At 37.5% G+C, this 57,671-nt stretch carries 44 protein-coding genes and 1 other RNA gene (1 of these 45 running past the window's edge); 18 read left to right on the top strand and 27 right to left on the bottom strand.

What is annotated here, in order from left to right:
• On the bottom strand, positions 1–1,405 hold the 5' portion of the coding sequence (locus JL102_RS14975; protein WP_202245241.1) for a DEAD/DEAH box helicase. 1,979 nt of this gene lie to the left of the window's left edge; only the first 1,405 of its 3,384 coding nucleotides appear in the window; its start codon is at positions 1,403–1,405; its stop codon lies off the left edge, out of view.
• An 8-nt stretch (positions 1,406–1,413) separates the two neighbouring features.
• Entirely contained in the window at positions 1,414–1,962 is a 549-nt protein-coding gene (locus JL102_RS14970) for a DUF3124 domain-containing protein (protein ID WP_202245240.1), read from the bottom strand.
• Between the two features lie 504 nt (positions 1,963–2,466).
• Here JL102_RS14970 and JL102_RS14965 point away from each other — a divergent pair.
• Positions 2,467–3,735, top strand: coding sequence for a S8 family serine peptidase (locus JL102_RS14965; protein WP_237390607.1), 1,269 nt, complete (start codon positions 2,467–2,469; stop codon positions 3,733–3,735).
• A gap of 89 nt (positions 3,736–3,824) precedes the next feature.
• Positions 3,825–5,078, top strand: a complete 1,254-nt coding sequence (locus JL102_RS14960; protein WP_202245239.1) for a S8 family serine peptidase — start codon at positions 3,825–3,827, stop codon at positions 5,076–5,078.
• 217 nt (positions 5,079–5,295) lie between these two features.
• On the opposite strand, the gene JL102_RS14955 is transcribed toward JL102_RS14960, so the two are convergent.
• The 8 genes from JL102_RS14955 to JL102_RS14920 all read right to left on the bottom strand — a co-directional run bounded on the left by JL102_RS14955 (position 5,296) and on the right by JL102_RS14920 (position 14,335).
• The gene (locus JL102_RS14955; RefSeq protein WP_202245238.1) at positions 5,296–7,716 is read right to left on the bottom strand and encodes a glycoside hydrolase family 31 protein; all 2,421 of its coding nucleotides are present in this window, start codon (positions 7,714–7,716) and stop codon (positions 5,296–5,298) included.
• Between the two features lie 307 nt (positions 7,717–8,023).
• Positions 8,024–8,818: a M57 family metalloprotease gene (locus tag JL102_RS14950; RefSeq protein WP_202245237.1), complete on the bottom strand. Its 795-nt coding sequence runs from the start codon at positions 8,816–8,818 to the stop codon at positions 8,024–8,026.
• A gap of 457 nt (positions 8,819–9,275) precedes the next feature.
• On the bottom strand, positions 9,276–9,767 hold the full coding sequence (locus JL102_RS14945; RefSeq protein ID WP_237390606.1) for a hypothetical protein: 492 nt from the start codon (positions 9,765–9,767) through the stop codon (positions 9,276–9,278).
• Positions 9,768–10,020: 253 nt separating this feature from the next.
• Positions 10,021–10,464 carry a hypothetical protein gene (locus JL102_RS14940; RefSeq protein WP_202245236.1) on the bottom strand — a complete coding sequence of 148 codons (444 nt, stop codon included), beginning with the start codon at positions 10,462–10,464 and terminating at the stop codon, positions 10,021–10,023.
• A gap of 85 nt (positions 10,465–10,549) precedes the next feature.
• A complete protein-coding gene (rhuM, locus tag JL102_RS14935; protein ID WP_202245235.1) occupies positions 10,550–11,170 on the bottom strand; it encodes a RhuM family protein in 621 nt (206 codons plus the stop codon).
• Between the two features lie 127 nt (positions 11,171–11,297).
• Entirely contained in the window at positions 11,298–12,044 is a 747-nt protein-coding gene (locus JL102_RS14930) for a hypothetical protein (protein ID WP_202245234.1), read from the bottom strand.
• 157 nt (positions 12,045–12,201) lie between these two features.
• Entirely contained in the window at positions 12,202–12,957 is a 756-nt protein-coding gene (locus JL102_RS14925) for a hypothetical protein (protein WP_202245233.1), read from the bottom strand.
• A gap of 139 nt (positions 12,958–13,096) precedes the next feature.
• Positions 13,097–14,335 carry a hypothetical protein gene (locus tag JL102_RS14920; RefSeq protein WP_202245232.1) on the bottom strand — a complete coding sequence of 413 codons (1,239 nt, stop codon included), beginning with the start codon at positions 14,333–14,335 and terminating at the stop codon, positions 13,097–13,099.
• Between the two features lie 274 nt (positions 14,336–14,609).
• Here JL102_RS14920 and JL102_RS14915 point away from each other — a divergent pair, with 274 nt between their 5' ends.
• The 3 genes from JL102_RS14915 (at position 14,610) to JL102_RS14905 (ending at position 19,659) form a co-directional block, all read left to right on the top strand.
• Positions 14,610–17,531 (top strand): leucine--tRNA ligase, encoded by a 2,922-nt coding sequence (locus JL102_RS14915; protein ID WP_202245231.1) that lies wholly within the window; start codon positions 14,610–14,612, stop codon positions 17,529–17,531.
• Positions 17,532–17,717: 186 nt separating this feature from the next.
• Positions 17,718–18,968, top strand: coding sequence for a hypothetical protein (locus JL102_RS14910; protein ID WP_202245230.1), 1,251 nt, complete (start codon positions 17,718–17,720; stop codon positions 18,966–18,968).
• Between the two features lie 106 nt (positions 18,969–19,074).
• Complete coding sequence (locus tag JL102_RS14905) at positions 19,075–19,659, top strand: pentapeptide repeat-containing protein (protein WP_202245229.1); 585 nt, start codon at positions 19,075–19,077, stop codon at positions 19,657–19,659.
• A gap of 67 nt (positions 19,660–19,726) precedes the next feature.
• Here the strand turns inward: JL102_RS14905 and JL102_RS14900 are convergent, their stop codons facing one another.
• The 3 genes from JL102_RS14900 to JL102_RS14890 form a co-directional block, all read right to left on the bottom strand.
• Positions 19,727–22,132: an ABC transporter permease gene (locus JL102_RS14900; RefSeq protein ID WP_202245228.1), complete on the bottom strand. Its 2,406-nt coding sequence runs from the start codon at positions 22,130–22,132 to the stop codon at positions 19,727–19,729.
• A 217-nt stretch (positions 22,133–22,349) separates the two neighbouring features.
• The gene (locus JL102_RS14895) at positions 22,350–23,039 is read right to left on the bottom strand and encodes an ABC transporter ATP-binding protein (RefSeq protein WP_202245227.1); all 690 of its coding nucleotides are present in this window, start codon (positions 23,037–23,039) and stop codon (positions 22,350–22,352) included.
• Between the two features lie 49 nt (positions 23,040–23,088).
• Complete coding sequence (locus tag JL102_RS14890) at positions 23,089–24,339, bottom strand: efflux RND transporter periplasmic adaptor subunit (RefSeq protein ID WP_202245226.1); 1,251 nt, start codon at positions 24,337–24,339, stop codon at positions 23,089–23,091.
• A gap of 298 nt (positions 24,340–24,637) precedes the next feature.
• Here JL102_RS14890 and JL102_RS14885 point away from each other — a divergent pair, with 298 nt between their 5' ends.
• Both JL102_RS14885 and JL102_RS14880 read left to right on the top strand, forming a co-directional pair.
• A complete protein-coding gene (locus JL102_RS14885) occupies positions 24,638–26,032 on the top strand; it encodes a sigma-54-dependent transcriptional regulator (RefSeq protein WP_202245225.1) in 1,395 nt (464 codons plus the stop codon).
• Positions 26,022–27,371, top strand: coding sequence for a sensor histidine kinase (locus tag JL102_RS14880; RefSeq protein ID WP_202245224.1), 1,350 nt, complete (start codon positions 26,022–26,024; stop codon positions 27,369–27,371). The genes JL102_RS14885 and JL102_RS14880 overlap by 11 nt, the downstream gene beginning before the upstream one ends.
• Before the next feature lie 3 nt (positions 27,372–27,374).
• Here JL102_RS14880 and JL102_RS14875 read toward each other — a convergent pair whose 3' ends face one another.
• The 5 genes from JL102_RS14875 to tsaD are packed head-to-tail and all read right to left on the bottom strand — an operon-like array spanning position 27,375 to position 30,598.
• Positions 27,375–27,875: an HNH endonuclease gene (locus tag JL102_RS14875; protein WP_202245223.1), complete on the bottom strand. Its 501-nt coding sequence runs from the start codon at positions 27,873–27,875 to the stop codon at positions 27,375–27,377.
• 50 nt (positions 27,876–27,925) lie between these two features.
• Positions 27,926–28,717, bottom strand: coding sequence for a C40 family peptidase (locus JL102_RS14870; protein WP_202245222.1), 792 nt, complete (start codon positions 28,715–28,717; stop codon positions 27,926–27,928).
• 6 nt (positions 28,718–28,723) lie between these two features.
• Positions 28,724–29,191 (bottom strand): SsrA-binding protein SmpB, encoded by a 468-nt coding sequence (smpB, locus tag JL102_RS14865; protein WP_202245221.1) that lies wholly within the window; start codon positions 29,189–29,191, stop codon positions 28,724–28,726.
• A 2-nt stretch (positions 29,192–29,193) separates the two neighbouring features.
• Entirely contained in the window at positions 29,194–29,586 is a 393-nt protein-coding gene (locus JL102_RS14860; RefSeq protein ID WP_202245220.1) for a thioesterase family protein, read from the bottom strand.
• 7 nt (positions 29,587–29,593) lie between these two features.
• Positions 29,594–30,598 (bottom strand): tRNA (adenosine(37)-N6)-threonylcarbamoyltransferase complex transferase subunit TsaD, encoded by a 1,005-nt coding sequence (gene tsaD, locus JL102_RS14855; protein ID WP_202245219.1) that lies wholly within the window; start codon positions 30,596–30,598, stop codon positions 29,594–29,596.
• Positions 30,599–30,613: 15 nt separating this feature from the next.
• Between tsaD and JL102_RS14850 the strand changes: the two genes are divergently transcribed.
• From JL102_RS14850 to JL102_RS14820, 7 genes are all read left to right on the top strand, one after another.
• On the top strand, positions 30,614–35,218 hold the full coding sequence (locus JL102_RS14850; protein ID WP_202245218.1) for a translocation/assembly module TamB domain-containing protein: 4,605 nt from the start codon (positions 30,614–30,616) through the stop codon (positions 35,216–35,218).
• On the top strand, positions 35,196–36,077 hold the full coding sequence (locus JL102_RS14845) for a DUF2279 domain-containing protein (protein WP_237390605.1): 882 nt from the start codon (positions 35,196–35,198) through the stop codon (positions 36,075–36,077). Before JL102_RS14850 ends, JL102_RS14845 begins: the two co-directional genes overlap by 23 nt.
• Before the next feature lie 49 nt (positions 36,078–36,126).
• A complete protein-coding gene (locus JL102_RS14840) occupies positions 36,127–36,525 on the top strand; it encodes a hypothetical protein (RefSeq protein WP_202245217.1) in 399 nt (132 codons plus the stop codon).
• Positions 36,526–36,583: 58 nt separating this feature from the next.
• An RNA gene (gene rnpB, locus JL102_RS14835) (RNase P RNA component class A) lies at positions 36,584–36,969 on the top strand.
• Between the two features lie 73 nt (positions 36,970–37,042).
• Positions 37,043–38,206: a sigma-54-dependent transcriptional regulator gene (locus JL102_RS14830; protein WP_202245216.1), complete on the top strand. Its 1,164-nt coding sequence runs from the start codon at positions 37,043–37,045 to the stop codon at positions 38,204–38,206.
• Between the two features lie 157 nt (positions 38,207–38,363).
• The gene (locus tag JL102_RS14825) at positions 38,364–39,893 is read left to right on the top strand and encodes an alkaline phosphatase PhoX (protein WP_237390604.1); all 1,530 of its coding nucleotides are present in this window, start codon (positions 38,364–38,366) and stop codon (positions 39,891–39,893) included.
• Position 39,894: 1 nt separating this feature from the next.
• Positions 39,895–41,715 (top strand): cytochrome-c peroxidase, encoded by a 1,821-nt coding sequence (locus JL102_RS14820; protein WP_202245215.1) that lies wholly within the window; start codon positions 39,895–39,897, stop codon positions 41,713–41,715.
• Between the two features lie 68 nt (positions 41,716–41,783).
• Here JL102_RS14820 and JL102_RS14815 read toward each other — a convergent pair whose 3' ends face one another.
• On the bottom strand, positions 41,784–42,938 hold the full coding sequence (locus JL102_RS14815; protein ID WP_202245214.1) for a PQQ-dependent sugar dehydrogenase: 1,155 nt from the start codon (positions 42,936–42,938) through the stop codon (positions 41,784–41,786).
• A 96-nt stretch (positions 42,939–43,034) separates the two neighbouring features.
• Between JL102_RS14815 and JL102_RS14810 the strand changes: the two genes are divergently transcribed.
• Positions 43,035–44,942, top strand: a complete 1,908-nt coding sequence (locus JL102_RS14810; protein ID WP_202245213.1) for an ABC-F family ATP-binding cassette domain-containing protein — start codon at positions 43,035–43,037, stop codon at positions 44,940–44,942.
• A 228-nt stretch (positions 44,943–45,170) separates the two neighbouring features.
• Here JL102_RS14810 and JL102_RS14805 read toward each other — a convergent pair whose 3' ends face one another.
• Together JL102_RS14805 and JL102_RS14800 are read right to left on the bottom strand one after the other, a co-directional pair.
• Complete coding sequence (locus JL102_RS14805; RefSeq protein ID WP_202245212.1) at positions 45,171–46,892, bottom strand: hypothetical protein; 1,722 nt, start codon at positions 46,890–46,892, stop codon at positions 45,171–45,173.
• Positions 46,876–47,427 carry an RNA polymerase sigma factor gene (locus tag JL102_RS14800; RefSeq protein WP_202245211.1) on the bottom strand — a complete coding sequence of 184 codons (552 nt, stop codon included), beginning with the start codon at positions 47,425–47,427 and terminating at the stop codon, positions 46,876–46,878. The genes JL102_RS14805 and JL102_RS14800 overlap by 17 nt, the downstream gene beginning before the upstream one ends.
• 103 nt (positions 47,428–47,530) lie before the next feature.
• On the opposite strand from JL102_RS14800, the gene JL102_RS14795 reads away from it, so the two are divergent.
• Positions 47,531–48,784 (top strand): type IX secretion system plug protein, encoded by a 1,254-nt coding sequence (locus JL102_RS14795; protein WP_202245210.1) that lies wholly within the window; start codon positions 47,531–47,533, stop codon positions 48,782–48,784.
• Here JL102_RS14795 and cas6 read toward each other — a convergent pair.
• The 4 genes from cas6 to JL102_RS14775 form a co-directional block, all read right to left on the bottom strand.
• Positions 48,765–49,580, bottom strand: coding sequence for a CRISPR-associated endoribonuclease Cas6 (cas6, locus tag JL102_RS14790; protein ID WP_202245209.1), 816 nt, complete (start codon positions 49,578–49,580; stop codon positions 48,765–48,767). The two genes, JL102_RS14795 and cas6, sit on opposite strands and share 20 nt — an antisense overlap.
• A 264-nt stretch (positions 49,581–49,844) precedes the next feature.
• A complete protein-coding gene (ychF, locus tag JL102_RS14785; protein ID WP_202245208.1) occupies positions 49,845–50,942 on the bottom strand; it encodes a redox-regulated ATPase YchF in 1,098 nt (365 codons plus the stop codon).
• 6 nt (positions 50,943–50,948) lie between these two features.
• Entirely contained in the window at positions 50,949–52,046 is a 1,098-nt protein-coding gene (locus tag JL102_RS14780) for an AI-2E family transporter (RefSeq protein ID WP_202245207.1), read from the bottom strand.
• 66 nt (positions 52,047–52,112) lie between these two features.
• The gene (locus JL102_RS14775; protein WP_202245206.1) at positions 52,113–52,463 is read right to left on the bottom strand and encodes a DUF3276 family protein; all 351 of its coding nucleotides are present in this window, start codon (positions 52,461–52,463) and stop codon (positions 52,113–52,115) included.
• 178 nt (positions 52,464–52,641) lie between these two features.
• On the opposite strand from JL102_RS14775, the gene JL102_RS14770 reads away from it, so the two are divergent.
• Positions 52,642–53,547: a DUF58 domain-containing protein gene (locus JL102_RS14770; RefSeq protein ID WP_202245205.1), complete on the top strand. Its 906-nt coding sequence runs from the start codon at positions 52,642–52,644 to the stop codon at positions 53,545–53,547.
• Positions 53,548–53,557: 10 nt separating this feature from the next.
• Here JL102_RS14770 and JL102_RS14765 read toward each other — a convergent pair whose 3' ends face one another.
• Positions 53,558–53,905: a 4Fe-4S binding protein gene (locus JL102_RS14765; RefSeq protein ID WP_202245204.1), complete on the bottom strand. Its 348-nt coding sequence runs from the start codon at positions 53,903–53,905 to the stop codon at positions 53,558–53,560.
• A gap of 110 nt (positions 53,906–54,015) precedes the next feature.
• Here JL102_RS14765 and JL102_RS14760 point away from each other — a divergent pair, with 110 nt between their 5' ends.
• Positions 54,016–55,026, top strand: a complete 1,011-nt coding sequence (locus JL102_RS14760; RefSeq protein WP_202245203.1) for an acyl-CoA reductase — start codon at positions 54,016–54,018, stop codon at positions 55,024–55,026.
• A gap of 106 nt (positions 55,027–55,132) precedes the next feature.
• Here JL102_RS14760 and JL102_RS14755 read toward each other — a convergent pair.
• A partial coding sequence (locus JL102_RS14755) for a gliding motility-associated C-terminal domain-containing protein (protein WP_202245202.1) occupies positions 55,133–57,671 on the bottom strand: 2,539 nt, incomplete at its 5' end.

The raw sequence follows: 57,671 nt of genomic DNA, 5'->3' as shown, positions 1-57,671 counted from the left end.
TGACATCTCTTTTCACCAAAAACTCATTACCTTCACTATCGTAGGCATAAATCTGCTTGCGGCTCCTAACCTCCACCTCTACGTCACTATATCTCATCACAGGGATGAGCATTACGAAATTATCAAAATCAGAAAGATAGATAATTTTCTCCTCTGTGTCATTGAAGCCTTCTAATTCAAGCTGCTCTTCAGTAGCCTCTTCTATGAATCGATACACCACTTCTACCTGCTTTTCAACCTCCTCTAAAAACTGTGTTCTAAACTCTTTAAAAGCGGATGAATGGACAATAAGCTTACCCCCTTTCTGATTGAGCAAGTCTAGCAATTGGATAAGCTGCAAGCTTGGAAGTAAATGAAGTTGCTCGTCTATTTCCAGAAAACAATTATACTTCAGCCTCACCTCACTAAGCCTAAAGCTTTTTTCTTTAAGAATAATTTCTGATTCGATCTCAAAGTACCGGTCTAGTTTAGAAACCAAAAGTTTCACCTTTCCTGCAAAGGCTGCCACTGGTACCTGAGATATAGAACTGGCACTCATCTTATTTGAAGCCCTAGTATTATGCTCATAAAATTCATATTGCAATGGATTTTTGACAATATAAGAAAGCACTGCTAAATCTTCTACGGTAAGCGACTCACCTTTAAAATCCTGAAACTTACTTACCCCTAACAGAAATTTAATTTCCTTTCCATCGTGCAGATCCCAGACATGGTCCTGAGGATTTACCTGTACCAATGGATTTTTGACTTTACCTTTTTGGGTACGATCAGCACGATAAATTGAAATAAGCAAATGGTTGTAATATTGGTGCTTTCTTAGCACCAGTATGTTATTGCTGTGATCAATACAGCTTGGCAATAACTTCTCTTCATTGATTTTTATCCGATTTTTCAGACTTTTAAGACTATCCGCTGTCACAGAAATTAGCCCGGGGTGGGCTGCTGTAATGATCAGCCGGCCATGCTCTAATTCAATATCGAAGTACTCATCCAGGTCCGATTCATTTTCAAGACCATATTCAAAGGCCTTTTTTTGCAATGTCTTACGCCTGATTTCCTTATCAAAAAATATCAGAAAATTATCCGAATTTACCATCAGGTCAAGCACCTCCGCCTGATGTTCACATAAAAGCATATCTTCTCCCGAACAATTGCACAGAACTACCAGCTGCTTTTCTGTTTGTGATAACACCACTTGAAAGTTTGCGTTTGATGAGCTAACAGTAAACACTCCCTGATTTACCTGCATTAGCTCCACTGCCCCCCTCAAATCTTCTCCTTGAAAAGGATGGTCATTAAGTAATTGAGCTATTTGATTCTGAGGAAGAGTATTGTCTTTTTCAGTATGAAAAATATAGTGATGCTGCTGTGGCAAATCACTTTTTTTGCGACCTGAGTCAGTCATAAAACCAATTATTGCTTTTGCTCAGAAGTAGATTCTATCACCACGGCCTCTGTAGTAAAAGAAAGACCTTGCTGCGAGGCCGTACCAATCATAACTGCTTGAGCAAAAAACTTATCTGATGCTTTGGCACTTCCCCACCTAACAATAAAATTAGCTCCGGCTCCTCCTGCAGCATCATTATGAGCCACTACTATTTCCACGGTTTGTAAAGGAGTAAGCACAATTGGCTTTTCTATATAATGCTTCACCAAATCGCCTTCAGAGTCATAATAATCGATAGCTGTTACATATACACTATCCTGCATGTTTATATTTCTTAGGCTAAGGGTAGCTGCCAGAGCAAATCTTCGCGTTCCATCTAAATGATATATATCAGAATACACGGGCACATACAGAGTTTCCTGATAAGCAAGTTGAGATACATCTAAATCTACATAGTGATAGTTTTCGCTAGGATGCGTTTTCTTTTTTACTTCAGCCTCTTTTCTCTGCTCTGCCTCAGGTGATTGGCATGCTATACATATGCCAATCATCAAAAGCACACTCCAATATTTCATATAGATTCCCTTTATCATGATTACACACCTAAAGCTACAAAAAGTTTGAATTAATTTTCGAAGTGCACTCAAAGTCTCACTCAACAATAATGACAACTCAAAAAAACTGACAAAACAATTTTCAGATAATCATGAAAAAGATTTTACAAAAGAGACTTTTTTTTAATCGATAATCAGAAAAAAGTAACTGTACTTCATGAAAAACAAAGCTGAACAAAGCCTAATAAAAAGTATTATATTCTCTAATATTAAACTTTAGCCAAATAATAATTTAACACAAATAATATAAGTTACATATTATTTTGCGACGAAGGATTAATAATATAAACCTAAAACAGCCTCACACTCATAAAAAAAGGCAATTCATAAATAATAAAAAGACAATTGTTTTATTATTTAATACAATGAAATCAAATAATAACAATAAATGATAATAGACTTTTAATTAATTATTCCCATACATAAATTGCCGTCGTTCAATTTTAACTAAACCCAAGCATTATTATGAAAAATCTATTCAAGAGAGGAACTCTCTTACTTGGCGCAGCCATGTTTTCTTCGGCAATCATTATTTCTTGTAACGATGAAGAACAATCACTTAATCAACCTACCCAAAAACCAGAAACTAAAGAAGCAGTAGAAACCACTGTAGATGGGCACGGAGACATTATCCCTGGAAGCTACATAGTTACCCTAAAACAGGATGCTGCTGGTACTAACATGAGAACCATGAAGGGGTATGCTACCAGACAGGCCGTAGCCAAACCTGTAATGAGTGACATGATCACCCGCGCTGGTTTGCAATCAGATCAATTGAAAAATGTTTACTCTGCAGAAGGAATGTTGGGTTTTTCCGTTGATAACGTAAACAATGATGATCTAGAGAAACTAAAGAGCATGCCAAATGTAGAATCTGTTACTCCAAATAGAGTAATCGCTCTTATCCCATGGTACTGCGCATTATTCCCATGGTTGCCAGACTGCGATGAAGATCCTGAACCAAATCCAGATCAAACCACTCCATGGGGCATCACTCGTGTTGGCGGTGCTACTGACTTCAGCAATTCATCTAAAAAGGCCTTTATCATTGATACTGGTATAGACCTGGATCACCCTGATTTAAATGTAAACACTTCTTTAAGCAGAAGCTTTGTTACTGGCAGCCCTGATGATGGAAACGGACATGGTACACACGTGGCCGGTACTATTGGTGCTATCGATAACGGCATAGGCGTAGTAGGTGTGGCAGCTGGCGTACAGGTAGTTGCAGTACAAGTACTTAACGCATCTGGTTCTGGCTCTTACGCAGGAGTTATATCAGGCATTGACTACGTAGCTCAAACCGGTAATACTGGTGATGTAGCTAACTTAAGCTTAGGAGGACCTGCTGACAATTCTATTGACAACGCCATTAAAGCACTTGGCAATGCAGGTGTGTATGTTTCTTTAGCCGCAGGTAATGAATCTCAAAATGCGAATAACACATCTCCTGCAAGAGTTAATGGATCTAGAATATTTACCGTTTCTTCTATGACAAGCAGCGACGCCCTTTCATATTTCTCTAATTATGGAAACCCTCCTGTTGACTTTGCTGCTCCTGGTTCTGACATAGCATCTACATGGAAAAATGGAGGTTACAATACTATCAGTGGAACTTCTATGGCTGCTCCTCATGTAGCGGGGCTCTTGTTAGTTACCAATGGTAATATACAAAGTGATGGATATGTCTCTGGAGATCGTGATAGCAATCCAGATCCTATAGCTCACAAATAAATTTCATAATTCAAGTATTACTAAAGCCTCTGGAGTTATTCAGAGGCTTTTTTTCTTCATTTCAATTGAAAATTAATCTAAACATTGTCATGAAAAATCTTACCCTAAAATACCCACACCTCATTAGTATAGCCATACTTTTCTCCTGCCTTATTGCCTGTGATGAAGAAGACCATACGATTAAAAAAACTGAAGTGAGAGAAGCTGCTGAAATCACCTTAGAAAAGCATGGAGACATCATTTCGGGGAGCTATATAGTTACCTTAAAACAAGGGTCAGCACAAAGCAACATGAGAACTATGAAAGGATACGCCAACAGACAGGCAGTAGCTAAACCTCTCATGCACGAAATGATTAAACGCGCTGGCTTGCAGCTCAATCAATTGGAAAATGTTTACTCCGCAGCAGGAATGATGGGTTTTTCTATCAACAATGTAGCTAGCAGTAACCTTGCAAGACTAAAGCGTATGCCTGAGGTAGAATCTATCACTCCTAACAGAGTAATTGCACTTTTACCCTCCTATTGTGACCTTTACCCATGGATGGATGCTTGCAGCTCAGAGGCTCACGCTAACTCAGGTCAGACCATTCCTTGGGGCGTTACCTGGGTAGGCGGCCCTACAGATATGAGCAACTCAAGTAAAAAGGCTTTTGTTATCGATACTGGTATTGACCTTGATCACCCTGACCTCAACTTAAACACTTCTTTAAGTGTAAGCTTTGTAGGTAGCAATGGTAATGATGGCAATGGACATGGAACACACCTGGCGGGCACCATTGGCGCTATTGATAACAACATAGGTGTAGTAGGTGTGGCTGCTGGAATCCAACTAGTAGCCGTTCAAGTACTTAATAATCAAGGATCAGGATCTTATGCTGGCGTTATTGCTGGCATTGATTATGTAGCACAAACAGGTGAACCGGGAGATGTGGTCAACTTAAGTCTGGGAGGCCCAGCCAATAATTCTATTGACAATGCCGTTATAGCTCTAGGCGCATCAGGCATATATATTTCCATAGCTGCTGGCAATGCTGCACAGAATGCTAATAATGTATCCCCAGCCAGAGTTAATGGTGCCAACATATTTACTGTTTCAAACATGAATAATAAGGGCTGGCTGGCCAACACCTCTAACTATGGCAACCCTCCTATTGACTATGCCGCTCCTGGAACAAATATTTTATCAACATGGCTCAACGGTGGTTATAATACCCTCAGCGGCTCATCCATGGCTGCTGCTCACGTATCCGGCCTTCTATTAGTAACTAATGGCAATATCCAAATCAATGGCTATGCTAATGGAGACCCTGACGGCACCCCTGACCCAATAGCTCACCAATAAACTTCATTATCAAAAAAGCCTCTGAACAATTTCAGAGGCTTTTTCATATGTTTAAAATGACTTGTAAAAATCTGAGGATAACCTTGATCTATTTAGACAAATCAGAATCTTCGCTTTAAACAGTAACATTATTCACTCAACTAAGTATTCATATGCCACTCTAAAAGCAACATGAAGAACGGTTATTATGAATCCGCCTTTATAATTAAACCTTCTTCTACTTCCTTTTTATGGTGATTTTCTTGCCACTGTAACTTATTACGTTATCATATTTTTCAGATAAGCTAAGCCCAGTCCCAGCTTTTTCACTCACAAAAACGATGTTAAACTTACGAGACTTAATCATACCAGGAAAAACACCCTTACAATCGCCTATAGTCAGCGTTTTGCGCTTATCATCCCATCGAAAAGAAATGGTCGAATACTGTCCTTTTTCATAATTATAGTTATCAAATTCATCTTCATATAGCGTAAATTCTCCATCGGCGCCTTCATAAATACGAATTTCAAGGTTGTCCCATTTTTTCTCTGTAGCATACTGAACATCAGGCCCCCAAGGTAAAATTGAACCCGCTCGCACAAATAAAGGAATTATATCCAGCGGAACATTCTTTTGCACCGTTTGTCCGCCATTATGCTTTACCCCTGTCCAAAAGTCAACCCAATCAGCTCCTTTGGGTAAATAAACCTCTTTGGTTTTAACCTCACTAAAATCTTCTACCATTACCGAATCCTCGCCCTGAGCTTTCTTCTTTGTATACATAGACTCAGTTATAGGATTCACTAACAAAGAACTGCCCAGCATAAATTCATCATTAATATCTAGCGCTTTCTCATCATGAGCAAAGTCCATCACAAGGGCTCTCATCATGCTTGATTGATGTGCAGTAACCTCCCATGACGTTGAATAAATATATGGCAATAAATGATATCTCAACTTGATGTATTTCTCAATAGCATCATAAGTAGGATTTCCTTTTTCACCAAACTGATAGATTTCACGAGGATAACCTTCTCCGTGAGAGCGCATCATTGGGCAAAATGCACCAAATTGCATCCAACGAACATGAAGTTCGCGGTAATCAGGGTTTTGAAGTGGGTTATTAAATTTCCATAAAAAGAAGCCTCCTACATCACTATTCCATTGTGGTATACCTGATAAAGACACGTTCAATCCGGCAGATATTTGATTTCGCAACGCTTTCCACGAAGCTACTACATCTCCAGACCATAAGTTAGCACCATAACGCTGCTGACCAGCAAAGGCCGAACGGGTAAGAATGAAAACTCGCTTGTCTTTAGTTTGAGATAGCTGATGCTCGGCCACACCACCTACCGTCATTAAGGGAAAAGCATTACGCACTTTTCTAAATGAACCTAAATATGTTTTGGTATCATAATCAGAGGGCTTCGCATTCAAATGGTCGGGTTCCGATGAATCAATCCACCAGCCATCCATGCCTAGTGAGAAGATGCCTTTGTCCAAATATTTCCAGTAAATATCACGAGCGGCAGGGTTATAGGCATCATATACTTTTACTCCTGAAGGATAATCCATGCGTGGCGGCCAACCTTCTATACCAGATTGTGGCCAGGTTTCAAAATTAAATAATGCTTGCATACTGTCTAGCTCATTATATTGTTTTGTCTTCGGCCCAAATGAATTCCAGATAGAAATAATCATGTGTGCATTCAATTCATGAACATCATTTACCATTTTTTGAGGATCATAAAATCTAATATTTAGAAAATCCATAGCATTCCACAGATAATTACTGCCCCAGTATTGCCAATCTTGTATAATACCATCAAGAGGTATACCTAATTCTCTATATTTTTTAACAACGCCAACCAGCTCATCCTGACTTTTATATCGCTCTCGGCTTTGCCAAAATCCATAAGTCCATAAAGGAAACATAGGAGCTTGACCGGTAAGGTTTCTCATACCTGCAATTACGCCATCAGCATTACCGCCATAGATAAAATAATAATCGATCCCGTCTCCTACATCTGATTTGAAGCATGTACTATCTTGGGTATCTTTAAAGGTAGTTGGAGAGTAATTATCCCAAAATATGCCATAACCTTTGTTAGATTGAAAAAAAGGAATGTAATCATCAGTATTACCTTGTATCATTCTTAATTCAGCACCACGTTTTGACATAAGCCCTTCTTGCTGTTGCCCAAGGCCATAAATAGCTTCACTTTTATTGAGAACAAATGATTGAGAAACGGTATATGTTTTAGTTCCCGCATCATCAAAATCAACCAATGAAACACCTTGTTCCTTTTCACTTAAAATCGGTGTACCTTGCCTAATAAAGGATATGCGACCACTTTTAAGATCTAGCATTACCTGCAATGCTTTAGTATCAAGAAGCAAGCCTTTATCCACCTCTTTAATACTAAATTTAGTATTATCAGGAGTTTGAGTTACCGAAAGGCTTTGTTTATCAAAGCTATCTCCACGAGGATATTTTATGACTCTGATAGTTGTGGGACTATAAACTTGTATTTCTACATCAATAGAATGTATTGAAGTCTTAATGCCATAATCAGTTCTATCGTATTTTTGTGCTATTGCAATAAAACTAAAAAATAGCAGCGTTAAGGTTAAATTAAATTGTAATATTTTCATATTCAATATTTTTCTAAAGATAATATTTATTACTCTATCACTCAAATTTATCATACCCTCAGTTGTTATAAATTATAAAACATTGAATACTAAAAACTTACAGAAAACTCATTTTAACATGATAGTCACACGGAAGTGAATCGAGTTAATTTTTCATTGCCTTTAAAATACTTTTTGAGAAGAAATGCACCCCTTTCTATAGCATTCAGAACCCGAAATAATACAGAACAAAATGCCACTAAGCATCATAAAAAAGGCCATTCAAGAATGATTTGAATGGCCTTCTATATTAAGCTACGCTCTTCTCTTAGTACAGAATTTGAACTGCTTTTCGGTCACCATCAGTAAGTCTAAAATTACGATCAACCCAGCTATACATAATAGAATTATCATCCATATAAGGAGTTCCTTCTATGTAGATGCCAGTGTCATCTGATGGATGTGCTAGTCCAATGGTATGTCCTAACTCATGCCCCATAGTATTCTTTTTATAAGAGGCAGAATAATTATTAAACTTAGGATTAATCTTAACCCAATTTCCTGCATAACCATTGTAAGGATAAAAAGCGTAAGCTACTGTATTCTCATCAAAAGTTGAAGTAGGCTCTACACTTACCAATACATCATAGTCGTTACTACTGCTCACCTCTCTGAAAGAAATAAAACAATCTTCCACGTTGGTCCACTCCTTCATAGCGCTAACTGTTGCCTTGCGCCATCCTGCAGGCACATTAGGATGTATATAAACCCTAATATCTCTACCTTGCCTGCTATTCACTAAATATTGAGTCCTTTTTTGAGCCTCCTTAGCCACTTTTGATGGATTTTTACCCCCTTCCAAGTATGCATCTATATGGGTAAGAGGCATAACCACATCTCCACCAATTATAAACGCCTGAGCTGCTTCATTGTAAGCAAATTCACTTTCTTTAAGGCCAGTCTCTTTTAAATAAGAGTAATATTTTTCCAACTTATCTGATGGTAGCTTGTCATCGATGTTGGGTTTAACTTCCCCTTCTTCCGCACAAGAGTAGAGTCCGAAAAATAAGATAAGGGATAGATACTTGTAGGCATTAAAATACCTTTTGATTGTAACAATCATTTGTAACTGAGTTTAGGTGAAAAAATTAATCTAAAGCGACAAAGCTAATTAAATCAGCCAGAATAATTAAGGCCATAATTACCAACAAAACCTAATTGATTGATTCTAAGAGCGATTAATTTAGGATTTTTTTTAACCTACAGTAAACCAATAGCTTGCACCAAACACCTATTTTTCACCTTACACACTGCAGATTAAATAGCTCCAAAACAAGCATTCTCTCCGTTATAGAAATTACACACCTCTTTCACTGTAAAGCACCAGGATTCTATCCAACCAGATCGCAATGGGATTACGATTATACCTTCTGGGCATTTGCAATTCCTCTAATAAACTGGCATTACGAATGTCAATGAAAATTTATGGGGTAATGGAATTGCGTGCTAGCTAAAGCGCATAGATACAATGGAGACTATACTCGCACATTTATTTTAGCATTCAGGGGTCAACTTTATGACTATTTCCCCACATACTTTGCAGGTATTTCAGCTTTATCAGATTCTATTGTCCATAAAAGGCTAACTATCCACCAACGTCCACCATAATAGGTCAATTGATAGCTATTTATTCCTTTTTCCTCAGATCCTTCAGAGTCTTTACCATAAAAACTCTGGAATACTTGTGCTATTCCATTGTATTCATCTACAACCTTATGAATTTCCTTTTCAAGGTATCCTTGTTCATAGTAAGGGTCTTTCAAGAGGCTAAGAAAGTCATCAAGTGGAACGGTTTCAGCATTTGAAGCATCTGCAACTGTAAGTATGGCAGACGGGTGAAATAAATTTCTAATTGCTGCAGTATCCATCTTCTCCCCTTTTTCTATGGTTATCTGATCAAGTAGTTCACCAATAATGCCATTTATAGATTCAACAGGGGCTAAAGTCTTTTCCTGAGCTAGAGAATTTAGTGAAGTAGATAGAATAAGTACTATGTAGAGAAATAATTTCATAATAAGACTTATTAAAATTTTATTATAAAACACGTAAAAAAACAATATTATTATATTTTAATTAATAAAATTAAATATATAATTTTAAAATCCATATAAATCACAATTGCATTGCGATTTTATCTCCAGGCATTTACAATGCCTGCTATCAAACTAGCATTGCAAATGCTTATGAAAATTTATGTCGGAATGGATTTGCGGGATAGCTAAAGACAGATTAGCTAATACTTACTTATCACCGTAATGTATAATTTTAATCCAGCCTCTTCCATTCATAAAAAACCCAATGCCCCATTCGTTCAAACACCTTGAACAATTGCCCACACTTATTACAATTTACCAGATAGTAATCAATCCATTTATCCTCAATTTTGACGGTTTTGAGAACAGCTATATTGTTGTATTCTTTTTCAGGGTTTAGATCAAGCCCGATAGTCGGAAATAACGAGCAGGAACAGCCGTTATTCTTACTGTAATGTTCGATAACCTTAATTGCATACTCACCAAATCTTGAATTTGGTGCAAATCCGCCACCCAGCTTTAAACCTTGGGCTTTAGAAGCTATTACAGGTAAATATGGAATAAGGGGTTTTATTATCCTTTCATTTTGAGAATTGGTTATTACAAACCAACCACCTCTTCTGACTCCTTCGGCTTCCTGAGATGTTAGATCTGCTATTATCTGTGAGGTCTCCATAATTAAAATCACTGCTTCCCGTAGCAATGAGATTTGAATTAACTGTTTATAAAATTAGCTTAGACGGCATTAGAAAACTAAAAGTTCAGAAAATTCTCTGATAAATCACTTCGGCAGCTGTTTGTCCGTGAGCAGCCCAATGCATTTTATTTTGCACGGTTTTAAAAAAGGTCTGTGAAAGGTCTGCCTTAGGATCATAGTCTATACTTGTGGAGTAGATGTCTAGCACTTTTCGCCAAAAGACTTTTTCTGACGAACGGATATCTCTTATGCGAGCTAGTAATTCATCAAAATAATTACCTCCACCCGCTTCTTTGAGCAGTTCATCGTTCATGGTAAAGCCTTTCACAATGTACTCTCGCAAACGAGCCGTTGCCCATTGTCTGAACTTGGTACCTTGAAGACTTTTTACACGATATCCAACTGAAATAATGACGTCTAAATTGTAATGCTTGACTGACTTTTCTTGCGTCTTTCCCTCAATAGCTCCATGTTGAGTGGTATGTCGGAACTCCCGACACACCAGTGCTTCTTCCAATTCTCCTTCTTTAAAAATGTTATTGATGTGTTCAGTGATAGTACTGCGTCCCTTTTGAAAAAGCTCAGCCATTTGTGCCTGAGTCAGCCAAAAGGTTTCATTTTCTAACCGGGTTTCAATTTTAGTGAGCCCATCGTCTGATTGATATATGATAATTTCAGATTGCATTCTCTTCTATTCGTTTTCTAAACTCGGATTAGTGTAAAAATTGGAAATTTCGATTTTATCCTCCGGGCATTTACATTGCTTCTGGGTAAACTGGCATTACAAATGCTAATGGTAATTTTTATTCAGATTACATTTCGTATCTAAGCAATAGTATTTCTTTCTTTTCCGAATAAGGGTTAACCGCCACTGTAAATTCATTAGCCTGAATATCTCGCATAATTACTCCTACTATAAATAAAATGTCATCACCCTTGTCGTTTAGAGGCCTAAAACTATAGCCAAAGATCCTGAATCCCTCATCGGTTACATTACCGAACTGTGAATCATATTTCTTTAAATTTTCAATAAGTTCATTTTTATCATATGAAACCAGAGATGAGTCATTAAGCATAGGCCTTAAATCATCAAATTTCTTTTGCCTGATAATATTTACAATACTGTCTACAAATACCATTTTTTGATCTACTATCTCAAGCTCCCATGTACTAATCTCAAACTTATTTTCCGTGTTTTCAGGCAATACTATTATAGGGTTGATGTGAGTATATTCCTGGCGCTCTTCCTTATTGAGGTTTCGATAAAAACGATAGGCTACATTGTTAGCCACAAAGCCAAGATTGTCCGCATACTTTGCTAAACCTTCACTTTTAGAAATCTTAAGCTCAAAGTATTTGGTATCACTCTTCCTTGCATTAAAGCTACTTCCTATGGAATACTCACAATATCCACCGTAGAACCCAACTACATCATTTACACCAGCATTTTCTGTATCCGATATATTGAAAAAGTAGGAAAGAAGTCCTGTTTTTTGCTCACCTTCTCTTGGAGAACAACTTAGAGTAAGTATGAAAACGATTATTAATAATTTATTCATTATAAATCTCTTATTGTACAGTACTCCTCACCACAATTGCAGTAGTAACACATAACCAACCTTATTCTTGAGGGTCAATTTACCCCTTTTTATCATAAAGCCCATGGTGAATATTTAAAGATAGAAAATATCTAAATGCAAGCTGAAACGGAGCGCATCACTCCGTTACAGTGATCTCAAATTCTTCCTCAAATTTTCGAGCTTTACCTCCTGATATTTGAGTTGCTCTAATTTTAATTTTGTGGGTTCCCTCCGTGGCACCTTTAATCCTTACTATTCCATCATAGTTCGTTGATGCCTCAGATGGTAGCTCTACAAACCCCTCTTCAGTTTGTGGATCATCAATTTCATATATGTATTTTACTGCCACCATCTTGGCTTGCGAAATAGCTCTCCCTCTGAAGGTCTCGCCTTTCCTAATGGTATAATCATCACTAATCACCATCGGTTTGACGAAGTCAACAGCAAGGAAATAGCTGTCAAATAATTCTCTGACATGGTTAATTGTTGAGAGGTTAAATAATAGTAATGATGTGGCAAATTCCTTCGTTGGGTTGTCTGTATAATCCTGAAATGCCTGCTTTATGAATGCTGTATCAACTTTGATAGTATCATATTTATAGCGGGTAAGGCTAATTAGATCATCTAAATCAGATAATTCTATTATACTGTCATTTGAAATTCGTTTAATCAGTTCGTCTGTTCTACTAGAAAATTGTTCACACATCCGAATAAAACGCTTTCCTGCGGGTGAACTGCCTGTTTCAAGCACCTTATCATTCAGCTTATCAGTTGCCTCATTAATCTTTGTTTTCAGATAGTCGTTCTTTATAAGTACTGCCGAATCTACCCGTTCGTTACTGCATGATTCAAAAATTAAAAGTGATAGAAGTAACATTAAAAATTTATTCATCTCTATTATTCTGATTAGTGTCTTATTTAATCCAGCTAGATTGAGATTTTATCTTCCGCCCATTTCCACTGCCTCTGAATAAACTGGCGATACGAATGCTAATGAAATTTTTATAGCAATGGAATTACGACATAGATAATTATACCCATTTTCTAATTATATCATTAACTGTTTTCCTAACATTTTTATATCTAGAGTTTCCATTAGTCAATACAAATTTGATTTCTCCATTCTCAGGTGAATTATCTTGCCTAGGCAGTTGTATTAATTGATAATTTGTGAGAGAATTTGCATTAAATTTTTGATGAATTTCTAAATTTTGTTCAAAAAATGAAAAATTGTTTACTGTTTTGACATGTGAAGATGGTGGCCGAAGAATTTCAATTATAAATGGTACAATATAATTCCTAGCCAGATTATCTAAATCAATTATATTTTTCTTTGGAGGCACAAATAAAACCATAATACTCAACGGAACAAGGAATGGAAACAGGACACTGTTTTCCTTTTTAAATTCATTTAGCTTTATTCGAACTTGAGCTTTTAAAATTTTTGAGTCTCCATCCTCTGAAGGTTGTTTGCCTAAATCAAAGAAATCTGAAGCCAGAAAAACATAATTTTTAGTTGACTTCCATAATTCCACATAAAACATGTCATTTTTACATTCTCTATTACCCGAAAACTCAGATTGAAATAAATGAACCAAATCATAAATATTCATTCGGTTAAAGCTTAGATAATGCTCCTGTATTTCCTTTTTATAGAGCAACTCACGTGTCAAAAAATATTCCTCTCCAAATGTATTTTTTATCTCTAGCTGATTTTTTAAAAGATTATTGTAATCACTATACGCCTTAGCATTATCGTCTACACCTTCATCCTTCAAATATTCTACAAATTTGTAATTATTAGAATAATCCTTATCAATAAAGTCATTTCTTATTATTCGATAAGCTAAAGAAATATCTTCGTAAAATGATTTTAAAGTACTTGTCTTTATCCTTATTTGGGCTTCATTATCGCCATGCTCATTCAAATGATAATTTGCTATTAATATTTTTATTTGACTGTCATCTTTAAATAAGATTCCCTCAAGATCATCAATCTCTGGCATTGGTTTATGTAATAAATCAAGATAGTTTTTAGTAAGTGTTTGCAATGGTGGAGGATTGCCCTTAGTTGTATAATAGTCTATCTCCAAGATTAGATCGCCTCTGTATGCTCTTCTTTTGCTTTCCTTAAGCCTTTCCTTAATTGCTTTCCTGAAATTTTGCTTATCTTCATATTTTAAGGACTTTTTGGTCTTTGGCTCTTGTTTTATTATAAAATATATCTCCTTTAATAATCTTCTTCTTTGAAGACTTTTTTGTCCATTCATAGTTTCGATATATTCCTTCCGTATCATTTTTTCATAAGATTAGGTAGATACTGATGAGGTATGCAAATACCCCTTACTTTATATAATGTTTAATCTATCCTTTTTACTTCAAAACTCATAGTGAAAGACTGGCGGACCTTATTGGAATTTTGAATACTTTTTCCTACCTCTAGACACAGCATGGGGAGACAAAGTCTACATTTTACTTCCACCAACCCTTCTAATGCAATAAAATCCTCTTATTTTTGCAGGTCTGTAAACTAAAACAACCAAAATGGCAGAATATAACTTCAGCGAAATAGAGAAAAAATGGCAGCAGTTCTGGGCTGACAACGACACGTATAAAGCTTCAGTAGATCCTTCAAAACCTAAATTTTACTCTTTAGATATGTTTCCATATCCTTCAGGAGCAGGATTACATGTAGGTCATCCGCTGGGATATATCGCTTCTGATATTGTTTCTCGATTCAAAAAACTGAAGGGCTTTAACGTGCTCCACCCTATGGGGTTTGATGCTTTCGGTTTGCCGGCTGAGCAATATGCTATCCAAACCGGACAGCACCCTGCTATTACTACAGAAGAAAACATTAAAAGATATAAAGAGCAGCTTCGTAATATAGGCTTCTCTTTTGATTGGGATAAAGAAGTGCGCACCTCAGACCCTAAGTTCTACAAATGGACTCAGTGGATTTTTATGCAGCTTTTTAACAGCTATTATAATAACAACACTGACAAGGCAGAATCTATCGAAAGCCTGGTAGCAGAATTTGAAGCGAAAGGTAATGCCACTGTTAATGCTGTTTGCGATGAAGATACTCCTGCCTTCACTGCTGAAGAGTGGAAAGGGTTTTCAGAAAAAGAGCAACAGCAAATATTATTAAAATACAGACTTTCTTACTTAGCTGACACCACCGTAAACTGGTGTCCTGCATTAGGCACTGTACTTTCTAATGACGAGGTGAAAGACGGCTTCTCTGAAAGAGGCGGTCACCCTGTGGTAAGAAAGAAAATGATGCAGTGGATGATGCGCATCACGGCTTATGCAGAAAGGTTACTGACCGGCCTGGAAACTATCGATTGGCCAGAGCCTTTGAAAGAAATGCAGCGCAACTGGATTGGCAAATCTATGGGTGCGGAGCTGGATTTTAAAGTAGAGGGTCATGATATAGATATCACTGTTTTCACTACCAGAATAGATACTATTTTTGGTGTTACCTATCTGGCATTAGCGCCGGAAAGTGAGCTGGTAAAGCAGTTAGTTACTGAAGACCAGAAAGAGACTGTAATGGCTTACGCCGAAAAGGCGGCTAACCGATCTGAGCGCGAGCGTATGACGGATGTAAAAACCATTACCGGTGCTTTCACTGGTGCTTATGCTATCCATCCTTTTAGCGGAGAGCAGGTGCCTATCTGGGTGGCAGATTATGTATTGGCTGGCTACGGTACTGGCGCAGTAATGGCCGTACCTGCTGGTGATCAGCGCGATTATGACTTTGCCAAGCACTTTGACCTTCCTATAGTACCTATTATTGAAGGGGCTAATATTGAAGAAGCCGCTGACCCTACTAAAGAGGGCATCATGATCAACTCAGGTTTCCTTAACGGACTTTCGCCTAAAGAGGCTATCCTTAAAGGCATAGAGGAGCTGGAAAAACAAGGCATAGGTAAAGCCAAGATCAACTATAGAATGCGCGATGCCATTTTCACCCGTCAAAGATATTGGGGTGAGCCACTGCCTGTTTACTATCAGGATGGTAATCCGTATTTGATGGATACTGATAAGCTGCCTTTGGTACTGCCAGAAATAGATAAATACTTACCTACGGAAGATGGTGAGCCTCCATTGGGACGCGCTAAAGACTGGACTACAGAAAAAGGCGATCCTATTGAGCTGAGCACCATGCCGGGTTGGGCAGGTTCTAGCTGGTACTTCTTCCGCTATATGGATGCTCATAATGAGGATGCCTTTGTTAGCAAAGAAGCGCAGGAATATTGGGAAAATGTAGACTTATACATCGGTGGATCTGAGCATGCTACTGGTCACTTATTATATTCAAGATTCTGGACTAAATTCTTATATGACCAGGGTTATGTTACTGTAGAAGAGCCCTTTAAAAAGCTGATCAACCAGGGAATGATTCAGGGAGTATCTAGCTTAGTTTACAGACTTACGTTAGAATATACTGGTGCTTCTGAAGGTCAAAAGCCTGAAATATATCTTTCAAAAGGTATTGTAGATAAGATTAAGAAATCTAATCTTACTAATGCAGAAAAAGAGATTATTGAAAAACTGATTTCGGAAGGCATTGCTTCGTTCAACCAAAACAATGGGACAGACTTTACGCCTAAAGAGATTAGCTTTGATCAAATCACTCCTATTCATGTAGACATTAATATGGTTTATAATGATGAGTTAGATATCGAAGCCTTTAAAAAATGGCGAGCTGAACTTAAAAATGCCATTGTTATACCTGAAGCTGATGGAAAGTACCTTTGCAGCTCTGAGGTAGAGAAGATGTCTAAGTCTAAATACAACGTGGTAAACCCTGATGACATCATTGAAAAATACGGTGCTGATACTTTAAGAATGTACGAGATGTTCCTTGGGCCATTGGAGCAATTTAAGCCCTGGAATACCAACGGTATAGATGGCGTATTCAAGTTCTTAAGAAGGTTCTGGAACCTATTCCATGATGATAAAGACAACTTCTTTGTATCTACAGAAAAGGCCACGAAAGAAGAGTTGAAAGTGCTCCATAAAACCATTAAGAAAGCTCAAGAAGACATTGAAAAGTATTCTTTCAATACTTCTGTAAGCGAGTTTATGATTTGTGTGAATGAGCTTACTTCATTGAAGTGTAATAAAGCAGAAATTCTTGAGCAACTAGTGATCGTTTTATCTCCTTACGCACCTCATATTGCAGAAGAGCTATGGAGCAAGCTAGGTCATGTAACCAGTGTTACTACGGCACAATTCCCTGCTTATGATGAAAGCTATTTGGTAGAAGATAGTCATGAATATCCAGTATCAGTAAATGGAAAAATGAGAGCTAAAATGTCATTCCCTGCAGATATGCCAAGGGAAGAAATTGAAAAGCAGGTTTTAGCTTCAGAAATTATACAAAAATGGCTTGAAGGTAAAACACCTAAAAAGGTCATAGTAGTACCAAAGAAAATTGTGAATGTGGTAATTTAACTTACAAGATAATTACTCATCAAAAAGAGGTCGTCTTTACACTAACAGTCGACCTCTTTTTTGATGCTATATTTCCAACAAAGCTTTCACTGATTCATAATCACCAATCAAATGTATTATAAAATTGACAATATAAACTTTCACTTTTACAGTAAATATTAGTTTCTTGCAGCCTATTTAGCATTTATGAGAAGTCCTTCCTTTTTAGTCGTAGTTCTAATCCTTATTTCTTATGGATTGCAGGCTCAAAATATATCCAGTGAGCACCAAGCCAAGCTCGATCAAATAAAAGATCCGGCCAAAAAAGAAAGGCTGTATAAAAAATACCTGAGAAAGGATGCTAAAGAAATAGATAAAAAACTATCTCAGCATCTTCCTGATTCTACTTTTAATGACTCCACCTTAGTAAATAAAGCTAAAACCGAGGTGCAGGCTATTGCCAAAGACTCACTAAAAAATCACCACCTTCCCACGGAGATTCCCATTGACACCACCTCCACATTAAAAGAAAAAGGCCTTAAAGCGATTCATGATGAGTTGGACCTCCCTATGGACAGCGCAGCTGTTAAAGCGGAAGCCAAAGCCAGACTAGAAGATGAACTCGGCACTGACATTCCAGACATCAAGTTAGATTCTACCACTGTAGATCAGGCTGAAAAGGAATTAACCAAAAGAGCGGAAGAAGAACTTAAAAAAAGAGGCGATATTCAATCATTAGATGGTGCCGAAAATTCTGAATTTTCAAAATTAGAAAACTACAAAGAGCAACTAGAAAAAACTCAGGAGCAAATGCGACAGAAAGAGGCCAAGCAAGCCATGAAAGCAAAAATGACCTCACAAGCACGAGAGTTTATCACCCAACATTCTGATAAAATACAAGAGGTACAATCTAAAATGAATGGCCTTAAAAAGAAGTACAGTTATGTCCCAAATAGCAAAGATTTAAGCACGGCCCAAAAGAGAAATTCATTAAAAGACAAAACTTTCTGGGAAAGGTTAAGCCTAGGAGGAAATTTCAACGTAAGTAAAACAAATCCTGTAACAGTAGATCTATCACCTGTAGTAGCCTATAAACTGAATAAAGCCTCCGAAATAGGCATAACCGGAGCCTACCGAACACAATTTGGTGCTGACAAATCTGGCTTAAAACAACTGGATGATGAAACTTATGGTTTTAGTGTATTTGGAAACCACACCGTATTTAATAACTTGATGGTGCAACTAGAAGGCGAGTGCCTTAGAACCACCACCGGATCTATAGAGCAAAACGAAAGAAGCTGGAAACAAACCCTACTGATAGGCATTGGTCGAAAATTTAAAATAACCAAATGGTTGGAGATGCAAACCTTAGTGATGTTTAATGTGCTTCACAATCCTCCAAAAAGCCCCTACCCTTCTCCTGTAGTATTTAAAACAGGCTTCAGGGTATCAAAATAAACACCTGGTTTATAGAACAGACTCTTAAATTATTAATAACCAATAAAAGGTATTAGTTCATAAAATAGCTAGAGGTTATCTATTTTTGCCTAAGAGAATAATGCATATGAATACTACCGAAGATCCTAAGGTTTATCAATCAAAAGTCTTTTCAAAGATTAAAGCAGCTGGCAAAAAGATCACCAATCGTGAATTTATCAAATGTAAATTTAAAGATTGTGACTTTAGCAAAGCAGACCTAACCGACAATGACTATGAAAGCTGCGAATTTAATCAGTGCAACTTTAGCATGGCTACCTTGGAAAGTGTTGGTTTAAGCAACTGTACGTTTATCAACTGCAAGCTCCTTGGGCTGGACTTTACTCGCTGTAACTCTTTCCGTTTTTCATTCAACTTTCATGAATGCTTTTTAGACTATAGCATTTTTTTAGGCACAAAAATGAAGAAAACCATTTTCTCTCATTGCTCATTAAAAGAAACTAACTTTTCTAATACAGACCTGACACTGTCTTCCTTTGATCATTGCGACCTAGAAGGAACCGTTTTTTCTCATACCATATTAATTGGAGTCGACTTTAGAACCGCTAAAAACTTCAGTATTGATCCTAATTACAATAAAATGAAGAGAGCAAAATTCTCATCCCTTAACCTAGCAGGACTTTTAGATCAACATCAGTTGAATATTGAATAGCATAAAAAGAGACAGCTCAAAAGTAATTACTTTTGAGCCTGTCTCTTTTTATTTATAATCCAAACTCCTATTCATACTTCAAAGACCGAACAGGGTCCACCTTCGCGGCTTTTAAGGATTGATAGCTCACGGTAAGCCATGATATCAATAAGGCAGATAGTCCGCCCAGGGCAAAGATCCAATAGCTGATCTCTACCTTGTTAGCAAAGCCTTCTAACCAACTGTCCATTACATAATAGGCCGGATAGATAGCCAGCACAAAAGCAATTAATACGAGCTTAGTAAATTCGGCCGACATCAGTGAGGTGATGCTCCACACACTTGCTCCCAAAACTTTTCGTATGCCTATTTCTTTGGTTCTTTGCTCTGCCATAAATGCTGCTAAACCAAATAAACCAAGGCAGGCTATAAATATTGCCAAAACAGTAAATACCGTAAACACTTTACCGAGTCGCTGCTCTGATCGAAATAGCGCATCATAGTCTTCATCTAAAAATGAATACGAAAGCGGATCTCCGGTCATATACTTATCCCAAGCGTTGGTTATGTCGGCAACCATTCTACCAGGGTCATCTCCTGCTATACGAACATAAAGCACATTTCCTGTATTGGTAAAATGAAGCACTAATGGCCTCACATTGAACTTCAAACTTTCATAATTATAATCTTTCACTACCCCAATAACAGCTCTACTCACTGCGGAATCTCCATTAAAATCAATGATTTTTTCACTCAATGGATCTTGCCAACCCATTTCTCTAACAGCCGCTTCATTAATTACCACTGCGTTAGAGTCTGACGGAAAATCTCTGCTAAAAAACCTTCCTTCCACTAGTTTCAAGTCCAGTGCTTTGAGATGGTCGTAATCAGCATAATAGGTAGACATCATATGATCAGCAGCATCTCCTTCTCCTCTAAAGATGGTGGTATTATTAACTCCCGGCACCGTATTATTAGAATAGCTAACGCCAGCTATATTGGTATTAGCCCTCAATTCATTTTTAAAGGCCACTTGATTTTTGTCCAGACGAGAGGCATCATTTATTAAAAGGATATGATCTTTATCAAAACCCAAATTCTGATTTTGAACGTACTTGAGCTGCTGATAAACAATAGCTGTGCAGATGATAAGCACTATTGAAATCCAGAACTGAAAAGTAACTAAAAAACTTCTGACTCCTCCGCTCTTCATACCTGCTCTCAGCTTTCCTTTAAGGACTTCAGTAATTTTAAATGAAGTGAGATATAAAGCCGGATAACTACCTGCTAGTAAACCTACGAATATTATTACCGCAAATAAGATCCCCAACAAGTTGATATTTAATAACTGACTTGCCTGTAACTCCTTCCCTGATATTTCATTAAACAAAGGCATTAATGCATAAACCACACCCATAGCTAACACCGCACCTATTAAAGTATAAGCAACGGATTCCGTTAAAAACTGGCCGATCAAAGTGGTTCTTAGTGAGCCTAGCGTTTTACGAAGCCCCACTTCTTTAGCCCTACCTGCTGATTTGGCTGTAGTAAGATTCATGAAATTAATACAGGCAATTACCATAATAAATATGCCTATGACGGTCATAATCCAGATGTAGCTCATACTGCCCGGAGGTTCGGGTTCATCTCTTAAGCTGGATTTCAGGTGAATATCATAAAGAGGAATACTCCAATACCGATAAATACCGCCTTCATTTCTAAATTCCGCCAGGCTTTTACCCATAAACTCCACAAAAGTAGGACTTACATGTGTTTCAATCATGGCATCCATCTTGTGATCTACCTCAGCCGGGTTACCAGTTTTGTTAATCATATAATAAGTCCACAAGCTATTGCTAAGCCATTGATCTCTGTTCATCCAAGGGAAGGAGCTGGATGATAAAAGAGCATTAAACTTTAAATGAGAGTTACCTGGTACCTCCGCAAAAACACCAGTAACCTTATAGCTAGACTTATCATTACCTATGGCCATAGTCTTATCAAGCGGATTTTCATCACCAAAGTATTTCTCTGCTAATAATTCAGAAATAACTATACTATTCGGATCTTGCAACGCTTTATCAGGATTACCTTTAACCAGTTCATAGCTGAAAAAATTAAAGAAGTTAGAATCAACAGCCATCACTTTATCTTCTTTAAATGCCTTCTCTTCATATCGGAATATCCACTCGCGCATATCATTGACACGTGTGGCCTGCTCTATTTCTGGTATCTCCTCTACTAATGCCTTATATAATGGGTAAGCAGTGCTGGTAGTATGTACCTCCTGCCCGGCTATCTTGCCATGCAAATTGACTCTATAAATTCTATCTCCTTTTTCATTGAACCGATCATAACTAAGTTCGTCCTGAATATACATTACAATGAAAAGCGTACCTGCAATACCTATGGTAAGCCCAAGAATATTGATGACCGAAAAGAGTTTGTGTTTAGTAATGTTGCGAAAAGCAACTTTGAGGTAATTAGTTAACATGTGTGTTGTTGTTTGAGTTTTTGACCTTTGACCTTTAGACTATATTCTTTTAATGATGTTACATCTGTTTCACTAAAATTTAAATTATTAATTCCTTCACATGAAGGACTTACTTAGAAAGAGAAAGGTTGCATGCCCTAAATTTATATTTCACCAAGTACCTTGCATAGCAAAGTAGTGAAGTGAAATAAAAACCGGCCTGCACCGGTTTCTTCAATTATATGTGAAATTGTTCCTTAATATTTTCAGTAACCACTTTACCATCAAACAGGTTAATGATGCGGTGAGCATAATTAGCATCATACGGAGAGTGAGTAACCATAATGATAGTGGTACCTTCTTCATTCAGCTCTGCTAATAATTTCATAACCTCTTCACCATTAGCAGAGTCTAAGTTACCCGTAGGCTCATCCGCTAAGATTACACTTGGCTTAGCTACAATAGCTCTGGCAATAGCTACACGCTGCTGCTGACCACCAGATAGTTGCTGAGGGAAGTGATTACGCCTATGCATGATGTTCATCCTCTCAAGCACTTCTTCCACACGCTGTTTACGTTCTGCAGAAGGTACTTTTAAATACAAAAGTGGTAGCTCTACATTTTCAAACACCGTAAGTTCGTCAATCAGGTTAAAGCTCTGGAAAACAAAGCCTATAGATCCTTTTCTAAGCTGTGCTCTTTGTCTTTCAGAATAGTTAGACACTTCATGCTCACCGAAGTGATATTCACCATCACTAGGGTTATCTAAAAGTCCCAAAATATTCAAAAGCGTGGACTTACCACAGCCTGAAGGCCCCATAATAGCTACAAATTCACCCTCTTTAATTTCAATGTTAATGCTATTTAACGCAGTAGTTTCTACCTCATCAGTAGTGTATACTTTTTGTAAGTTTTTGATTTGTATCATTGACATAGGTTTAAATTTTTTAAGTTTTGAGTTTTCGACCTTTATATTTTTATTTCAGAACTAATACTTCGTTATCTCCAAAGTTATCATAGCTGGAAGTAATCACTTTTTCACCTGGCTGCAATCCTTCTAGCACTTCAAAGTTCTCAGGATTCTTCCTGCCTAGTCTTATTTTCCTTTTTTCTGCTGAGGAACCATCATCGTTCACTACGTATACCCAGTTACCACCAGTATCTTTATAAAAACCTCCCACAGATAGTAGCAATTCTTCTGATGACTGTCCTAATTCTATTCTTAATCGCAATGATTGTCCTCTTCTTATACCCTCTGGGGCATCATCTACAAACTCCATATCTACCTCAAATCTACCGTTAGTAATAGTAGGATAAATATAAGTAATGACCAGCTTATACTCATTATTAGCAAAAGTAGTGGTGGCATTTAAACCGGTGGATATTCTAGGTAAGTATAGCTCATCTATAGGCACTCTTACTTTATAACTACCTATTTTATCTACCTGTCCTAATCGCTGCCCTTGGCTTACTGCCTGACCTTCAAATAATGGAGGTGTAGAAAGCTGGCCATCTATAGGTGACTTAATGGTTAAATTATCTAATATCTGACCTACACCTTCCAGGCTTTGAGTCATTCTTCTCTCTGATCGGTTAAGCTGAGTAAGCTGCCTTACTCTGGATAGTGAGTCATTTTTATAACTGGTGTAGGTGATTTTTCTTCTTTTCAAATTGTATTCGTAGTCAGCCTCCGTCTGCTCAAACTCTTGCTTACTGATGAGCTTTTTCTCATAAAGCATTTTTTGTCTTTGATATTGAGGCTTAAGCTTAGCCAGCTCATTATCAATCTGAGCCAGCGTTTGCTGCTGTTGCAGATCATTCTGTTCTAAAGAAAGCCTGGTTTGGCGTACTCTGTTAATACTTTCATTAAGTCCTGCTTCCTGAGATAGCACACTTAGCTCCCGATTTAGATTAGAGAGTTCAACGATTACATCTCCCTTTTGCAGCATAGCTCCACTTTCTTTATAAACCTTCTTTATATTTCCACCTTCTATAGCATCTAAATAAAAGGTAACACTCGGCTCTACAGTACCGGTTTGCGGTATTCTCTCTTGAAAAATACCTCTTCTCACCGAAGATATAGTTATCTTTTCTTTATCTACATTCAGCTTTGATCTTCTGTCAGCAAATATCAGGAGGTAAGCAATAAAGCCTAATACTAAGGCCCCTCCTCCTATGGTGGCTATCTTTTTAAAGGTCCACGTTTTTTTCTTTATTTTTCGGTCCATGCAGACTAAGTGTTTAAGGTTTGAATTCTCTTTTGCCAACAAGTGTGCCAAATGGCCTGAAGCTTCAGATATGACCTTTTAGGTGAAAAACACCAGTCCGCTTACGTTCATGAATGGACGTGATCGTCCGCCACCGAACAATAAAACGAACAATTATTTGCCCAGCTTTCATTTATTGAGTAACATAAAGCTTTATTCTTAGTCATATGAGCGCAAATACATGATTTTCACCGATCAGCATACCATTTAGGTATCAACTTTGCCTCGTAAGAATAAAATCGAACACAATAATTCTAACATGGCCGAAAAGACAAATAAAACAGGGCGCATACTAATAGTAGATGATAATGAAGACCTTCTAAAGGCAGCCAAAATATTTTTGAAGCGTCATTTTGAGCAAGTAGATTTAGAAAAGAACCCACAAGCCATCCCTTCACTCATCACCAATGAAGATTATGATGTAATACTTCTGGACATGAACTTCACTAAGGATGTAAGCAGTGGTAAGGAAGGCTATTATTGGCTAGAAAAAATTCTTGAGATAGATCCATCTGCTGTAGTAGTACTTATCACCGCTTATGGAGATGTACAAATGGCTGTAAAAGCAATAAAGGCCGGAGCCACAGATTTTGTACTAAAACCATGGGAAAATGAAAAGCTATTGGCTACACTCTATTCTGCCATGAAGTTAAGACAGACCCGGCAGGAGGTAGAAGATTTAAAGATCAAACAAAAAGAAATTAACCTGCAGATCAACTCCAGGTATGAAAATATAATCGGAAAGAGCGCCGCTATAAGAAAAGTATTTGAAACCATTGACCGCGTGGCCGGTACTGATGCTAATGTATTAATATTAGGCGAAAACGGAACCGGTAAAGAACTGATAGCCAGAGCACTTCACAATAATTCCAACAGAAAAGATGAAGTATTTATTAATGTAGATTTAGGCTCAGTAAGCGAGACTTTGTTTGAAAGCGAACTCTTTGGCCATAAAAAAGGAGCATTTACCGATGCTAAAGAAGATAGAGCAGGACGTTTTGAAATAGCGAACAAAGGCACCCTTTTCTTAGATGAGATTGGTAATTTATCTCTGCCGCTACAAGCAAAAATACTCACGGCTATACAAAGCCGAAAAGTAAGCCGAGTAGGTGCTAATAAGGAAACTAACATAGACATTCGTCTTGTTTGTGCCACCAACATGCCACTGTATGATATGGTGAAGGAAAATAAATTCAGACAAGATCTTTTATATAGGATTAACACCATAGAAATAGAACTCCCAGCTTTGAGAGAGCGAATTGAAGACATACCGCTTCTGGCCAATCATTTTCTACAGCAATATGCTAAAAAATATGAGAAACCCGCACTCAAGATTAGTGATGCAGCTATTAGCAGAATGCAAAAACACCACTGGCCTGGTAATATCAGGGAGTTGCAACATGCTATAGAAAGAGCGGTAATTATGAGTGGATCACAGGTGCTGCAACCTGAAGACTTCAATTTTAACGCCCAGCCACAAACTACTATGGAAGGTGAAAATGTAACTTTAGACCAGTTTAAACTGGAAGATGTGGAGAAAATTCTGATTAGAAAGGTGCTCAAAAAATACAATGGAAACATCACCCAGGCAGCATCAGAACTTGGCTTAACCAGATCCTCACTCTATAGAAGGTTAGAAAAATATGGTTTATAAAGATTTCAGGTTTAAAGTAGCACTACGTGTTATATTAGTAGGCATAACCATGGCTGCGTTTGTTTATTGCATCAGCTCTTCTACTCTGTTTGTTACAGCCATTATAGTAGGGGTTATAGTAATTTTTGAAATGGTAGAGCTATTCAACTTCATTTCTAATACCAACCGTAAGCTTACCCGTTTTTTAGAATCAGTAAAATACTCCGACTTTTCATCAGGGTTTGCTGCTGACAACCGTTTAGGCCAAAGTTTTAAAGACCTTAACCAAGCTTTTAATGAAGTTTTAGAAGCCTTCAGAAAGGCTAGATCTGAAAAAGAAGAGCACCTACAATATTTACACACTGTGGTAGAGCATGTGAGTACAGGCCTCATGTCTTTTGACGAATATGGAAAAGTAGAACTCTTGAACGCCACTGCCAAGCGCTTCCTCAAAGTAGATCGGCTGAGAAACATCGAAGAGTTAATAGCTGATAAATCCAGGTTATACAAAGTTCTATTTGATTTACCTACAGGAAAAAGTACGCTTTACCGAAGCGAAGGAGACATACAGCTTTCTGTACATGCTACGGAGCTTATTCTAAGGGGCAAGAAAATAAAATTAATTGCCTTTCAAAACATACAGCCTGAGTTACAGAAAAAGGAACTGGAAGCATGGCAAAACCTAACCAGAGTGCTAAGACATGAGATCATGAACTCCATCACTCCTATTGCCTCCCTCACCTCTACCATGAAAGATATATTGATGGAAGACCTTGAAAAGCACGAGGATCATTATACGCTAGCCGATGAGACGGTGGAAGATTTGCAAGATGGCCTCATTACTATTTCAGGGCGCAGCCAAGGGCTCATTCGCTTTATTGATGCGTATCGTGATTATACCTCTATTCCGTTACCAAAGATGAAGCCTATCAAGGTAGCTAACCTACTAGAGCATATTTCTCAACTGATGAAAATAGAAGTAAAAAGGGCACAAATCAACTATATCTGCGAAGTAAATGATGAAAGCCTGGAATTAAATATAGATGAAGAACTTATAGAACAGGTACTTATAAATCTTATTAAAAATGCTATAGAAGCATTAGCTGAAACAGAAAAACCAACCATAACTCTATCTGCCTCCACAGACTCTAGTAGTAATATTAAAATTACTATTACAGATAACGGTCCGGGCATCATCAGGGAAGCTCTTGATCAGATATTTATACCCTTCTATTCTACCAAGAAAAGAGGCTCAGGAATAGGCTTAAGTCTTAGCAGACAAATTATGCAATTACATAATGGTACACTATCGGTAATTTCAGAACCTAACGAAGAAACGGAGTTTACCCTTACCTTTTAATGCTTAGCGCCGATTGAGAAAAGGCATCCATTCATCACAATGAAACCCCGAAAAATCTCTTAGAAACATAATATAGGTCGGCCTGAAAGGGCTGGCTTTTAGGCTTATGCCTACCGCTTCCGGGCTATTATCACCCTTTCGGGTATTGCACCGTTTACAGGCTGTAACCAGGTTATTCCAGGCAGATTTACCTCCTTTAGAGCGAGGTACTACATGATCTAAGGTAAGATCTTTATTAGCCCCACAGTATTGACAAGTGAAATTATCTCGCTTAAATACATTCTGGCGGGTAAGCGCTACTCCTTTATAAGGTACATTGACGTACTTGGTTAAACGAATTACCGCAGGCATAGGAAAACTCTTAGTTACAGAACGCAATTTATAGCCATTGGCAGAAGCCACCAATTCTGTTTTCTTCAAATAGTTAAGAAGAAAGGCTCTTTGTACTGTACAAACTGAGATTGGACTAAAATCCTGATTTAAAACTAGTACCTTACGGTTCATCCTCTTAATATAAAAGCATTCGCTTACGAAAGCAAAGCAAAGAGGATAATTTAGTCTTTTAGCACTCTCCTTATTGAAGATAAACGATGGCTGTAACTTCCGGAGGTTTTATTCAAAATACCTTTTTCATCTAGCGTATCTATGCGAACCAGGCCAGAGGCATGAATGATATCATTTTTGTTCAGCAATATACCTACGTGGTGAATTTTCCCGGCTTCATTTTCAAAGAAAGCCAAATCACCCGGCTTAGCCTCCTCCACAGTAGGTACTAAGGTGCCAGCCTTTACTTGCTGTGAAGAATCCCTTTGAAGGTGGTACCCACATATTCTAAATACGATTTGAGTAAAACCAGAACAATCTATACCAAAAGGAGACCTCCCACCCCACAGATATGGAGCATTAAGATACTTACAAGCAATATGTTTAAGGAAATCAAATTCTCGCTTTTGGCTAAGACTTTTGCTATCTCCATTATAAGCAAGCTGCTCCTCCATCTTAAAAAGCTCATTGGTAGAAATAGGTAAAATACTTCCTATTACTATCGGCAGCTGGTGCTTTTGATAAAGTATACTAGAACTCAGATCTGTACTAATCTTATAATCTACATTATTGATCTGATTAAAATAATCATCAGAAATAAAGGTGTGTTGCTTGGCATCTATCCAACCTTCATATTTATCAAAATGAATAAGTATTCTGAGCCATTTTTGATCCTTGCTAACGTCTGTGACTGTATAATGCTCACCAAACAGTAGCTGGGTCACTATCTCGCTTTTATCACTTCCTTCTGCACGTACCGGAACTATGCTCAGCCTGCAAATACCTTTTTCCTGGATTTCCATAGCCAATTAAAACTTAATTTTTTCGAGTTCTCGTTTTGTGTCTTTTTCCTTAATGGTATTACGCTTATCATGCAACTTCTTACCCTTAGCCAATGCCACTTCTAGCTTAGCTAAGCCTCTGTCGTTAATAAAAAGCCTTGATGGGATCAGCGTTAACCCCTTCTCATTGATCTTGATTTCTATCTTATCAAGCTCTTTCTTTTTTAAAAGAAGTTTCCTATCACGGTTAGTTTCATGATTATAAAAAGATCCTTGCGCATAAGGCGTAATATGAATGCCTTTTACAAAAAGTTCTCCCTTGCTGAAATAGCAATACCCATCCATAAGGTTTACTTTACCCTCTCTAATGGATTTTATTTCAGTTCCCTTCAAAGCCATACCGGCGATATAAGTATCAATAAACTCATATTCATACCGAGCTTTGCGGTTTTTTATATTAATATTATTAGAAAATCTTGACTTTTCTTTTGCCATAATCACTCAAAGGTAGAAAAAATCTCTTTTATGCGATTCTTTTTTAATATCTTTTGACCTGTTTTTCCTTCCGCTACTTTCCTTTCACCTACTTTAACCACGTAATCGCACATTAGTTCATTTTCCTCAAAGGTTCTTAAAATCGCGGAAATTGTTATTTCATCTCCAACGAGAGCCGGAGATAAATGTTTTATTTCTAATTGAGTACCTATTCCCTCCTCATCATGGTCACAAATATCCAAAACAAACAACCTGGAGGTCCATTCAATATCCCTAGCCAGAGAAAATGTGGAGCAGACATGATGCACTATTTTACCATGAAATGAAGCTACATCCTCTTCCGTAATTTTTCTTCTATAAATTTTTATATCACCAGGTTGAAAGAGGTTTTTCATTGGAGGTTTAGATTTTCATCCTAGCCATAGGACTTACATCCAATTTACTAAATTTTCCCTGTAAATATTTGAAATGAGCTGCTATTGCTATCATCCCTGCATTATCTGTACAATATTGGAAATCGGGCACATACACATTCCAACCTTTTTCGCCCGCTAAACGATCCAGCTCTTGTCTCAACCCTGTATTGGCAGATACACCTCCAGCAATCGCTATTTCTCTTATACCCGTTTCATTACTAGCTCTTTTTAGCTTTTGCATCAGCATCCTTATCAAAGCCTTTTGCAAGCTGGCACAGATGTCATTCATATTTTCTTGCACAAAATCAGGATTTTTCTTTTTCTGATCTCTCAAAAAATACATGAAAGCTGTTTTTATACCACTAAAAGAATAATTAAGCCCTGGCATTTCTGTATCAGGAAAATCATACGCATCTGCATTTCCTTCAGCGGCGTATTTATCTATTAGCGGCCCGCCTGGGTAAGGCAGCTCCAATAGCTTGGCTGATTTATCAAATGCTTCGCCCACGGCATCATCCTGTGTCTCTCCTATCACCTCCATATCTAAGTAATCTTTAACCACTACTAACTGAGTGTGTCCTCCGCTTACCGTAAGGCATAAAAATGGAAATGACGGCTTAGGGTCGTCAATAAAATGAGCTAAAATATGAGCTTGCATATGATTTACCTCAATAAGAGGAATATCCAGACTCATGGCCATAGACTTGGCAAAAGAAGTACCTACCAGTAATGCTCCCAAGAGCCCAGGACCTCTGGTAAAAGCAATGGCATCCAGCTCTGTTTTCTTAACACCGGCAGTGTTCAATGCCTCGGCTATTACAGGTACCACGTTCTGTTGGTGAGCCCGAGATGCTAATTCGGGAACTACTCCTCCATATTTTTCGTGTACTGATTGTGTAGCAATAATATTATTAAGTACTTTGCCGTTTTTAATAATTGCAGCAGAAGTTTCGTCACACGATGATTCTATAGCAAGTATAGTGGGGTTCATTTTCAATAATCAAATTTGGCGCAAGTTATTAAAAAACGTATAGTTAAGACAATACTTTGGCTTATACTCTCAGTTTTTCTCCTATTGGTCATAGCAGCTGGCGCAATACAGTTCCCCTATATCCAAACCAAACTGGTAAGCTATATCTCTGAGCATTATTCCGAACTTACCGGCTATAAACTGTCCATAGGCCGACTTTATGTGAATTGGTTCGACGAAATTCAGATCAACAACCTCCACGTAATAGACCTTGAAAACAATGACCTTATCCATGCTGATGAAATTGAAATTGATTTTAATCTTAAAAATCTACTCAACAAGGAAAATCATAAAGTAGACAACATAACCCTGACAGGCGCCAATGTATTCTTAACCAAAATCTTGGTCAATGATACTCTTGAAACACTCAATATCAATGAACTAATCAGAAGGTTAAGAGCTCAGGCCACGCAGCAATCTGGAAGGCGAGTAATATTGTCATCGGACCATATTACACTTCAAAATTCAACTTTCTCATATTCAGATCCGGGCAGAGACACTATCACTAACGGGTTTGATTATTATCATTTCACACTAGCAAATATCAATGGAGAATTTAGCCAATTCAATGCCATTGCAGACACGATTGAGTTTCATGTAGAAAAACTATCTCTCAATGACAGTCTCACCCAACTCAAGGTGAAAGAGCTCACTACTACATATCGTGTTAGCCAAAGTGCTATGGAGTTTCTGGGTATCAACACTAAAATCGGAAACAGCACTATAAGAGACACTGTAATATTTAAATACAACAGTACTCTTGATTTGAATGATTTTAATCATAAAGTCAAAATCAGTGGCCACCTGAATAATTCCATCATCCATTCGTCTGACTTGGCACTTTTCGCTCCCGATATGCGAAAAATACAGGACATTTATCAACTCAGTGGTACTTTCAGAGGCAAAGTAATATCATTCACCCTAAACGATGCGCTTCTTAAATTTGGCGAAGGCACCGCCCTTAAGGGAAAAATAAGGATGGACGGCCTACCTAACTTAGCTGAAACCTTCATCAATTTCGATTTAACTAACTCTTATGTAAAAACCACTGACCTTAAAAGCTATATGAAGACCAAGACCTATAATCGCCTTCGCCCTTTTGACAGAGTAAGCTTCAATGCTGAGTTTTTAGGTTTTCCCAATGACTTTGTGGCTAAAGGAGACTTTTTTAGTAAATATGGTCGCATTACCTCTGACATTAACCTAAAGATAGAAGAGGACATTAACCAATCGGACTACAGTGGAACCTTAATTATGCAAGACTTTAACGTGGGAGGTTACACAGGCAATTCATTACTCCAAAAGGTGACCCTTAAAGGTAAAATAAAAGGAAGAGGCTTTACTCTTGAAGATGCAGATTTTGATCTCAACGGGCATATCGATTATATAGGCATTAACAATTATGAATATAGTGACATAACCACAGATGCCAGATTTGCCAAGGAGTTCTTTCAGGGCTATATGGAAATTAAAGACCCTAATCTTAAGCTTACTACTACTGGCTCTATTGATCTTAGAAAGGGTATTAATATATTTAACGTAGAAGCCAAGTTAGATACTGCCTTCCTGAAACCACTTAACATTTCAGGACAAGATTTATTTATCCAAAGCCAGATTAACATAAACGCTCGCGGCTTGCAACTGGATAGCATTACTGGTCTGGCGGACTTGTATCACTCACAAGTAATTTACAATGGTCAGTCATTATATGTAGACTCTCTTCAAATTATATCAGAGAAAAAACAGGGAGTAAGGCAAGTAACTCTTGAAACCAACCTGGTAGACGCCAAAGTAAATGGAGTTTTTGATTTTACAGCTGTATATGATGACTTCAAAACCCTTATTAAAGAATATAAACTCAACTTACAAAATGATCGAAAGGCTATTAAAAATTATTACGCACGTAAGTCATCATCAAACCGAAAAGACTATCGCTTAGAGTACAATATAGACATCAAAGATCCCAACCCCATTCTATCCTTATTTTCGTCAGACCTGTATATTTCTAACATGCAACCTATTACAGGAAATATCACTGGTGGGTACACATCTATCTTAGCTATTAACTCGCAAATAGACACCTTAACCTATAAAGATGATACTTTCGTAAACTCCGAATTGCAGTTCAACATATCTAAAATTTCTGATAGCACCAATGTATTAGCCATGGGCTACATCAACTCACAAAACCAGGTACTTTCAGGAATAGAAACCAGAGATATGATCATGGAAGCGATTTGGAATAAAAACCATATCGACTTTGAGTTTGACATCGATCAGGTTAAATATGCTAACTACGCACGTCTTTTTGGATCTGTTGATTTCAAGCAAGACGAAACACAGCTCAGGCTTCTGCCTTCAGACCTTAAGATACTTGATAAAAGCTGGGAGCTAGATAAAACCAATATCATTTCCATTATTAATGATGAAATCACCATTGAAGGCCTTCGGATTTTTAATGATTTCCAAAGCATTTCATTAGATGGAAAAATATCTCATAATCCTGATGAAATACTCTCTTTAAAAATAGACAGCGTAGAAATCGAAAATATCAATTCCATCTTATCAAAAAACCTGGCAGGCACAGTAAATGGTCATGCAGATATCCAGAATTACTACGAAGATATGCGCATAGAGAGCGACGTAGAGATTGAAGATTTCTCCATTGATAAATTTCTAATAGGTGATATTGAAGGACATAACACTTGGAACAATGAACTAAAACTGTTCAATATAAAAATGAGCGTTAGGCGCTTAGGCAAAAATATTCTCTCCCTGGCAGGTTATTACTCTCCTGATGATGAATTAGATCCGCTGAGACTCAATGCTGATTTGAATAAAACAGAACTTAACGCCCTCGAACCCTTTATAAACGATTATTTCACTAAGATAGATGGTACTGTAACAGGACACATCACGGTTACCGGAACACCTTACCATCCTATTTTTAAAGGCAGAGGGAATATAGAAAATGCGAGCCTCCACGTCAACTACCTTAACACCAATTACTCTCTGGCTGGTGGTTTTTACTTTGAAAAAGATAAAATTGGTTTTGAAAATGTAAACGTAAAAGACGTCCGTAATGAAAATGCCGTCTTAAGCGGATACTTCTCTCATACAGATTTTAAAGACTTTGCTATTGACCTGAAAGGAAACCTAAACAACTTTATGGTGCTCAACACCACAAGCACAGATAATAAGCTTTTCTATGGCACCGGAATAGCCACAGGAAAAATAGATTTCATTGGGCCTATTAACAACATGACTATCAACGCTCAGGCCACCAGTGAAAAAGGAACCCGCATTTTTATACCAATTGGAGATTCTGAAAGCATTGAAAAAGAAGAATATATTCATTTTGTTGATTTTAATGATACCACCAAGGTTCAAGAGATCAACAATGTAGGTAAGATAGACCTCAAAGGCCTCAAGCTAAACTTTGACCTCAACCTCACCCCTGACGCTTATTGTGAGATTATATTTGACATAAAATCAGGTGACATTATCAGAGGTAGAGGAAATGGTGACATTAAACTACAAATAGATACTAAAGGAGATTTCAATATGTTTGGTGACTTCCTTATCCAAGAAGGAGGCTATAACTTCACCCTTTATAGCATTATCAATAAAGAATTTGAAATACTACCTAATAGTAAAATCTCTTGGTATGGCGATCCTTACGCTGGTATTCTTGATATAAAAGCCACCTATAATCAGCTGGCCTCATTCCTTCCTTTGCTAATACAACAAGAAGCTGATTCAGTATATGAAGATGTGGTAGAGATTAAAAGAAAATACCCTGTAAAAGTATATCTGGATATTGATGGTCCTCTTCTTTCTCCTATGGTCAATTTTGATATACTCACCAGCAATCTGCCAAGAAACATAAAGGTAGCGGAGCGACCAGATGTAGATTTAGAATTCGAGTTTTTAAAATTTAAAAATAGCATAGATGAGCAGGAGCTAAAAAGACAAGTATTTAGTCTCATTGTGCTCCGGCGCTTCTCCCCGCTCCAATCATTTAACACCGGTGGCTCCATAACCAGTAGTGTGAGTGAGCTACTCTCTAACCAGCTCAGCTACTGGATAACCCAAGTAGACGAGAACCTGGAAATTGACCTAGATGTAGATTTTGATAAAATGGATGAAGAAGCTTACAATACTTTTCAACTACGCCTGAGCTACACCTTTTTAGATGGTAGGCTGCGAGTAACACGAAATGGAGGCTTCACCAATCAGGAAAACCGCACTGACATCTCCAGTATAGCCGGAGACTGGACCCTGGAGTACCTACTCACTCCAGATGGCAAGTTCAAAGCTAAAATGTATAACCGAACCAATTATAACCCTATAGACCCTACAGATGAAAATAGAAATACCATCACCACGGGTTTTAGCATTACCCATACCCAGAGCTTTGATCAACTAAAAGATCTATTTAAAAAGAAAAAGGAAGCTCAAAAAAATCAGGAGGAAGAGGAAGAAGAGAAGAACCAACAACAGCAAGAAGACCACTCTCAGAACACCCAAAACAGCGTAAACAAAGAAGGAATAAGAAATGAAGATGACGCCATGGAATAAAACCATTGCCTTGCTGGTACTTTCACTTGTTAGTTATAACAGTCTCGCACAAGACAGCCTTAAACAACAAAAAAGACTCAAACCACTAATTATAACATCGGCAGGAGCCTATACTGTTTCTATGATAGGGCTTAATCATCTCTGGTATTCTGATTATGAAAGAGAAAGCTTTCATTTTTTCAATGATAATAAAGAGTGGAATCAGGTCGATAAATTTGGGCATTTTTATAGCGCATTCCACCTTACCTCAGGCGGAGACAGAATTTTGCACTGGGCAGGTTTAGGCAAAAATAAGTCAATACTATGGAGCGCACTAGCCACTACCCTAGTAATGACTTCTATTGAAGTTTTTGATGGATTTTCTGCCGAATACGGAGCCTCTTATGGCGATGCTATTGCCAACAGTGCTGGTACCTTATTCTACGTTGGCCAGCAAAAGCTATGGGATGAAATTCGTATTCATCCTAAATTTTCCTTCCGCATCACCCACTACCCCGATCTACGACCAGAACTACTGGGCAGCAACCTTTCAGAACAAATACTCAAAGACTATAACGGACAGACCTACTGGTTCTCATTCAATTTGTCCAAATTCATTAAAAGCCCTTTTCCTAAATGGCTTAATGTAGCTGCAGGCTACGGCACTACTGATATGATCTATGCTAATAAAGATCAGAACTTAGAAATGGGGTTTAACCCACAAAGAAGGTACTTGCTAAGTATTGATCTTGACTTAAGCGAATACGAATCGCGCTCAAAAGTGGTAAATACGCTTATCTATCTGGTAAACACGATCCACATACCTGCCCCGTCATTAGAGATGAGAGATGATGAATTAAAATTTCATTTTTTCTATTAAAAACTTTTTTTTTCATAAATTCAGCATACCAACTAAAAAATATTTGAATATGGATTTAAACGCATTTATGCAAACTTATGCTGAAGAGATAGGTGGGGAATATTCAGAATATGACAGCAAAACTTCCATCATTATAGTACCTCTGGCTGATGACCGCTTTCAAACGGTACTCGGTAAGTTAAAATACAGCCCCAGGTTCGACCAGCTAAGCATAGAGTTCATTTCTAAAGTATGCCTGTACGAACCTAAAATGAACTTAAAAGCGCTATTGGAAGAAAATGCGAATCTGAACCATTCACGCTTCGTCATTTCTGATGAATACATCCATGTCGAAGCTGCCAGTTTTGTGGACAGTGCCACAGAAGAAATCCTGAAAGAGATTATTCAGGAAGTAGCTAATGTAGCAGATGAATATGAATATAAACTCACTGGAGAAGATATACACTAAAACTTCACTTTATAGAAAAAACTCTACTATTAATTAATTTGTACTTACTTTTGCAATAAATGTAAGCCGCCTTATCGCTTCATTTAATTGAAGAGGAAAGTCCGGGCAGCATAGGGCATCGTACTTCCTAACGGGAAGGGCTTCTCTTTGGAGGAGTACAGACAGTGCCACAGAAAACAAACTACCTTGTGCAAACAGGGAAAAGGTGAAAAGGCGAGGTAAGAGCTCACCGCCCCAATGGTAACTGCGGGGGCACGGTAAACCTTACGAGCTGAAAGATCAAATAAGTTGCATATGCCTCCGGGCAGTCAGGCGGCCCGTCTGGCTCTTTTATAGAGATGTAACGGGTAGATCGATAGATCGTAGCAGCGATGCTGCGGCTAGATAAATGATAAGGGCCTGAACTTTCAGGAACAGAACCCGGCTTATAGGCTTATATTTTTTTCTTATTTTAGCAATGCCATCATTTCTTTTATTATATGAAATGGTGGCATTGCTAATTTTTAACTACCCCATTATGCCTAAAATATTAATCATTGATGATGAGCAAAGCATCAGAAATACGCTAAAAGAAATTTTAGAGTATGAAAACTATGATGTAGACGAAGCTAAAAACGGCGAAGAAGGATTAAAAAAACTGAGTAAAGATAAATTTGACGCGGCTCTATGCGATATAAAAATGCCTAAAATGGATGGCTTAGAAGTATTAGAGAAAGCTGCAGAGCAAGGTATAGAAACCCCTTTTATTATGATTAGCGCACACGGCACCATTGAAACAGCCGTAGAAGCTACTAAAAAAGGCGCCTATGACTTTATTCAAAAACCACCAGATCTCAATCGCCTTTTAGTTACTTTGAGAAATGCGCTTGATAAATCTACCTTGGTAAACGAAACTAAGGTGCTTAAAAAGAAAATATCAAAAACCTTTGATATAGTGGGAGAATCAGAAGCTATTTCGCAGGTAAAAGAAACTATTGAAAAAGTGGCTCCTACCGAAGCCCGAGTACTCGTAACAGGAGAAAACGGAACAGGTAAGGAATTAGTAGCCAAATGGCTACATGAGAAGAGCAACCGATCTAAAGGGCCATTAGTGGAAGTAAATTGCGCTGCTATACCCTCTGAACTGATAGAAAGTGAGCTTTTTGGACATGAGAAAGGCGCCTTTACCTCTGCGGTAAAGCAGAGAATAGGCAAATTTGAACAAGCCAATGGTGGCACCTTGTTTTTAGATGAAATAGGTGACATGAGTCTTTCAGCCCAGGCCAAAGTTCTTAGGGCCTTGCAAGAGAACAAAATCACCCGAGTGGGTGGAGATAAAGAAATAAAGGTAAATGTAAGAATAGTAGCCGCCACCAATAAAGACCTCAAATCTGAGATTACAGAAAATAAATTCAGAGAAGATCTTTATCACCGATTAAGCGTAATTCTTATCAAAGTGCCGGCTCTTAGAGACCGAAAAGATGATATTCCGCTTTTGGTTGAAAAATTCTTAAACGACATAGCAGTAGAATATGGCTCTAAACAAAAAGATATCAGTAGCGAGGCCATTACTCTTCTTCAATCTCATAACTGGACGGGTAACATCCGTGAACTGAGAAATGTAGTAGAAAGGCTTATAATTATGTCTGGAACCACTATTACTGCAGATGAAGTTGCTAAATACGCTGACATCAAGAACTAATATTATCTTATCTTTATCTTTAGATAAAAAGACTATAAACCACATATTACCAAATGCCTAATATGTGGTTTTTTCTTAACCCAATCTATTTTTTTAGTTAAACATAGGGCAAAGGATATTTAGTTGATTTGCAACATATTTAACAAATCAACTATCTATGAAACTGACAAACCATTACTTGGCTTTGGGAACCCTTGCTTTTCTGGGTGCTCTTTCAAGCTGTAAAGATGAAGTAACCGAAGTAACCGAAGTAATCAATAATGACACTACTATTACGGTTGTTTCCCCGAACGTAGACACTCTTAAGGCCTTAGAAAGCTCCCATACTCCTGCCAATATCCTAAAAGTTTGGAATGATTTCAGCGACATAAAAGTGAGCGTAGTATTAAGCTCGGAAGATACTCTTCCTAGCTCACCAAGCTTTGTTTACGGAAGTATGGCCGACGGGGCCGGACTTATAGCTGAAAAAGACGGCACTTTCACCTTAATTAACAACATAGAAGCCGATTATTCTATTGCGAGAATACGACTGAATAGTGATTTAAAACCAGTTACAGGCGAATATATACTTAACAGCAATGCCACGGGTGGCACCGCCCAGTGCTCAGGAAACCTGGTAATGCCTGCTACTCATGGCTTCGGGCCTCTTTACCTTTCCGGTGGAGAATGGGATGGAAACTCTCAAGGTGTTTTCGCCACCGACCCTTACAAAAGAGTTTCTGATGCCAGCGCCGCCTGGATACTTACAGCTATGGGACAATGGAACACTGAAAATGCTGTGGTACTAGGAAAAAATGCTTACTCTGACAAAACCGTGGTTTTAATTGGCGATGATGATAGCAACAACTCGGTTCCTTCAGGACAATTAGGTATGTATGTAGGTAACAGAGGAGATCTTGCTGGAGGTAAGCTTTATGGACTAAAAGTTACTGACACAGACGTTACCTATGAAATGGATATGGAAGAAGGTAAGGCTTACAACATAGAATTTGTAGAGTTAATGCAAAAGTCTCTCAATGATCTGGATATAGAAGCCAAAGACAAAGGTGTTATGGGCTTTGCCAGGCTTGAAGACATTGACTGGAGAAAAGGTACTGCGGCTAACGAAAGAGAAGTTTACTTTGCTGTTACTGGCAGAAACAAACCAGATTTATTAGATAAAGGGTCTAGAACTGGCAGGGTTTACAAGCTAGTTATGAACGACTCAGATCCTACTGGCGCAGGCACATTAACCTGTATCTTAGATGGAGACAAAGGCATTACAGACGAAAATGCAAAAGCTGCCTCATTCCACAGTCCTGATAACGTGCTGGTAACTGAAAACTTCGTATATATTCAGGAAGATCCTAATGGCTACGCTGGAATAAAAAGTGCAGCAGATCATTACCCTTACCTGTATCAATATAATATCAATACTGGTGAATTAAAAGTAGTACTGGAATGCGATCAGGTAACAGCCGCTGCTTTAGGGTACGGAAACACATCTTCTATGTGGGAGCTTACTGGTATGATTGACATTACTGATGAGGTAAATAACGGAGAAAACACCTTCCTTATTATCACTCAAAACCATGGATGGGAAAGAGCTAATGGCATGCCTTTCACCGATCCCGCTGCAGTTCAAAATTTAAACGGATCACGCAAAGAAGGAAGTGTTCTATTCAAAATAGTTGGCCTGGAAAGATAAAATGACATATTCAATTAAACTTATAAAAGAGGCTTGCTTAATAGCGGGCCTCTTTTCTCTCTTTATAAGCTGTAACACTCACACAAAAGAACAAAATCCTCCTTTAACAGATTTTGAAGCTGTAGAAAAGGCCTACCTCGTTCACCTGGATTCTACCATCTACTTTCTGGGAGCTATGAGCAAATCAGAGGATACAGCTTCTATTAAAGATAACTTCCTCGCAGCAAGAGATTACTTTAAAAAAGCTGAACCTGTTCTTGCATTCGCAGAATTGGAAAACTATAAAACGCTAAATGGCCCTAACCTTTTAAAAGTCAAAGAAGAAGACCTGACAGATATCAGAAAGATACACCCACAAAGCTTTCAAGTATTGGAAGAAGGTCTATTTGCTGAGGACAGCATCGATCTACAGCACATTCATGAAGTAGCTCATTTTCTCACTAACCGGCTTAATCTTATACGATCTAACACCGATTTATCCAGTTATAAAGATTATCATTTCTTGTGGTTATTAAGAAACTCCATAATAAGAACTGCCACCCTGGGCATTACTGGTTTTGATTCACCTGCATTATCTCAATCAATGGAAGAAGCTCATACAGTTTATAATAGCCTTCAGCATTATCTCAGCTTTTTCCAAGAACACTTCCAAGACAAAATGCTTTTTGAAGAATGGCAGAAAGAAATAGACCTAACCAAGAAGATGCTATCCAATGCTGATTTCGACACTTTCGATAGATATCAATTTATAAAGCAACATACCGAATATCAAATCAGACTCTGGAATAAAACCCGGAAAGACTGGAAAACCTCATTCCCCTTCACTCATGCGATCAACAATGATGCCCCAGGCTTATTTAGCAATAAAACCTTTAGCATAGCGCATTTTGCTGAACACCCAGTCTCAGACCATCAGGATTCTATCAGTGCCCTAGGCAAAATGCTATTCTATGATCCAAGCCTTTCAGACAATAACTCCCTTAGCTGTGCCAGCTGCCACAAAGCCTCTCTTGCTTTTACTGACGGAGAAAGAAGAGGATTAGGAATGCATCAGCAACCAGTAAAAAGAAATACGCCTACCCTATACTATGCAGGCTTTCAAAAGGCCTTTTTTTATGATAACAGAGCAGGAAACATCGAAGGTCAGATTTCAGGAGTCATAACCAGTGAAGATGAATTTCATTCCAACCTGGAAGCTCTTGAGAAAAAAGTAAAATCAGAACTAGAATACCAAAAGTTATTTTCCTCCAATTACAAAAATGGAGTAACCCAAAGCAATATAAGGCATGCCATAGCAACTTACATTAGAGGAATGGCTCCATTTAACTCTAAGTTTGACAAAAACATGCGAGACGAAGAAGCTTCATTAACAAAAGAAGAAATGCTGGGCTTCAACTTATTTATGGGAAAAGGCACATGCGCCACATGCCACTTCCCTCCCCTCTTCAATGGTACTGTACCACCAGACTTCCTCGAATCTGAAATGGAAGCCTTAGGAACGCCTAAAACAGCTTCTAATAAAATGCTAGACACAGACCTAGGAAGGTATCATATCTTTCAAACAGAAGAGCGCAAACACTTTTTTAAGACTCCTACTGTAAGAAATATAGCTTACACCGCTCCATATATGCATAACGGTGTTTATGATAGCCTGGAACAAGTTCTAAACTTTTACAATGTAGGCGGTGGAATCGGTATGGGCTTTACCATGCAGCACCAAACACTGCCGGAAGATTCACTGCATTTATCAGATCATGAACAGCAAGCCATAATCGCATTTATGAGAACGCTTTCTGATCCAATGCCTAAAAGCGATTATTAAAAAAAATGGCCCTTAAGGAGGTCTTCCATGAGGGCCATTTTTAATATTATCTTTAAAATTGATTATCCTTAGTAGTAAATTCGGTAAACGTTATGGCCAAAATCATCCGATACTAAAATAGATCCGTCTTTCAATTGAATTACGTCTACAGGACGACCCCAGTTAGTTTGTGTTTGATCATTCAACCAACCGTCAGCAAATACTTCCGCTTTAGTGGCACGGTTTCCTTCTATAGACACATGCATCAATCGATAACCTATCTTTTTAGACCTATTCCAGGAGCCATGTTGGGCTACAATTATATCGCCTTTATACTCCTCAGGGAACATATCCCCTGTATAAAAGGTGAACCCTAAACTAGCAGTATGAGCTTCAAACTTCCAAACTGGAGGCACAAAGTCAGAACAAGGAAACTTCTCTCCAAATTCAGGATCAGCTATTTCTCCTCCATGGCAATAAGGATAACCAAAATGCTGACCTTTTTTAGTAAGTCGATTCAACTCTCCAGGAGGAAAATTATCCCCCATCATATCTCTTCCGTTATCAGTAAACCACAGTTCCTTAGTATCAGGTTTCCAGTCAAAACCTACCGTATTTCTGATACCCTTTGCCACAATCTCACGACCAGTACCATCAGGATTCATTCTGGTAATGGTAGCAAAAATCTCATCCTCACTCTCACAAATATTACAAGGGGCTCCAACAGGTACATATAATTTTCCATCAGGCCCGAATGCTATGTATTTCCATCCATGATGCCCCTCTGTAGGATATAGATCATTTACTATTTCATAAGCAGGAGGATTCTCCAGCTGCGTTTCAATATCAGATAACTTTAATATTCTACTTATTTCAGCTATATATAAATCCCCGTCCTTAAAGGCTACTCCATTCGGACTACTGAGGCCTTCAGCCAAAACATATTTCTTATCAGCCTTGCCGTCTCCATCTTCATCCTTAAGCGCATACACTTTATCTTCCTCTCTGTTTCCCACATACACTACACCAGAAGGGCTTAATGCTAATGATCGGGCATTTTCAACTTCAGCAAATACTTCAATTTTAAAACCATCCGGCAGGTTTATCCTGTCCAGTCCTTCTTTGGGAGTTTCCTTCTCTGAAGCTACCTTGGTACTATCCACTTTGTCAGTATTCTGATCATTAGTACCAGATGATGAGCAACTCATTGCAAATACCAACAAGATTAAAAATGACTTTTTCATATCAAATTCTATTAGAATTAAATTTTTTAGGCAAAATACTAAACTATAAATACAGTTAGGTTTTATTATCTATTGATCAACAGATAACTTTGTAGCATGTTATCAATAAACAACCTTTCTTATTTCATTGGAGGCAGAACTCTCTATGAGGATGCCTCACTTCACATCAAGCCAAAAGACAAAATCGGACTCATTGGTCTTAACGGGGCGGGCAAGTCCACTTTATTACGCTTAATTAATGGAAACTATCAACCTGATGGTGGCGATATTAGCAAAAGTAATGACTGTTCCATTGGCTTTTTAAATCAGGACCTACTCTCCTACCAAACGGAAGATAGCATCCTCTCTGTAGCAATGGAGGCATTTGGAGAAGCAGTAGAAACTCAAAAAGCCATTGACCAGATAATTAAAAAGCTCGAAACCGATTACTCTGATGGCTTGGTAGAAAAACTAACCAAGCAACAGGAAAAGTTTGAAAGGCTGGAAGGTTATAGCATGCAGGCTAAGGCTGAAGAGATATTAGAAGGTATCGGCTTTAATACGCAGGATTTACAAAGGCCTCTTAAAGAGTTTTCAGGAGGGTGGCGCATGAGGGTGATGCTAGCTAAGTTACTATTGGAAAAACCATCCTTACTCATGCTGGATGAGCCTACTAACCACTTGGATTTACCTTCTATAGAATGGGTAGAAAACTACCTTAGAAATTATGAAGGAGCCGTTATAGTAGTTTCTCACGATAGGCAGTTCCTCAACAACACCATCAACAAGGTCGTAGAAGTAACCCAACAACAGCTCACTGTTTACGAAGGAGATTATGACTTCTACCTGGAAGAAAAAGAGCTTAGAAGTGAAATTCAAAAAAATGCATTCGAAAATCAGCAACAGAAAATAAAGCAGACCGAACGTTTTATCGAGAAGTTCCGAGCTAAAGCAACTAAAGCGAAACAAGTGCAATCTCGGGTAAAAGCACTTAACCGCATGGACAAAGTAGAAGATGTTATCGATACTAATGCGGTGGTAAATTTCAAATTTGAGTTCAAGCAAAAATCAGGCAGGCATGTCATCCGTCTGGAGGAAGTAAGTAAATCTTATGGCGATCTTAAAATATTAGAAAACACCTCTGCCCACATAGAACGTGGAGATAAAATTGCACTGATTGGAGCCAATGGAAAAGGTAAATCTACCGTTTTAAGGATCATAGATGGATCTGAACCCATTAAAGGAAATAGAGAGGAGGGTTACAACGTCCTTAAAGGTTTCTATGCTCAGCATCAGCTAGAATCCTTACAGGTGAATAATGATATTCTAGAGGAGCTAAAGCAAGCAGGAACAGAAAAAACCGAGCTCCAATTAAGGCAAGTTCTGGGCTGCTTCTTATTTACAGATGAAGATGTATTCAAAAAAATAAAAGTGCTTTCCGGAGGCGAAAAATCAAGGGTAGCATTAGCCAAGACACTTATTTCTGAAGCGAACTTCCTACTATTAGATGAGCCCACTAACCATTTAGACTTTCAATCTGAAAACATATTAATACAGGCTTTACAACAGTATCAAGGAACATTTATAACTGTTTCCCACAATAGACATTTTGTATCTCAGGTAGCTAATAAAATTTGGTATATAGAAAACCACGAGATAAAAGTTTATCCGGGCACATATCAGGAATATTTATACTGGAGAGAACAGAACCCGGCGGAAAGCACAGAAGCACCTAAGCCAAAAGTAGAAAAGAAAGAAAAGTCTCAGACCAAAAAACATACAGATGAAGACCAAAGGAGGTTACAAGCACTGAAAAAAGAGCTCAACCAACTAGAGCAAGAGATTGATAAACTGGAAAAAGACATCAATGAGCTAGAAGCACATATGGCTAAACCAGATGTATATGGAAATCCTGATGAACTTTTGCAAACTAACACTAAGTATGAAAGCAAAAAATCAACCCTTGACAATCTAAATGAACAATGGGAGGAAAAGGCTTTAGAAATTGATATGCTAGAGGAATAGGCTCAAAATATAAGCCTATTCCTCTTCTCTGGGATCTATTGCTAAATGGGGTGTATATGCTAGAGCATAACCCCCACCAGTATAATCATTCCTATTAAGAATAGTACCTGTACGTAAATCGCCCTGAATAGACTTCTTATTATTGTCCTTCGCATAATTAGTCTTGTTAAAAAAAATTCTGTTAGTTAATTATTAGACTCCTCTTATTTCCAAAGGGTTGGAAGAGCTTTAAAAAATATATTTAAATCTAAAACCTACCTCAAGAATAGTAGGTCTACTATCAAAATCTGAATCTGATTTAGTTACTGATGTCAATGCCTGTCTTAGCTGAGGCAATAATGACAAAATGTAATGCTCTCCCATCTCATAACTAAATTCTGACCCCAGCAAACCGCTAATCTGGTAAGTTCTATAAGGAGAATCACTCCCTGCACTTACAGTCAGGTCTTCTACATTTCCGTCAGATCCATCAAAAGTGTTTTTTATAAGAATATTATTTGCCACCCCAGATAATAGGGTAATATTAAACTTCTTATCTAGTACTATATAACCAGCCTGCACAGGCACACTCACCAACTGGTATGTATTCACTATTTCGTAAGGCCTGGTAAACTCAATATTCACCTGATCATTATTAGACCCATTATTACCTATACTGTTAAAAGACGTTACCGTTTTCGCAGACTTTCTTCCCGTAGTAGTATTATTGGTATTAGAAACTACGTTAGACGCACTTGAAGCCTGCTGCTGTAAATAACTCAAACCTCCTTGTACTACCCATCTCTTAGCTAATTGAGTTCCTACACTTACCCCTACATTAACACTTTGACCTGATGATTCTTCAGAAAACGTTGGACTTCGTCTCATTGCTAAACTATTACCTTCAAAGTCCATATTAGCCATACTGGCATTAGCTCCACCACCTATATTGGGATCAAACTTACCCGCAGCAAATCCAACACCAGCCCAAGTATCTTTAGAACCTGTTTCTTTGCTCTTTGAGGGCACATAAGCATACCAAGGCACCATTTCCATTTCACGATTCATCAAAGAATCCACCATCAAGTAATCAAAACGTCTATCAAGATCTTTAGGCAAACCTTCATCTTGAGAGGAGATCAACACAACTCGAGTAGATGCGGAAGGCTCTTCAATATCTATGTTATTTTGATTATTATCCTTATTAATTGCTACAGTTCTCTTTTCACTTTCTATATCAACAATCTCATCTTCTAAATTATGACCTTCTTGCTTGCTTTGAGCAACGGAAGATGACCCTTGCTGGAGGTCATCATTTACTAGGTCATCAGCAGTTTTATTGAATCTATCTCTTCCTTCAACTTTATCTTCCAATGACCTTTCTTTATGATTATTATCTGTCGGTTTATGAATGACAGCAGCAGAAAAATCTCTATCATTATCTACCAATAAATGCTTATTAGAAATAGCCTCTTTTACATCTTCCGAATTTACATTTTCATCTACCGAACCTCTTTCTTCACTATTCACATCATCTCTAGAAATTTCATGAGCTAAGCCAGAACCTTGTCTTTCCGGTTGAAAGCCATTATTAATCAAGTTTCCTGAATCACCATAGCTATTTTCAGCATCAGGAGATATACCACTGTTATTGGTATTATTCTTATCTAATACCAAAGATCCTTCAACTTCAGTGCTATTCAAAGCCATGCTGTTTTCTCCTTTAGGTATTCCTGCATTCTTATCTGAATACCACTGATATGAATAAATTCCAGAAATAGTAAGAGCAAAAACTACTGAAGCAGCAGCCAAGAGTTGAAAAAACAGCAAGCGACGTTTCATCTTGCTATTATTAGCATTGGCAAGATCTAATTCAATCCTTTCCCAAACATGGTTAGACACCTCTAACTCAGCATCCTCAAAAGCTTGCTGCCATTGATCATCAAAGTTTGATCTATTTTGCTTGTCCATAGCTTAGTTTTTCCTCCTTTTTAAACTGATCTTGTAATAAAGCTCTGGCTCTTGAATATTGAGATTTTGATGTACCTTCACTAATATTCAGCTCCTCAGCGATCTCTTTGTGAGTATAACCTTCAATTGCATAAAGATTGAACACTGTCTGACAACCGGCGGGTAGTCTCTGTATCATCTTAAGTAATTCCTTAAAATTGAAATCAGACAAAGAGAAGTCACTATCTTCTGTAAATGTCACATCATTAATATCCGTCATAGGAAACAGATATAATTTGCTTCTTTGATGATTTAAAGCTGTATTCACCACAATTCTTTTAATCCAAAAATCAAGACGACTTTCACCTCTAAAAGTAGATATTTTATCAAAAATCTTAATAAAAGCTTCTTGTATGATATCTTCAGCTTCTTGGTCAAACTTAGAGTACCTCATAGCCACAGCCATCATCTTTTTTGAATAAAGATCATACAACTGTCGCTGAGAACCCCTGTCTCCCTTCCGACACCCCTCTACAAGATCATTTTCTGATATCATTTAACAATAAAAGTCCAAAGGCTTTGTTTAATAAGACACAGCTTAATATGATTAGGTTGTAATGGCTATATTAGCACAAAGATAAAAATATTTTAAACAGAAGATGAATTTTAGAATTATATACATATTTTTTTTACTATTTATTTCAGGCTATCATTCACTCTTTAGCCAAAACAAAAAACTCTTATATAAGAATGCTACTTACGAATTTGAAACCAGAACGGTACAGCTATATTCTGGAAATAATACTACAAACCCAGCCACGACACTTTTAGGCCGGAATAACCTTACCTTGGAGTTCGATGATTTAGTAGAGGCTGAGGAGAGCTACAGGGTAAAAATCATTCATTGCAATCGAAATTGGACCCCTTCAAAGCTGAAAGCCATAGATTACTTATATGATTTTAATGAGTTTAATATTAATAATTACAAACTTTCAGTAGACACAAAAATAGCTTATGTACACTACACCTTTAAAGTACCTAACGTAAAAATTCCCGGAAACTACCTATTAGTAGTATACCGAGGAACCGATGAATCGGATATAATATTATCTCGCAGATTTATGGTATATGCTAACAATGTAGCAATAGCATTAACCAGCAACCTAAAAGGATTGACTTCTATGGATCGAAGTCGACAACAGCTAGACTTTATCATTAATTACGAAAACTACCCGATCCAAAATCCAGGTGACGTCCAGGTTGTGATAAGACAAAATCAGCGTTGGGACAATGCTATCACCGACCTAAAGCCCAGCATGTTAAGAGAACATAGCTCTGAATTAGAATATAAATACTTTAACAATGAAAACAGTTTCTATGCTGGAAATGAATTCCGCTTTTTCGACATGCAATCGATAAGGTATCCTGGACAAAATGTGCAACGAACTAACTTCCAAACCAGACCTACTTCCGCGCAGCTAATGGTAGACAAACCAAGAATCTATCAACCCTACACCCAATACGATGACCTTAATGGAGAATTTTTCATTGCTAATACGGATACTGGCAACGGCCCTACTCAATCTGACTACCTTACTGTATACTTTCAGCTACAAGCAGAACAGGTAGAAGGAGATGTATATCTTATAGGCAGCATGAACAATTGGGAGCTAGATACACCTTTAAAATACAATAAAGCTAACAACATGTACACTTGCAATATGATCCTAAAACAAGGGTACTATAACTTTCAGTACTTAGTGAAAAGCCAAGAACTCACCCCCAATTACCTGGAAGGAGATCATTTTGAAACGGAAAATAACTATGAAATATTAGTATACTATAAGCCCCCTTCAATGAGGTCAGAAATACTGATAGGCTATGCCAGCTATACTATGAATCCTGTTGACTAAGGGTTCTAAATTCGTATTTCAATACCCTGTTGTTAGGGTTAGAATTAGCCACATCCAGCATACCAAAGCCTTTGTGAGTAAAACGTCCCATACCACAATTAAAAACGAACTCCTGCACTTCTTTAGCTGCGTATAAGGTAAATGGAAAAGTATATCCTCTTACCTCATACTTCACATCCTGATCATACACTGGATATATCCTGGCAAATTTCTTCTGTGCAGCTGTTAGCCTAGCCAAATAAGCTTTATCTGGCACTAATTGAAACTTATAAAAACTGGAAATCTGCTCCTCTGTATACAACTCTGCCTCTTGCATTCTAGAAATAGTAGACTCATAGAGCAAATCGGAGAAATTATCAGACTCAGGAGAAATAAATCTCTTTGAAGAATTATCGTTGAATGATGAGTTTAATATCACTAATGGTGAAATACAAATAAATTTCATAGAATCAGAAAGGTCCACACCTTCTTCTAACTCTACGCTCTCAGGCTGCAAATAAAGTCCTCCTAGCTCTACCTGACTGAACTCAAATAGGTTCATAAGGAAATAATCAATAAATTCCTTACTGGGGCTAGACAAGACCAATGTAACCCGAGAGGAATAAAAATGAAGTCCCTTTCTGCTCACTTTAGTCTGCCCTTTTAGACCAGAAAAGTTATAAAATGAGTATTGTGTGAGCTTTTCATCACCACCTTTCATAAGTATTCCCTTGATCATCTGAGCAAGAAGATACTGGTGATGGAAAGGGACGTGGCTCCCCCTATTCTTTAAAAGAAAAATAATTCTAACTCTCAACTTGAATTAATTATAGACAAAAAATTAAGGCCTCTCGTTTCTTTTTCAAATTATTCCTTCAAAAAATATCCGCAATTATGCACTAACCAACTAAATCTCGGGCCGAACAATAAATATTAAAAAAATATTTTAATAAAAATAATCTTTAAATGATAAATCTGAAAATTCAACTGAATTTTATTTTATGTAGACACTAATAATTCTTAAATAATGTCAAAAATAAAGGCAATTTCTTTTCAAAATTACCTTTTTCAGAATTTATAATTAGACATTAAACCTAAAGTGCATGATATCACCATCCACCACTACATATTCCTTCCCTTCTATGGCTACCTTTCCTGCTTCTTTACAGGCCACCTCAGTTTTATAAGTTTGGTAACTATCTAATTTTATAACCTCTGCTTTGATAAATCCTTTTTCAAAATCAGTATGAATTACTCCTGCAGCCTGCGGTGCTTTCCAGCCTTTTTTTATAGTCCAAGCACGCACTTCCTGTACTCCAGCTGTAAAGTAAGTAATTAAATCTAATAAACTATAAGCGGCTTTAATAAGCTTATTTAAACCAGATTCTGTAAGGCCATACTCTTCTAAAAACAAAGCTCTCTCATCAGGATCTTCCAACTCGGCTATCTGAGCCTCAATTGAAGCTGAAACCACTACAACCTCAGCATTCTCACCAGCTGCCATTTCTTTTAAAGTATTAGAATGGGCATTACCATTAGGCAGTGCCGTCTCCTCTACGTTTGCTACATATATTACAGGCTTAGCTGTTAGCAATTGTAAATCTGCCACTGATTTTTTATCCTCAGCGTCCATTTCCAAACTCCTTGCATTCTGCCCAGACTCTAAATGATTCTTATACTTCTTCAGTACTTCAAGATCCTTTTTAGCTTTAGAATCTCCACTTTTAGCTACCTTCTCTACTCGCAAAATCTTCTTGTCTACAGATTCTAAATCTTTCAACTGAAGTTCTGCATCAATCACTTCCTTATCAGCAAGAGGATCAACCTTTCCATCCACATGAACAATATTATCATCTTCAAAGCACCTTACCACATGAGCGATAGCATCTACCTCTCGGATATTAGCTAAAAACTGATTACCCAGTCCCTCTCCCTTGCTGGCCCCTTTTACCAGTCCTGCAATATCTACGAATTCCATAGTAGTAGGAATCACTCTTTGAGGATTTACAAGCTCCTCTAAAATTCTCAACCTTTCGTCAGGAACGGTAATCACCCCAACATTAGGTTCTATTGTACAAAAAGGAAAGTTAGCAGCCTCTGCCTTGTTGTTTGAAATTGCATTAAAAAGAGTTGATTTGCCCACATTTGGCAATCCTACTATTCCACATTTAAGAGCCATGAAAAATTATTTTTTCTGTAATTTAAATACACTATAACTTCTATAACCTATATACAGTTCACTAATAAACACTCGAAAAACTGTATAAACAGGTATAGCAGCGATCATTCCTGGTATACCTGCCAAAGAAGCGCCTGCAAATATAATTATAAATATTTCCAAAGGATGAGCTTTTACACTTTTAGAAAAAATCAAAGGCTGAAGCAGGATGTTATCAACAATTTGCACCGTTGCAAAAACAGACCCTATTTTAATAATCAAAAACAAATAATTATTCGTAGTAAATAAATCTGTACCTGTGGAAACCCCCACAATCACTCCAAAACAAGCTCCAAACAAAGGCCCAAGATAAGGAATCAAATTAGCCACAGCTGCAAATAAAGCTATTGTAAGGGCATACTTAATACCTAGTATACTTAGCCCCAGAGAGGCAATAGTGAAAATGGAGAAAATCTGAAACAATAAACCAATGAGATAATTAGACAGCAACCTCTCAATTTTATTATATGCAGCAATAGTCACTTCAAAATAACGATTGGGAATAAAGCTTATCAACTTTCTTCTCATAGAGCCCATTTCATACAGAAAGAAGAACGAGATAAAGCTTACCGCCAGAATACCGACTAAAATCTGCCCGGTTACAGATATCACATTATTCAAAATATTACCAAACTTAGCGTTAGATATCAGCTCTACAATACTACTTCGCAAACTATCAACTATAAATCCCTTAGGTTGTGTCGTTAGATTATTATTGATAAGGAAATCTTCTATATTAGTAAGAGGCAAACTTAATTTTAAATATAAGTTCCTATAGTCCAGACCTAAAATCACCTCAATCTGTTCAGAAATTAAAGGAATAAATAATATTATGAACGAAGTAAAAAAACCAATAAGCACACAATAAGAAATAATTACGGCCATTAACCTAGGTACTCTTATGTTGTACACCTGCGTATTGGCAATGTATTGTGTAACCGGCCTTAGAATACTACTCACTACTATGGCTATGGCCACGTAGATTACAATATCTATAAATAGCCAGCTGAGCAGAAGAAAAACCAGTAAGCCAATTAAAATATATGTTAATGTTTTTCCGAGCATAAGCTCAAAGATAATAAAAAAGCCCTTGATTGCATCAAGGGCTTTGTTTATCAAATCATTAAAGTGTTAATCCCATCTAAGTTCTGTATCAATTTCTGAGCTATCTTCAACTTCTTGCCCATCATCGACCTGCCTATCAAATTGACTAAAGTCAACATCTGGCAACAACTCTTCTTTCACATGGTTTACAGTATTGTTTAAAGCGTCAACAAACTTATTGAAGTCTTCCTTATACAAAAAAATCTTATGTTTTTCGTACGTAAACCCATCATCTTTGTACCTTCTCTTACTTTCAGTAATAGTAAGATAGTAATCATTCGAACGCGTGGCTTTTACATCAAAGAAATATGTCCTCTTACCTGCACGCACTCTTTCTGAAAATATTTCTTCTCTTTCGTTGGTATTATTCTCTTCCACAATCCTAGTAGTTTAGTTTTTAGTTTTTTGCTTATACTTTACATAAATCCGATTTAAATATAGTATATTAATTACGTTCAATGCAAGCGTATCATTATTAATTATGAAACATTTTGTATTATTATGTGTTCCTGACCCTCTCTTTCGGTAAATTTATAGCAAAAAAACTGTTTAGCGCATGAAATTAAACCTAGATAAGGTTAAAAACACTGGTCAAATAGATTTTCTTGCTCGTCAATTAGTAGATGGATTTATTACAGGCTTACACAAGTCGCCCTATCACGGATTCTCTGTAGAGTTCGCCGAACACCATTTATACAACTCAGGAGAGAGTACAAGACATATCGATTGGAAAGTATATGCAAAAACAGATCGTTTGTATACAAAGACCTTTGAAGAAGAAACCAATTTAAGATGTCAGCTAGTTTTAGATAATTCTTCCTCTATGCACTACCCTACTGAATCTAAAGGTAAAATTAAATTCAGCTTGTTAAGTGCTGCCGCAATTTCTCATTTACTTCAAAAACAAAGAGATGCAGTAGGGATAACTACTTTTTCAGATAAAGTTGAACACACCACTCCCATAAGTTCTACCAGTTCTCACCTTAGAAAACTAATGAATCTATTAGAGCAACTTTTCAATGATACAGATAAAAACAAAAACACTAGCGTAGCCTCTGTCCTACATGAGGTGGCAGAAAAAAATCATAAACGATCACTGATAATCATTTTCAGTGATATGTTCGACAATCCGGATGAAATAGAGGAAATATTTAAAGGCCTTCAACATCTCAAGCATAATAAGCATGAGGTTCTAGTGTTTCATGTCACCGATAAGCAAACAGAATATTCTTTTAACTTCGAAGACAGGCCATATGAATTTATAGATCTGGAATCTGGAGAAAAATTAAAGCTTCAACCCGGCCAAGTAAAGGATAAATATGTTGAAGATATCCAAAAATACTATCATGAACTGAAGCTTCGATGTGGTCAACTAAAAATAGACTTTATTGAAGCAGACATTTCATCAGACTTCAATGACATTTTAAATGCCTATCTCATTAAAAGAGCCAAGATGAAATAAGCTTTATTGACTATTCATCATGAAGCCACTCTTTCTTAGCAACAAGTTCGTCCTCATCCTCTTCATAATCAGGATCAGGAACACAGCAATCTACAGGGCATACAGCCGCACACTGAGGCTCTTCATGAAATCCTGTACACTCTGTACACTTTCCTGATACTATGTAATAGAACTCATCAGAGACCGGCTCCTGCGGCTCTTTAGCATCTATTACCGCTCCATCTTCCATCTCTACTTCAGAAAGGGTTGTTCCTCCTGCCCAATCCCACTCTAAACCACCTTCATAGATGGCTGTATTAGGACATTCAGGCTCGCATGCACCACAGTTGATACATTCATCAGTTATCATTATAGCCATTACACAAACTATTTATTCCTTTTAAATCTTAAAATTCGAATCTTTGCAAAAATATAAAGTATATACCTGGTTTCAAACAGAAACGAGATACAAAGGTTATTAGATTATATATGAACATCAAAGAACGAATTTCTGCTTTCGCCCAACTGGGAAACAAACTTAAAAAAATCATGGATCAAGAGCCTGATGAAGATTTCTTCATCAGCATTAAATCTCAAAACCCTTGGTTTACAGAAGATAATGTAAAGCTTGCCCTCCATAATATTATAAACTACCTCAAAGAGGATCATTTATCAAACTGGGTAGGTAACTATAACATAAAAGAGCAAAACAAAAAAATTGGCATTGTCATGGCCGGAAACATCCCTCTCGTAGGATTTCATGATTTATTAGCCGTTATTATAAGTGGAAATATTGCAGTTATCAAAATCAGTTCACAGGATTCCTTCTTAATGCATTTTATTATTAGTGAACTTAATTCTCTTGATAATCGATTCAAAGAGAAAATTATAATCAAAGATCAGCTAAAAGATATAGACGCAATAATTGCTACTGGTAGCGATAACACCAGTAGATATTTCGAGTATTATTTCTCAAAATATCCAAACATAATAAGGAAAAACCGTACTTCAGCCGCTATTTTAGACGGAAGTGAAACTAAAGAAGACTTACAAAAACTATCTGATGATATTTTCAGCTATTTTGGTTTAGGCTGTAGGAACGTATCTAAACTTTTTGTGCCCAATGAGTATAATTTTGTTTCATTTCTTGAGGCCATGAGCAAGTATCAATATATTACTTATAATCACAAATATTCTAACAACTATGACTATAATAAATCCATTTATTTAGTCAATGGTGTTAAACATTTAGATAATGGTTTTTTATTATTGAAGGAAGATCATAACATGGTTTCTCCCATTTCCGTACTCTTCTTTGAATATTACTCTTCCGATGAAAATCTATTAGAAATAACAAATAGACAAAAGGATAAAATTCAATGTATCGTAAGCAAAAAGCAACTTACAATAGATCATAAACCTTTAGGTGATGCCCAATATCCAAAATTGTGGGATTATGCCGATGGAGTAGATACTATGAGATTTCTGACTGAATTATAATAGACTTAATCATATTCTACCTTAAAACAACAAAAGCCCTGTAAAATCACTTTACAGGGCTTTTGTTGTTAATCATTTACTTATTCTTAGGTCATCTTACTAATCTCTATGGATGCCCCCGGATAACTTCTACCCAACCCGTATATAGTTCTCCATCTATGTCCAGTTTATAAAAATAGACTCCATCCGGCGTATCCTCAGCCTCCCAATCATTCCTATAGTTATCAGTCTGATAGATAATATTACCCCATCTGTTAGTTATAACAAGTTCTGCCTCTACATCTGAAGGAATGTTTCTTACATAGAAGGTAGGGTTCAATGCATCTCCATTTGGCGTGAAGATATTTGGCACAAACACATCTGTATTTAATGGCACCCTTGCTACTAGTTCTAGTATACAACCCAAACTATCAGTAACCTCTACAAGATACCTACCCGCTGGAATATCTTCATATAGCATTTCATATTCGAAATTGTTATTCACCTTTACCTCTTCATAGTTAGTAGAGAAACTTTGACCAGGAACAGCAGCAGAATCTAGCTCTATCTGAGTCATATATCCAGGTATACCACCTCCAAATTTTATAACCTCGAAAGATCCTGTATATCTATCAGGTAAAGACTCTGTAACTTGACCTATCTGAGCAGTCATAGGACCAGGAACAATTACGCTCACCGGGTCTGACTTCATTGTACATGTAACATCTTCCTGTTCTAAAATCAGTATGTATTCCTCAGAGTTTCTTAACGTAATATCAAAAGAACCAGAAGGCTGACCTGTAGTTGAATTTACTCTAAAAATCCAATTATCCTGTTCATCCCCTCGAGAATCCAAAATCCTCAACTTGTAATCTAGATCAGGCTCCCCTTTTACATTATACAATTCTAAACTTCTAGTAAAGTCACTATCTCCACTACATCCCAATTCATACTCAAAACTAACAGCTTTCTGCCCTCCTAATGTGTAAGATTTTTTGTTAGGGCAATACTGACTATTAGCAGGGTCAATAGTAACGTTATACACTCCTGCGATCAAATTACTTATTTCAACCTCACGTCCATCATAGTCATTGTCTTGATAGAATATTTCAGATTCATCTGACCCTGATGTTACGATTAAAACATAAGGACCTGGAACAGCACCTCTATTTCCAACCTTAAATTTAATATATCCATTCTTGCCACCTTTAGCACATGAAGGACTATTCGTGGCTACATCTTCTATATTAACCTGACCAGGGGCAGTAATCTCAACATCTTCACTCACAACACAACCGGATTCATCTCTAACAAATAGTGTGTAGTTGCCAGGAGATAGGCTTTCCGCTCCAAATACAGGACTACCTACCTGAAGTGTTCCATAACTGCTTGGAGTAACTCCATTTGTAACGGCCACTTCCCATTGTCCTGATGGGTTGCTACCACCTGTAGGAATTGATTCAATAGTTATATACCCATCACTATTCTCGCAATCTGATACTGGATGTGAGGTAGATGTAAATTGAATTTCATTATGCTGATTTCCTATTACCACTGTAATCGATGCATTGCAAGGATCTGCCGCACTTCTTCTTACAGCAATTACCTGTTCAAAAGTTGGAGCCGGTCCTACTGGCACTGAAATTTGTCCTCCAGCTACAAATGAAGTCCAGTTAAACCCATCCAGAGACCATTGCAATACGTTACCTGTTTCCCCTGGAACATCAAGATTCATTGTACCCTCATCACCAAAGCACGCTGCTCCGACAACATTAGTTGCGACCGGCACCCCTACCGTACCTGATTGATCAATCGTAACTTGCCCTTTTTTGACACAAGATATATCACCATATTGAATCTCAAAATCATAAATACCAATTGGTAGATTATTAAACTGAGGGTCATTAACATTGGTTCTTGACTCCGGTCCAGAAATGCTAATAATCACGCCAGTATTGTTCACTAATGGTGTAGATGGTGATATATCAAAATATATTGACCCATCAGAATTAGTACAAGTAGCTGGTGTTGTATTCGGAGTAATTCTTACAGTAGCACATTCTCCACCACCACCAGAACAACCTGATGGTTCTGTAACTGTATAAGTAGCAGCTGCAGAACACCCACTATTAATATCATTAACAAATACAGTGTAAGTTCCTGGCTCATCAAGGCTTGCTATATCTTCTGTTGTACTAGCAAATCCGTTAGGTCCAACCCATGAATAAGTGAAATTGCCACTGCCTCCTGTTATGGTTAAATTAACAAAACCTTCATTTCCCCCACAGGTGGTAATATTACCGCCAGCTACATTCAATGTGAAATTTACAGGGTCACTCAAATTAACATCAACATCCTGAGTTGAAGTACAAGCACCTACAGTAATACTCAAATCATTATAGACTCCCGCGGGTAAACCTGAAATGGTAGCTTCACTACTTGTTACTGTGACATTATTAAAGGCCCCAGCTGCATAGTTAATGGTATAAATTCCGTCAGGTACATTTGTAAATGACAATGTTATACTTCCATCTGATGCACCACAAGAACTTGGTCCATTACTAGAGCTTAAAGCAATACCAACGCCAGGGTTAGAATTTACATTTATGCTCGCAAAACCAGTACAGCCTGTGTCATTATCTGTTACCGTGATTTCATAGGTACCG

The sequence above is a fragment of the Fulvivirga sediminis genome (assembly GCF_016757215.1).
GTDB lineage: Bacteria > Bacteroidota > Bacteroidia > Cytophagales > Cyclobacteriaceae > Fulvivirga > Fulvivirga sediminis.
Note: the sequence above shows the minus strand (reverse complement) of the source record. Positions and strands in the feature narration are given on the sequence as shown.

Excerpts from the sequence above, each read along its gene's own strand:
- JL102_RS14970 (WP_202245240.1), bottom strand. The coding sequence starts at position 1,962 with ATGAAATATTGGAGTGTGCTTTTGATGATTGGCATATGTATAGCATGC.
- JL102_RS14965 (WP_237390607.1), top strand. The coding sequence starts at position 2,467 with ATGAAAAATCTATTCAAGAGAGGAACTCTCTTACTTGGCGCAGCCATG.
- JL102_RS14960 (WP_202245239.1), top strand. The coding sequence starts at position 3,825 with ATGAAAAATCTTACCCTAAAATACCCACACCTCATTAGTATAGCCATA.
- JL102_RS14955 (WP_202245238.1), bottom strand. The coding sequence starts at position 7,716 with ATGAAAATATTACAATTTAATTTAACCTTAACGCTGCTATTTTTTAGT.
- JL102_RS14950 (WP_202245237.1), bottom strand. The coding sequence starts at position 8,818 with ATGATTGTTACAATCAAAAGGTATTTTAATGCCTACAAGTATCTATCC.
- JL102_RS14945 (WP_237390606.1), bottom strand. The coding sequence starts at position 9,767 with ATGAAATTATTTCTCTACATAGTACTTATTCTATCTACTTCACTAAAT.
- JL102_RS14940 (WP_202245236.1), bottom strand. The coding sequence starts at position 10,464 with ATGGAGACCTCACAGATAATAGCAGATCTAACATCTCAGGAAGCCGAA.
- rhuM (WP_202245235.1), bottom strand. The coding sequence starts at position 11,170 with ATGCAATCTGAAATTATCATATATCAATCAGACGATGGGCTCACTAAA.
- JL102_RS14930 (WP_202245234.1), bottom strand. The coding sequence starts at position 12,044 with ATGAATAAATTATTAATAATCGTTTTCATACTTACTCTAAGTTGTTCT.
- JL102_RS14925 (WP_202245233.1), bottom strand. The coding sequence starts at position 12,957 with ATGAATAAATTTTTAATGTTACTTCTATCACTTTTAATTTTTGAATCA.
- JL102_RS14920 (WP_202245232.1), bottom strand. The coding sequence starts at position 14,335 with ATGAATGGACAAAAAAGTCTTCAAAGAAGAAGATTATTAAAGGAGATA.
- JL102_RS14915 (WP_202245231.1), top strand. The coding sequence starts at position 14,610 with ATGGCAGAATATAACTTCAGCGAAATAGAGAAAAAATGGCAGCAGTTC.
- JL102_RS14910 (WP_202245230.1), top strand. The coding sequence starts at position 17,718 with ATGAGAAGTCCTTCCTTTTTAGTCGTAGTTCTAATCCTTATTTCTTAT.
- JL102_RS14905 (WP_202245229.1), top strand. The coding sequence starts at position 19,075 with ATGAATACTACCGAAGATCCTAAGGTTTATCAATCAAAAGTCTTTTCA.
- JL102_RS14900 (WP_202245228.1), bottom strand. The coding sequence starts at position 22,132 with ATGTTAACTAATTACCTCAAAGTTGCTTTTCGCAACATTACTAAACAC.
- JL102_RS14895 (WP_202245227.1), bottom strand. The coding sequence starts at position 23,039 with ATGATACAAATCAAAAACTTACAAAAAGTATACACTACTGATGAGGTA.
- JL102_RS14890 (WP_202245226.1), bottom strand. The coding sequence starts at position 24,339 with ATGGACCGAAAAATAAAGAAAAAAACGTGGACCTTTAAAAAGATAGCC.
- JL102_RS14885 (WP_202245225.1), top strand. The coding sequence starts at position 24,638 with ATGGCCGAAAAGACAAATAAAACAGGGCGCATACTAATAGTAGATGAT.
- JL102_RS14880 (WP_202245224.1), top strand. The coding sequence starts at position 26,022 with ATGGTTTATAAAGATTTCAGGTTTAAAGTAGCACTACGTGTTATATTA.
- JL102_RS14875 (WP_202245223.1), bottom strand. The coding sequence starts at position 27,875 with ATGAACCGTAAGGTACTAGTTTTAAATCAGGATTTTAGTCCAATCTCA.
- JL102_RS14870 (WP_202245222.1), bottom strand. The coding sequence starts at position 28,717 with ATGGAAATCCAGGAAAAAGGTATTTGCAGGCTGAGCATAGTTCCGGTA.
- smpB (WP_202245221.1), bottom strand. The coding sequence starts at position 29,191 with ATGGCAAAAGAAAAGTCAAGATTTTCTAATAATATTAATATAAAAAAC.
- JL102_RS14860 (WP_202245220.1), bottom strand. The coding sequence starts at position 29,586 with ATGAAAAACCTCTTTCAACCTGGTGATATAAAAATTTATAGAAGAAAA.
- tsaD (WP_202245219.1), bottom strand. The coding sequence starts at position 30,598 with ATGAACCCCACTATACTTGCTATAGAATCATCGTGTGACGAAACTTCT.
- JL102_RS14845 (WP_237390605.1), top strand. The coding sequence starts at position 35,196 with ATGAAGATGACGCCATGGAATAAAACCATTGCCTTGCTGGTACTTTCA.
- JL102_RS14840 (WP_202245217.1), top strand. The coding sequence starts at position 36,127 with ATGGATTTAAACGCATTTATGCAAACTTATGCTGAAGAGATAGGTGGG.
- JL102_RS14830 (WP_202245216.1), top strand. The coding sequence starts at position 37,043 with ATGCCTAAAATATTAATCATTGATGATGAGCAAAGCATCAGAAATACG.
- JL102_RS14825 (WP_237390604.1), top strand. The coding sequence starts at position 38,364 with ATGAAACTGACAAACCATTACTTGGCTTTGGGAACCCTTGCTTTTCTG.
- JL102_RS14820 (WP_202245215.1), top strand. The coding sequence starts at position 39,895 with ATGACATATTCAATTAAACTTATAAAAGAGGCTTGCTTAATAGCGGGC.
- JL102_RS14815 (WP_202245214.1), bottom strand. The coding sequence starts at position 42,938 with ATGAAAAAGTCATTTTTAATCTTGTTGGTATTTGCAATGAGTTGCTCA.
- JL102_RS14810 (WP_202245213.1), top strand. The coding sequence starts at position 43,035 with ATGTTATCAATAAACAACCTTTCTTATTTCATTGGAGGCAGAACTCTC.
- JL102_RS14805 (WP_202245212.1), bottom strand. The coding sequence starts at position 46,892 with ATGGACAAGCAAAATAGATCAAACTTTGATGATCAATGGCAGCAAGCT.
- JL102_RS14800 (WP_202245211.1), bottom strand. The coding sequence starts at position 47,427 with ATGATATCAGAAAATGATCTTGTAGAGGGGTGTCGGAAGGGAGACAGG.
- JL102_RS14795 (WP_202245210.1), top strand. The coding sequence starts at position 47,531 with ATGAATTTTAGAATTATATACATATTTTTTTTACTATTTATTTCAGGC.
- ychF (WP_202245208.1), bottom strand. The coding sequence starts at position 50,942 with ATGGCTCTTAAATGTGGAATAGTAGGATTGCCAAATGTGGGCAAATCA.
- JL102_RS14780 (WP_202245207.1), bottom strand. The coding sequence starts at position 52,046 with ATGCTCGGAAAAACATTAACATATATTTTAATTGGCTTACTGGTTTTT.
- JL102_RS14770 (WP_202245205.1), top strand. The coding sequence starts at position 52,642 with ATGAAATTAAACCTAGATAAGGTTAAAAACACTGGTCAAATAGATTTT.
- JL102_RS14765 (WP_202245204.1), bottom strand. The coding sequence starts at position 53,905 with ATGGCTATAATGATAACTGATGAATGTATCAACTGTGGTGCATGCGAG.
- JL102_RS14760 (WP_202245203.1), top strand. The coding sequence starts at position 54,016 with ATGAACATCAAAGAACGAATTTCTGCTTTCGCCCAACTGGGAAACAAA.